The sequence below is a fragment of the Pseudoalteromonas sp. SANK 73390 genome (assembly GCF_054966645.1).
Genome location: NZ_ARPN01000200.1, coordinates 1 through 57,671, shown reverse-complemented (window position 1 = coordinate 57,671; position 57,671 = coordinate 1). Strand labels below are relative to the sequence as shown.

Here is a 57,671-nt window from a genome sequence, read left to right as displayed (position 1 = left end):
GCAGTTCATGAACCAGTTATTCTCTAACGAAAAAGACTTAGGTAAAGGTCGCCAAATGCCAGTGCATTATGGGTCAAAAGACTTATTTTACTTAACTATTTCGTCACCTCTTGGTACGCAAATACCTCAAGCTACAGGTTATGCATACGGTCAAAAATTAAAACATATTGATAAAGAGACCGGTAAGCTTGATTCAGAAATTGATAATGTCACTATCTGTTATTTTGGTGAAGGTGCTGCGTCTGAAGGTGATTTTCATGCTGGCTTAAATATGGCCGCAGTCCATGAAGCACCGGTGATTTTCTTTGCTCGTAACAATGGCTACGCAATTTCAACCCCAGCAGATGAGCAGTTTAAAGGTGATGGTATTGCATCGCGTGGTGTGGGTTACGGTATCAAAACAATTCGTGTTGACGGTGCAGACGCTTTAGCTGTGTATGCCGCAACACAGGCAGCACGTGAAATAGCGGCTGAGAATGGGGAACCTATCCTTATTGAGTCAATTGCTTATCGCCTTGGTGCGCACTCAACGTCTGATGACCCATCTGGTTATCGTAGTAAAGAAGAAGAAGCTGCTTTTAAAGCAAGTTGCCCAATAGAGCGTTTTAGAAAGTGGCTATTAAAACAAGGTTGGCTAGATGAAGCTGAAGATGAAGCGGCAAAAGATAAAATACGCGAAGATATCTTAGCAGCGGTAAAAGTGGCAGAAAAAATACAAAAGCCTGCCCTTGAAGAGCTAGTCTCAGACGTTTACGACACGCCAATTCCATCACTTCAAAAGCAATATGAAGAATTGAAAGAGCATATTAAAAAGCACCCAGATGCTTATCCAGTGACCGCAGGGAGAATTAAATAATGGCTAAAATGAACATGCTACACGCCATTAACTCGGCGCTAGATATCACCATGAACGAACACCCTCAGGCGTGTATTTTTGGTGAAGATGTGGGTTATTTCGGAGGCGTTTTTCGTGCTACATCAGGCTTGCAAGAAAAGTATGGAAAACATCGTGTATTTAATACGCCACTGACAGAGCAAGGAATTTTAGGATTTGCAAATGGCTTAGCTGCATTTGGTGCACCCGCATTAGCAGAAATTCAGTTTGCAGATTATATCTTTCCCGCGTTTGATCAAATCGTCAACGAGTCAGCAAAATTTCGCTATCGTAGTGGTAATGAATTTGATGTAGGAAACCTTACCATACGAACACCTTATGGTGGTGGTATTGCTGGTGGGTTATACCACTCTCAATCTCCTGAAGCATATTTTGCGCATACACCCGGTTTAAAATTGGTTGTTCCACGAAACCCTTATCAAGCCAAAGGCTTGTTACGCGCATGTATTAAAGATGATAACCCAATTATCTTCTTTGAACCTAAGCGCTTGTATCGAGCATCTGTGGGAGAAGTACCTGAAGAAGACTACACAATTGAAATTGGCAAGGCTGAAGTCGTTAAAGAAGGCCGCGATGTCACATTACTTGCCTGGGGTGCTCAGATGGAAATCATCGAGCAAGCTGCCAGCAAGGCCGAAGAGGCTGGTATTAGCTGTGAAGTGATTGACTTGCGCAGTATTTTACCTTGGGATATGGAAACGATAGCAAAGTCAGTAATCAAAACAGGTCGTTTGATTGTCAGTCACGAAGCGCCGATCACAAATGGCTTTGGTGCTGAAATTGCCGCTACCATCCAACAAGAGTGTTTCTTGCATTTAGAGTCGCCAATTGCCCGAGTATGTGGATTGGATACACCGTACCCACTTGCTCTTGAGAAAGAATATGTGCCTGATGCACTGAAGGTATTCGCTGCTATTAAACAGTCAGTAGAGTTTTAAGGATTAGTCATGGCTAAAGAATTTATCTTACCCGACATTGGCGAAGGCATCGTAGAGTGTGAAATCGTAGAATGGTTAGTTGCTGTAGGGGATGAAGTAAAAGAAGATCAACCTATTTGTGACGTAATGACAGACAAAGCGTTAGTTCAGATACCAGCTGTTCATGATGGTGTGATCACGACTTTGCATTATGAAAAAGGCGAAATCGCCAAGGTACATCAGCCATTATTTGCGATGGATGTAGCAGGCTCAGTACCTGCTAATGACTCAAGTCAAGAGCAAGCAGCTGAACAACGCTCTACAGGTAGTGCATTATCGCAGCTAGATGATTTTATCTTACCAGATATTGGTGAAGGGATTGTTGAGTGTGAAATCGTCGAGTGGTTAGTTGCTGAGGGTGATGAAATCAAAGAAGACCAAGCTGTTTGTGATGTGATGACAGACAAAGCATTGGTGCAGATCCCAGCAAAATATGATGGTGTGGTTGAAAAGCTGTACTATCAGAAGGGCGATATCGCACAAGTACACAGTCCATTATTTCAGATGCGTTTAGCTGGCATGAGTGATGCACCAGCAGAGGCGAAAGTAGAAGTAAAAGCTGCGGCTCAAACCGTTAAAGCGGAACAAAACCAAGCGCCTAAAACGCAGCTACCGGCAAATGGCAAAGCCATTGCGTCACCAGCTGTTCGTCGTATGGCACGCGAACAAGATGTCGATATTAACCAAGTGCCAGGTACAGGTAAAAATGGCCGCGTGTTTAAAGAAGATATCACTCGCTTTGTTGAAGGTGGTGCTGTTCAGGCAACCACCAGTCAAAGTGCAGGTAAAATACTAGCTACAACATCGTCAAATATTGTAAGCTCAGGTACGACTCGAGTAGAGCCAATTCGTGGTATGAAAGCTGCGATGGCTAAACAGATGGTAGCCTCGGTTTCAACTATCCCGCATTTCACTTTCAGTGATGAAATAGATTTAACTGAAATCATTGCACTACGTAAAGCGCTAAAAGAGCAGTACGCAAAAGAAGGTATAAAGCTGACGATGATGCCGTTCTTTATCAAAGCGCTATCTTTGGCAATGAAAGAATACCCGGTTGTTAATTCCAAAGTAAATGATGACTGCACAGAGCTTACTTACTTCGATGATCATAATGTTGGTATGGCAGTTGATTCAAAGTTAGGGTTACTGGTGCCAAATATTAAAGGCTGCCAGAACAAATCGATTGTTGCTGTTGCGCAAGAAGTGATGCGATTGACTGATGCAGCTAGAGAAGGGCGTGTATCACCAGATGATTTAAAAGGTGGCACTATCTCTATCTCTAATATTGGCGCGATTGGTGGTACTACTGCAACTCCGATTATTAATAAGCCTGAGGTCGCTATAGTCGCACTTGGCAAACTCCAGCATTTACCTCGTTTTGATGATAAAGGTAACGTAGTATCTCGAGCAATAATGCAAGTAAGTTGGTCTGGTGATCACCGAGTAATAGATGGTGGCACAATTGCAAGATTTAATAACTTGTGGAAAGCTTACCTTGAAAACCCAGCTAAAATGATGATGGCCATGATTTAGCAGCATAGGCTGATAAAACCGCAATCATTTAATTAACGTCACCCGTTTTAGAACGCGTGGCGTTTTTACACCTTTAGGGCGTGTTGTTCTTTACTGCATCGGGGGCAATTGCTAATTATATTTTGGCAGTAAAGTAAATGCTGCTTGTTACGAAAATAGTTTTTTCCTAACTACTTTTCGATACTCACTGGGTGTTTGATTTAGTTTATTTTTAAACACTCTAGTGAGTAAACCTTGCGAATTAAAACCAACAGACATGGCAATATCTTGAATGGATAGATTGCTATTGGCTAATAACTCTTTGGCGGTTTCAAGGCGCAAAGATTGCAAGTAGTCAGTGGCTGTTTGTCCTGTAGCGGCTTTAAAACGTCGATTAAAAGTGCGTTGGCTTAAATCGAACTGCATAGCGACTTGGGCGAGAGATAACTCACTGGCATAGTTGTTTTTAAGCCAGAATTGAATGGCTGCTACTTGCTCATCTGGGTGCGTATCAACGGCACCTTCTAAATATCTTTGCTCTTCATAGGGTTTGCGAATTTCATGAGAAAAGTTTTGTTGCACATGATTGGCTGCCGCACTGCCGTATAGCAGCGAAATAAGATGAACAATAACGTCTGCCAGAGCATTTAGGCTTGCTACGGTATAAATGCGTTCAGATTGGGTGATGAAAAAATCGGGTTTTAAATCAACTTTTGGGTAGCTACGACTAAACTGTTCAGCGTAATGCCAATGAGTGGTTGCAGGGTGTTCGTCTAACAACCCTGATTCGGCTAAAAAACAGACGCCCGTACCTACACCAATGACGGTACCGCCATTTTGCCAACTGGTCATTAACTCATTGGCCAAATGAGGATTTTTATGAATAACGGGTCTTGGGTTACGCCAAATACTTGGTACAATCACATAATCTTGTTGTGCAATTTCACTTAGCTCTCCCGAGGGTTGTAATCGAATGCCCAGCTCGTTATCAATCTCATGTTCCGCACTACTTAGCCAAGAGAGTTTTAAAGGTCTAAAACCTTTCCCTAAATGCCGCTTAGCATGCGCTTCACCAGCTCGTAACATTTCCGCGGGTAAAGTGACACTGGTAAATAACATATGCTCATAAAGGATAAAAGCGACGTGAATAGGTTGGTTCATCTGGTCAGACCACCTTGTTTTGGCTAATTAGTAATGTTATATGTCTAATTTTGCATTATATAATTTCTAAGTTCCAACTAAAATCAACACATATTTAGCTATATAGAATAATTCGCATGACAGCATTACCTATTATTGTTGGTATGGGGGGCATTAACGCCGCTGGGCGTACTTCATTCCACCAAGGATTCCGTCGTATTGTATTGAATAAGTTGACACAAAAAGCAAGGCAAGAAACGTTTTTAGGCCTCGCCACACTAATGAATTTGGTTAGTTATCAAGGTGGTCAGCTTATTGTAAATAAAGATGGCACCGTCATTACGGCTGACCAGATAGAAATACGATTGGGTGAGCAAATAAAAGCGGGTACGTTAATTCGTAAAATTGAAAAAAACCATTTTGATGTTGACGCAACGCATTGGCAGCAAAAACTGACAATAAAAAGCAGTGATGCAGCTGGCTTACGTTTTCAATGTAAAAAACGTGATTTACCCACTCCAGTGCCCGCGAGTTGGCAGGTAACTGACATGGAGAGTAAATTTGTTTCTGTTTTAGTCCCTGAGCAACTTGAAGTAAAGCACGATAGTTACAGAGATAACCCTATTAAAGCTGCAGGCCAGTTCCCGAGTGGTTTTGAGCCCGGGAAAATGTACAACAGCCGTTATCAGCCTAGAGGTTTACAAGCTACTATTTTTGCTGCAACAGATGCAGTGCGCTCAACTGGACTTGAGTGGCAGCAAGTGATGAATAGCGTAAAACCAGATCAAATTGGTACTTATTCAGCCTCAATTGCAGGGCAAATGAGTGATGAAGGCTTTGGTGGCTTAATTCGAGCGCGCATGAAAGGTGAGCGGGTAAGTACTAAACAACTCGCGCTTGGCTTAAATACGATGTCGACTGATTTTATTAATGCTTACGTAACGGGAAGTGTGGGCACAACTTTCACTACATCAGGTGCATGCGCCACTTTTTTATATAACCTGCGCGCTGCGGTGAATGATATTCAAGCTGGCCGCACGCGCGTTGCAATTGTGGCAAGCGTTGAGTGTGCTTTGACACCTGAAGTAATTGAGGGCTTTGCTACTATGGGCGCGCTTGCTAATGAAGAAGGTCTGAAAAAATTAGATAACAGTGATCATGTAGATTATCGACGTACCAGTCGTCCATTTGGTGAAAACTGTGGCTTTACCATCGGGGAAGGCGCACAAGTCGCTATTTTGATGGATGATGAACTAGCTTTATCTATGGGCGCTCAAATTATGGGCTCTGTTGTTGATGTATTTGTTAATGCTGATGGCGTTAAAAAGTCAATTACGGCACCGGGCCCTGGCAACTATATAACCATGGCAAAATCGGTGGCTTTAGCAGAGCAGATTGCAGGTACTGACGCTCTACGAGAACGCAGTTTTATTTTGGCTCACGGCTCAAGTACGCCTCAAAATCGCGTAACCGAATCGTTAATTTATCATAAAGTTGCAGAGGCTTTTTCTATAAATGGCTGGAAAATCGCTGCGCCAAAAGCCTATGTAGGACATACCATAGCGCCTGCCAGTGGTGACCAGCTAGCCATGGCACTTGGGGTGTTTAGCCACAATATAATGCCAGGGGTTACTACGATAGATAAAGTAGCTGATGATGTGTATAACGAGTATCTAGATATTCGCACAGAGCATTATGAGTGCCAGGATATGGATATTGCATTTATTAATTCAAAAGGTTTTGGTGGTAACAATGCCACTGCGACCGTTTTTTCGCCTAAACAAACGATGCGCTTGTTGGCTAAACGCTACAGCGATGACTTATTTACTGATTACAACACCAAACTAGAGTGTACTGTACAAGCTCAGTTGCGTTATCAACACGCTGCAGACTTAGGGCAATATGAGCTAATTTATCGCTTTGGCGAAGGGCAAATTGATGAGTCAGAATTGCTGATTGATAAAGAGTCACTTACCATCCCCGGGTTTGATAACAAGATCACCTTGACTGAAAATAATCAGTATACCGATTTAAGCTAAAGAAGAATTGTTAAGCAAAGCAAGGCGCTCAGGATGAGCGCCTTTTTGTTGTACCTATAAGCTTTGTACTGCATTAACTGGCATCTTTAATTGCGATTGAACGTATTAGGGTTGGGTTATAGCTTTCTCTTACCTAGCGTACATCTGCTTATTCGATAGCGCATAAATTCCACTAATGTTTAACTTTTGTACATGAAAGCGATGATTTATAAATAAAAATCCAGTCTCCATTTACTTTTTTATATGAAGCCCTACACTAGTAAAGGAAAGCTAGAGACGCAGTTGAGTGTTGTATTGATTGATTATCAAGGCAATAAACAAGCTGATATACAACAGCTTGGTTGGTTTATCTTAATTACAATTATTTAAGGCGTGATATTAATTTTATTAGAACATTGATCATTTTGGCGAGTTAAATGAGTCATTAACTGCGTTATAAATTACGCATGTAGAATAACTACATGGCGAAATTTTGCCTAGTTACCAAACCATTTATCAATCGCTACATCTGATCATTTATTTAATGCAATTGATATAATACTGTCATTGTAACTAACATAAACCCATCATTTACCCTTCAGTTCAAAAAAGCGTAGTTAATAAACTAGCTGGTAGTTTAACTGTAGTGATGTAACACATTGATACAACAACTTAGATGAATTTTTATTTCTTTTAGTGGTCGAGAATTAGTGCTCGGGAATAAATTTTACACACCTAAGCTACAACTGAGTTTTACGAGTGACTTACTAAGCTAACTTAGTCTTATCAGCACTTTTAGTGTGCTGTGAAGAAAGTAACGGTACAAATGGTTTGGTGTCGTATCACAATCAAAAAAAGAGGATATCATGGGTAATAACCACGATAAGTACAGTATCGACAATACTGACTATACGGTCGGACAAGATAACGTTCAAAAATGGGGTTTTGATGTACATAATCCAGTGTTTGGTGTGAGCGCAGGTTTAATCTTAGCCTTTTTAGTTGCCATTTTGCTTGTTGATTCTGAAGTAGCTAAAGCGACTTTAGATGGCATAAAGTGGGATATTATAGGTACATTTGACGCACTATTTATGTGGTCAGCCAATTTATTTGTAGTTTTTTGTCTGGTGTTGGTTATATCACCTTTTGGTAAAATACGCCTCGGTGGGGCCGATGCAAAACCTAGCTATTCTACTTTGTCTTGGCTAGCTATGTTATTTGCTGCTGGAATGGGTATTGGCTTAATGTTTTGGGGGGTTGCTGAACCTGTAGCTTATTACACTGGTTGGTATGAAACGCCATTGGGCGTTACTGCAAATACGCCTGAAGCAGCAAAAGTGGCAATGGGTGCAACCATGTACCATTGGGGTTTACACCCTTGGGCTATCTACGCGATAGTGGCATTATCACTGGCCTTTTTTGCATACAATAAGGGACTACCGTTATCAATTCGTTCAATTTTTTATCCTATATTAGGTGATAGAGCTTGGGGCTGGCCAGGTCATATTATTGATATATTGGCGGTGCTCGCAACGCTATTTGGTCTTGCTACATCATTAGGTTTAGGCGCACAACAAGCTGGCGCTGGTATTGAGCATGTTTTTGGTATTGAATCGGGACTTGGTTTACAAGTAGGTGTTATTGCGGGTGTAACCGCTTTGGCGATTATATCTGTCGTACGTGGCATAGATGGGGGTGTTAAACTGCTGAGTAATGCAAATATGCTCATTGCCTTTGCACTACTATTATTTGTTTGTATCGCTGGTTTTGCGGTTGCGCTTGGGAATGTACCGACTACTTTGATGGGGTATGTAGAAAATATCATTCCATTGAGTAATCCACATAATCGAGAGGATGAAGCTTGGTTTCAAGGTTGGACCGTATTTTATTGGGCTTGGTGGATTTCTTGGTCACCGTTCGTAGGCATGTTCATTGCGCGTGTTTCTGAAGGACGTACTATTAGAGAGTTTATTATTGCAGTGTTACTGATCCCAACTTTAGTCACGGTACTTTGGATGTCGATTTATGGCGGGTTGGCTATTGATCAAGTTAAAAATGGTATTGGTGCGTTAGGGAGTGATGGTTTAACTGAAGTGCCATTAGCTATGTTCCAAATGTTTGAAAATTTACCTATGAGTGGATTGTTATCAGTTGTTGCGATTTTACTGGTATTGGTATTCTTCATTACCTCTTCTGATTCGGGCTCATTGGTTATAGATAGTATTACAGCGGGTGGTAAAATTGATGCGCCAGTACCACAGCGTATTTTTTGGGCAAGTGTTGAAGGCACAATTGCTGCGGCGTTGCTTTGGATAGGTGGTAAAGAAGCAATAGAGGCACTACAAGCAGGTGCCATATCTACCGGTTTACCATTTACTTTCGTGCTATTGCTCATGTGTGTTAGTTTGATATTGGGATTAAGAACAGAGCCTAAAAGTAGCTATTAAATTTACATAGAGTTTTTGTGTAAAAAGTGCGGCTCAGGCTAAATATCATTCGTTTAAAGTAATGAGATCCTGCAACAAGTTCACAATGACGAAATAGGCTCAACAATGAGACTAACGAGGAAGACGGCAGTGCCCAAAGATACGTCTGTCGTCTTCTTGATAAAGGTCTGAATATCTTTACTAAAACCCAGGTTTCGCTTGTTTATGTGTCTTATGCCAATGCATAGGGGTTGGTTAGCGCCATATGTCTTTGATCATGGTTGCAGGGTCTAAATAATATTGTGACTGAGCTTGCAATAGTTCTGCAGTTGCCAATGCATCAGACAAAGCATGATGGGGTTGATAATAGGGAAGGCCATAACGTTTTCTACAATCAGCCAACCGAAGCGATGGTATTGCTTTGTTGGTAAGTTTATCAAGCCAGCTTCTTTGCTTATTTTTCGCTGTTTTTTCTACTTCCATGGTATCGATGACCGGGAATTCAATTCCTTCACCTAATCTAGCCATTAAAGCAGCATGAAAAAACGACTTTTCTATAAACTGATAATGTACCACGATAACTTTACCTGTTATCGCCGCTAATATTTCCTCTAAAACAATTGTTAAATCAGGTGCTTGCTCAATTTGAGAATGCGTAATTCGGTGCAATGTTACGGACTCTTCAGCTAATATACAGCTTGGTTTAACTAACCAGTGCTTTGCCTGAGCACAACAGATCCTACTTAAGTTGAAAGGAACAATACCCACGCTGACTATGTCATCTTTATTTGGGTTTAACCCTGTAGTTTCAAAGTCAAGGGCAACAAAGTCGCTTTGTGCTAACGTGCCAAAAGGGTCTACTACACCTTGTTGATAAAACGCTTTTAAGCGAGTGTCTTTTGATGTTTGTGCTAATCGTCGAAAACGACTTTGCCACGAAATGATATTACCCTGCATAACTAGCTACACTGTTTCATTTAAAGCAATCCTATTTTTACTTCATTATTGATTTGTTTTGATATCTGAATTTTAAAAAGCTTTGTGCTTTGTCTAAAACACCAAATGCTTCTTTAAGGTTTCGTTGTTCAAACTCTGAAAGTGTTTCAGGGGATAGACTATTGTCGGGTTTTTCATTTTGTTCAATTTGCCAAGATTGATGCTTAATGCGCATAATTGCAATGTATTCAAGGGCAGCTTGCAAGTCTTGTACTTTCCCTTTCGGTAGTATGTTTGCTTCGTTGATGTCTTCAAGTCTTTCAAATGAATTTTGTTTTCTTGAACCCACAGCTAATGCATGGACACGCACTAAGTCTGATAAGGGCGCTGTACCGCGACGTTTGATATTCATAGAGCGCCGATGTTGCCCATCTTGCTCTAAAACAAAGCCGTTAAAAAACCCTAAAGGTGGTGTTCTTCTTAGTGCGTTGTGCGCCATAGCAGCGAGAAAGCTAGGTGTTTTCTGCGCCTTTTTACTAATAAAGTTGGTAAGGCTTTCAGCCCATTTAACTTTGCCCCAAACGCCTTCAAGGTCAAAGAAGATAGAGCTATTCAATAGGGCCTCTGGTTTAGGGTTTTCTATCCAGTCACTGAATTGCGCTTGCCATTGGTCAAAAGTGAGGCGCCAAGCAGGGTTACTCGCCATAATTCCGCCATCGCAATAGGTATAACCACAATTAGCAAGGCCATCACAAACAAACTTGGCGAGCTGTTCAAAGTATTTTCCATGCATGTTGTGCTGGTAGCTATTATCAAGTATTAATGCGTTGTCTTGATCGGTAACTATCAGCTGCTCATCACGTGCCATGGACCCTAGTGCAATAAAACAATACGCGATAGGCGGCGGTCCCAATTTAGCTTCGGCAAGTTCGAGTAGTTTATGTTTGAATGTTTTACCTATAATGGACATAGCTGAGCCAATCATATGCGAATTGGCATCTTCATTGACCATACGAATAAAGATAGTACTTAAATATTTTGCGTAACTGGCAAGGTCATCAACACTTTGTTGCTCCATCAACCCTCGAACAAACAATAGGCTACTTTGTGACTCATACCGTAAAATATCTGATAAGGTGAGCATACCAATAGGCTTACGTTTATGTACAATTGGTAAATGATGAACACTGTCTCTGAGCATTAACATCATTGCTTCAAATACATAAGCATTAGAGTCAATAATAACCACGTCAGTTGTCATAATATCAGCAACGGGCGTATCATAAGGCAACCCTTGGGCTACCACTTTATTGCGTAGATCCCTGTCACTTATTAAGCCAACCACTTGTGCATCGTCTTCTTCAGGGTCATCAACCATAGGTTTTGCAGGGTCATAGATCAAAAGAGAAGATACTTGTTCTTTAGTCATAACTTGTGCAGCTTGCTGAACGGTACTGTTGCGTTCAGCATAAACTACATCTCTTAATATTAGTTTGGTGACCTTGGCAGTGGTCATGTCATTACTGTCAGCTTGCTCAGAGACGGTCATTTTCAAGCGGGTGTTATCATCTGCTTCGAAATAGTCGGCAAAAAACTCAAAATTATTACAATATTCATCAAAAATGCCGACAGGAATACAATAAACTAAGGTATCTTCAAGTGTATTTGCGCCAAATCGTACTTTTCGATTCATCAGCAAGCCTCTGTGGCCAAAAATACCACCAGTTGAGATACGATGATATAACTCGCCTGAACGGCGAAGTAATTCTACAGAGCCTGAGCGAATTACATATAGATAGTTGATTTGCTGTTCGTACTCAAATATTTGGCTTCCGCAGCGGTAATAGCTCACTTCTACGTTACTTGCAAGGGTGTTTAGTGCATCTGATGGTAAGTCAGAAAATGGAGCATATGCTTCCAAGAAATTGGCAACTTCCTGATGTTCGACTTCCATGGTTTGCCTTGATATAAAAAGAGAATTAACCTTATTGTGGGAGACAGTAAGCTAATTTGCAATGATAATCACTTGCTACTAAACACTTTTTATAAGTTTTGTGTGGGAAGAATAAGCATAGCTGTAAAACTAATTGAAACCATTAAAGTGCTCAACGCTTGCATGCCACTTTAACTTACATATTCTGTAAATTACTAACTTTAGGGAATATAAGGCTTGTTTAAATAAGCCTTATATTCTGTGAATTGTTTAAGAAAAGTGTTTAGCGTGAAAATGCAGGTGCTCGTCGATAAAACTACTGATAAAAAAGTAGCTATGATCGTAGCCTTCTCGCATGTTTAATGTGAGAGGATAATTGATATTCTCAGCTACTTTTTGCAAATGCCAAGGTTGTAGTTGCTCTTCTAAAAAGCTGTCTGCATCGCCTTGGTCTATTAAAATAGGGATTAGTTGCTTAAACTGCTTCTGTGAAAGCAAAGCCGTTGCGTCATATTGCTGCCAAATACTAGTATCTATCCCTAAATATCCTGTAAATGCTTTAACTCCCCAAGGACATTGTTGCGGGTGAACAATTGGGCTAAAGGCAGAAATACTGGAGTAAACATCGCTGTTACGCAATCCTATGGTCAAAGCACCATGGCCACCCATTGAGTGACCGCTTATGGCTTGTTGTTCGGTCACAGGGAAGTGTGCTTTGATCAGCTGAGGAAGCTCACTCACAACATAGTCATACATGTGATAGTGCTTATCAAACGGAGGCATTATTGCATTGAGGTAAAACCCCGCACCTAAACCAAAATCGTAATTGGCAGCCGGGTCATCAGCAACACTCTCACCACGTGGACTAGTATCGGATGTTACAATAGCAATGCCAAGTTCATTGGCAGTTTTAAACGCCCCTGCTTTTTGCATAAAGTTTTCATCGGTGCAGGTTAAGCCTGAAAGCCAGTAAAGCACCGGTACCTTTTTTCCATGATTAGCGGTCTCGGGTAAAAAAATTGCAAAAGTCATATCACATTGCGTAGTTGTGCTGGCGTGGCGGTATCGCTTATGCCAGCCGCCAACTACTTTATTGCTGGCGACAAGTTCCATAATAACCCTTATTTATAGTGCACTACAGAGCGAATACTCTTTCCTTGGTGCATTAAATCAAATGCTTCGTTTATATCTTCAAGCTTCATTGTATGAGTAATAAAGTCATCAAGCTTAAATTCACCAGCCATGTAACGCTCGACAATTTCAGGTAATTCAGAACGACCTTTTACACCACCAAAGGCACTGCCACGCCAAACGCGGCCTGTAACAAGTTGGAAAGGGCGCGTAGTAATTTCTTGTCCAGCACCGGCAACACCAATGATCACTGATTCTCCCCACCCCTTATGGCAACACTCTAAAGCAGAGCGCATTACATCAACATTACCTATACACTCAAAAGAAAAGTCAACACCACCATCGGTCATTTCAACAATGACCTCTTGGATTGGTTTGTCGTAGTTTTTGGGATTGATCACTTCTGTGGCACCCAGTTTAGTTGCCAAAGAAAACTTGCTTTCATTAACATCAATACCAATTATACGTTTGGCACCGGCCATGGTTGCACCAATAATCGCAGATAAGCCAATGCCACCTAAACCGAAAATTGCGACGGTGTCACCAGCTTGTACTTTAGCCGTGTTCATAACTGCGCCCATCCCGGTTGTAACACCGCAACCGAGTAAGCAAATTTCTTCAAGTGGTGCGTCTGGGTTAACCTTCGCTAATGAAATGTCAGGAAGCACGGTATACTCAGAGAATGTAGATGTGCCCATGTAGTGGAAGATTGGTTCACCATCTTTATAAAAACGTGTGGTGCCATCTGGCATTAAACCTTTTCCTTGAGTTTCACGAATTTTTTGACAAAGGTTAGTTTTACCAGAGGTACAGAATTTACACTCACCACATTCAGGAGTGTATAGTGGAATGACATGGTCGCCTACAGAGACACTGGTAACTCCTTCGCCTACCGCTTCGACTATACCAGCCCCTTCGTGACCTAAAATAGCCGGGAATACGCCTTCAGGATCATCACCCGAGAGCGTAAATGCGTCGGTATGGCAAACACCAGTAGCAGTGATTTTAACAAGTACTTCACCCGCTTTTGGCATCATGACGTCAACTTCTTCGATGCTTAAAGGCTGCCCAGGACCCCAAGCGATAGCGGCTTTTGATTTAATAAATTCCGACATGGTTTGTTTCTCATTGGTTATACATGATGGACTCAGTATAATTGCATTAATATATTTGATAATATCTAAATAACTAAAACACTTTTACATATTTGTAATAATGGATGGATGTTGGATAGATGGACAGGTATTGACGAGTTTGTTGCGGTTGCCACACTTGGCTCTTTTACGCTTGCTGCAAAAAATTTAAGTACTTCGGTTGCGCAAGTTAGCAGAAGAGTAAAAGAGCTTGAACAACAGTTAAATCATCAGTTATTGACTCGAACTACACGTACTCTCACACTGACTCAAGAGGGTAAAGTTTTTCTCACTCATGCAAGACATTTACAGCATGCCTATAATGATGCTCAACTGGCACTTCGACAGCGTGATCAGCAGCCTTCAGGAGTATTAAAGCTTACTGCCCCCGTGATGTTTGGCGAGCACTATATTATGCCATTAGTTCATGACTTTATGCGTAAATACCCGAAGGTTAGTGTGGAAATGCAGTTAAGTAATGAACAGCTAGATATTGTCGCAGCTGGTATTGATGTTGCAATCAGACTTGGTCATTTAAAAGATTCAAGCCTTCGGGCTAGAAAATTATCTTCAAGGCGCACTTTGGTCTGTGCTGCACCGAGCTACATTACAAATCATGGCCAGCCTCATAGTTTAAATGAACTATCACAGCATACTTGTTTGATTGGTAATAGTCGTACATGGCGGTTTTTAGATTGTGCTAAAGAGCGTAATATTACTGTGCATGGTAATTTAATCTGTAATAGTGGCTGGGCTTTACTAGATGCCGCTTGTAAAGGCATGGGCTTAGTTCAATTACCGCACTATTATGTGCAAGCTGCTTTACAGAAGGGGCAGTTGATTGAACTGTTGCCAAAGTTTAAGCCTGAGGCTGAAGGGGTCTGGGCGGTATATCCACCCAGACAATATGTACCTACTAGTTTGCGATTGTTGCTTGATCATTTTGTGCAGGGGTTTGTTCACTCGAATGCATAGTACTCAGTGCCATGTTGAGCGCTTCTTCACGGCTTTGGCAAAACGCATTGCCACCTAAACGTTCATTAATATTAAAGCGATGTAATTGCTCACTGGTTTCTTTGTTAGGTGAATAAATATACACCTCACAGTTGGCATCAAGCGCATCAATAATCGCATTTTCTAAAGCGAGGCTAACGGTAACATCTAACATTGCAACATCGCTGAGATCAAGCACCATTGCTTTATATTTAGCTATATCTCTGTGTTGACGGGCGATAGCCTTAGAGACACTAAAAATCATGGGCCCTGATAAATAAAAGTACAGTAATTGCCCCTGTGCTTGGTTAAATAATTCGCGTTCAACATCTGTCATAGGCACATCGTCATCACTGTCACTAATTGCTTTGACCTGCTCAGCTTGCATTCTACTCAATCGCTCAATAACAATAATATTTGAAATAAATACACCAAGACCCACAGCAACCATTAAATCAACAAACACAGTTAATAGCATTACGCCATACATGATAGCCATTTGCATGATGCTGAGTTTGTGTGCACGCTGAATAAAGCTCCAGTCGAGAATGTTAAAGCCAACATAAACGGCGATACCAGCAAGTACAGCCATAGGAATTGGTTCGGTTAAGCTGCCCGCCACAAACACCACGGCCATTAAAATAAGGGCGCGAATAATTCCAGCTGCTGGTGAACGAGCACCCACTTGAATGTTAACCACCGTGCCCATAGTTGCACCTGCGCCAGGTAGCGCGCCAAATAAGCCTGAGATCATGTTAGCAATACCTTGACCTCTGAGCTCTTTGTCTGAGTTATGCTCCGTTCTGGTCAAACTATCGCCAATAACTGCCGTTAAGAGTGTATCAATACACCCTAATGTACCAAGGATAAGTGCATCAATGATCATTTCAGTAAACACGTCCGCACCGAAGGTAGGCCAAACAATATCGGGTAAACCACTGGGAATTTCACCAATGCGGCGAATGCTATCGGAGTCAAAAAAGATCACTGAGAATAAAGTAATCGCAATTAAAGCAACAAGCTGTGCAGGCACATATTGGCGGTATTTTTGCGGAAGATAAAAAAGAATGCCTAAAGTAAGCACACCTAATAAAAGCTCTGTAAAGTGCAAGTTCATAACCAGTTCGGGTAGAACTGACAAAGTGCCGATAACACCACCTGATGGTGCTTTATGGCCAAGTAAGGGAGCAATTTGCAGAATAATTAAAATAACCCCGATACCAGACATAAAGCCAGAGATCACGCTATATGGCATTAACGTCACATATTTCCCCAGTTTTAATGTGCCGAGTAAAATTTGAAATGCACCTGCCATCATTACCACAGTAAAACCCATAGCCATTCCTGTTTCGGGATATTTGGCCATCATAGTGGTTAAGACTGCGGTCATAATAACCGTCATCGGACCTGTAGGTTCAGAAATGAGAGAGGTAGAGCCACCAAATAGGGCCGCAAAAAGACCCACGAGAATTGCGCCCCACATGCCGGCTTCTGCACCAGCTCCTGAGGCAACACCAAATGCTAGAGCGAGCGGGAGGGAAATTATCGCAGTAGTTACTCCTCCAAACAAATCGCCCTTTAAATTCATGTGTTTAAATCGAGATATAGACAACATAAAACTTCCATGCCGCGAGAGTTCACGCATTTTACACCAAAAATTGAATTTAACTATCAGATACTCCATATTTTTTTACAATTTGCTACGTACCCTGTATTCATGCTTTGTGATAGTATTCGCAACATTAGCCTCAAACATCATCAAAATTAATATGTATCAGCCAGTTAGCCTATTTGTTGGCTTAAGGTATGCAAAAGCCGCTAAAGGTAACGCCTTTATTTCATTTATCTCGTTTTTTTCCATTGCAGGGATTGCACTGGGATTGATGTCTTTGATCACTGTGAGTTCGGTAATGAATGGTTTTGAACAGTCGCTTAAAACCGCCATGCTTGATTTAATTCCGCATGTGCAACTTCGCCACACCTCAAATTCAGGTGATAACACAGAGTTACTCAAAAAGTTACGAGATAATAAACAGGTAAAACGTATACAGCCTTATTTAACCTCAGATGTAATTTTGCAAACGAATAAAGAACTTTTAGGCGTAAGGCTGCAAGGGGTTTTTTCGGGATATAGTAACCCTGTAGAGCAGCATATTTATAGTGGGTCTAGTACGCGAATGGAAAATAGTAAATATCAGTTGATGATAAGCCGTTATTTATCCAGCAAACTAGGTGTAGGAGTTGGTGAAGAAATTAGAGTAATTTTACCTGATGTTTCAAGTTATACACCACTTGGACGTATACCCATGCAACGCCTTTTTACTGTTGCTGCTATCTATGATTCAAACAGCGAAGCTGATACGGCTTTGGCTTTTGCTGACGGTAAGAGTTTAGCGAGGCTGATGCGACGTATAAACAGAGCCAAATATGACGTGAGTATAACTTTGCATGATGCATTTGCTCTGAGTGATTTTTATCTTGAAAACCCGCAACTAAAGCGTGATTTTGACATCGACGATTGGCAGTCACAGCAGGGAACATTATTTGCTGCTGTTGCAATGGAAAAGCGTATTATGTCGTTCTTATTAGGACTTATTGTGATAGTCGCTATATTCAACATATTGTCAGCTTTATCTATGATGGTAAGAGAAAAACAAGGTGAAGTTGCCATTTTACAAACGTTAGGGTTTACGCCACAAATGATAGGCCGAGTATTTATGGTACAAGGACTATACAATGGTTTGATTGGTACAATGATAGGTGTTGTTTTTGGTATTTTAGTTGCTAATTATATCAATGAAATTTTAGCATTTACGGGGTTGTCATTACTTGGAGGAGCAAGTTTACCGGTGGTTTTCTCACAGTCAGGTTTATTAACAATGGCTTTAGTCAGCATTTTAATGAGTTTTATTGCAACTTTGTATCCAGCAAAAAAAGCAGCCAGTGTTCTACCAGCAGAGGTATTAAGGTATGAATGAGTTAGTGATAGATTGCCAAAAGCTGGGCAAATCATATCAAGACGGGAAAGCACAAGTTGATGTGCTAAAGGGGGTTGACTTACAAGTTCGCCAAGGTGAAATGCTGGCGATAGTAGGCAGTTCCGGCTCTGGTAAAAGTACACTCCTACATATTTTAGGCACATTAGATACTGAGTCATCAGGTAGTGTCAGTATTAAGGGAGTGCAGGTAGGTCAACTTTCTCGTTCAAAGCAAGCTGATTTTAGAAATCAAAACATGGGCTTTATCTATCAATTTCACCACTTATTGATGGAGTTTACCGCGCTTGAAAATGTTGCAATGCCACTGTTGATAAGTGGAATGAGTGCTAAACAAGCACATCCAGAAGCGTTAGCAATGTTAGAGCGTGTGGGTTTAAAGCAGCGTGCTTCACACAAACCGTCTGAACTATCAGGCGGAGAACGTCAGCGTGTAGCAATCGCAAGAGCACTGGTTACTAAGCCATCTTTGGTGCTTGCTGATGAGCCAACCGGTAATTTAGACAAGTATAATGCGGTGCGTATTTATGAATTATTAACGCAATTGAATAAACAGTTGAATACCAGTTTTGTCGTTGTGACCCATGACTTAGAATTAGCAGCAAAACTTGGCCGAAGTGTTCAACTCGATGATGGTTTGCTTGCTGAGGTAAGCCATGCTTAGTGCATATTTAAGCAAGCGGTTTCGACAAGCAAAGCGCAGAACAGGTATCGTAAGTTTGTTAAGTAAAGCCTCAACTCTTGGGGTTATGTTAGGCGTAACGGTTTTGATTATTGCTTTATCAGTGATAAATGGCTTTGAGCAACAGCTTGAAGAGCGTTTGTTATCGGTCGTACCACATGTGAGTTATCAAGCGCCTTACGAACCCATTGATAATTGGCCGAAAAAGGTTGAGCAGTTAGAGCAGCATCCAAACATTCTTGCCGCTACACCAGAGATTAACCTAACCGCAATGGTACAATATAAAGGCAAATTAAAAGCCACGCAGCTCAAAGCTGTTATCCCAAGGTTACATCAAAAAGTGTCGGGAATTGGTGCTTATATACAAGGTAAGAATATCGTCCAACTTAAGCAAAATGAAATTGTTTTAGGCAAAAAAATAGCGCAATCACTGGGTGCAATTATCGGGGATAGAATAACAATTCTTGTTGCAAATCAACATGCAGATAAACCTTTGGCTGCACCGAAACGTTTATCATTAGAGCTTGTTGGCATTATCAATATGGGCGGTCCGGTTGACGAATCCCTAGCATTAACTCATTTAAATGCATTACAAAATACGCTAGGCCTTAGCCTTTCTCAGGTGACCGGTTTAAGGGCAAAAGTCGATAACATTTTTCAAGCGCATGATATTGCTATGAACGCAGGTCAGAGCCTTACTGACCTTGTTTATGTAAATAGCTGGTTTCGAACACAAGGAAGCTTATATCAGGATATTCAAATGGTGAGAACCATTGTGTTCTTAGTCGTATTTCTCATTATCGCGGTAGCCAGTTTTAATATTGTGTCTTCAATGGTCATGGAAGTAAAAGAGAAACAAGCCAGCATTGCTATTTTGAAAACAATGGGGGCTAAAGATAGCACAATATTTGCAACGTTTGCTTTGCAAGGGATCACATACGCTGCAATAGGGGCTTTTATCGGCACCGCTGTTGGTGTGTTGCTGGCGATAAATTTACCTGACTTATTTAATGCGGCTTTTGTAGAAGCAAATAGCAATCCGCTTGCAGGCGTTTATTTTGTTGAATTTTTACCTTCAAAGTTAATTTGGTCAGATATTATTATCACATTGACAGTGACTTTAGTTTTAGCATTACTTGCGAGTGTGTACCCAGCTTGGCAAGCAACAAAAACTAATCCAGCTCAAGTGCTTGGTAATTCTTGAACTGAAGCCATACAATAATTTGTTAGTTATTGTATGCAGGTTAATATTAACAGTTTTGTGTTAAGGGCTTGCAAGGATGGAAGCAAACCCTTACATTACTGGCATCAAGAAAGCTTAATAAAGAAGTTAAATATGAGCGAACAACAACAATTAACGCCACAACAGCGCGAAGAATTAGAAAAGCAATGGCAAAGAGAGTGCTTTCAAAGTGCTCAAAAGCATCTAGCAGAGAAAGGCATTATACCAAGTACTGTATTTGATAAAGAAAGCCGGTTTTTAGCGCCGCTGTGTGCAATTTGGAAGATTAAAGCTCAAACGGGAAAAACGTATTGGGTAGTAACAGGGCGTTTGCCTACAGATCATATGGAAACAAGTGCCGCAGCAACAGCTCGAGAAGCCATAAAGAGCTTTTCATACCGTTGGCAGATGAGAGCTGATGAAATAGTTGCAGCAGGCGTGCAGGACGAAACCCAAGCGAAATTTGCGAATTTGCTTGTAAATAGGGCACATGGTCTTTACGAAATTGCCGACAAAGACGAACTTTGGGTTAATGAAGCATCGTAAATGGTTCAGTTTTGAATGCGGAGATAGGGCATCTCAACTTTTGTCTTGGGATCCCTGCTTCCATAAAAACACAACCTTGTTTTAAGAAGCCATTATCAACAAAATTGGGCACTTCATCTAAAATACAATTGACATAGATATTGTCTAAGCCTTTGTCACTGGCAAGTAATACCAAGTAATTAAGCAGAGAAGCATAAACATCGCGATTTCTATGTGATTGAATGACTGCAATACGACTAATCAACCCGTCTGGGCTAAGCCTACCTGTTCCAACAGGTTCTTCATCATCATTACATATAATAACATGATCAGACTTTGCATCTAATGCGTCAAACTCAACTTCCTTAGGAATATGTAGCTCATAGACGAATACACGTTCACGAATTTTTTTTAATTGCGCTTTTTTTTGAAGCCAACTGACCTTGTCAACATGGTAACTCATGATTCCTCCACCTAATACTTAGCGTATTTGCGCAGGTTACCAAGCCTTTAAGTGCATAATGTTGCGTAGATTTATTAGCAAGATAAAAGTTAGCCTGATAATAAAACAAACCTAAAGTAACTTGGCAACGGTCACAGTTTGAATGCTAATAACTTAGTTACTCAAACTCATCGCCTTCTTGTAAATAATATGTTCCCTCACTAATCAGTTTAGCTAAAGTTTTCATAAATACCACACAATTTAGCGCTTCTTTAATTTGCAAGACCGTAAACTCAGTTTTGTCAGTTAACAGCTGAATGCTCGACAGCGCGGTAATAGGTAAAGTATACGTCTGCGCGTTTACGCTAAGTAATACAGATTCACCATGAACTTGATAGACACTGCGAACACCGCCGGCACGATAAATAAAATCCGATGATGCTAAGTAATCGATCAGTTCTTCATAATTAAGCGGCTCATCTAGAGGTGCGAGATCCATATCATGCTTTGGTTGGCTTATCATTGTACCAAGCCAGTGCTTGAATGTGTGCTTGTCAGCAAATGCTTGTTGCATTAGTTGATGAATGTTCTCTACCTCATTGTCACTGATCATACCCACTGAATCAGACTTGATTAAATTAGCATCACTGTAACGTGTGTTACCAAGCTCATTATCAATTAAATAATCTGCAAAACTAGAAATAAGGTCTTTTTGGTCAGGGGCTCTAAAACCTACTGAATAGTTCAGTGCATTTTCAACCGCATAACCTTCGTGCGGACAGCCTGGCGGAATATACAAGATGTCACCACTTTCCAGTACAGCATCAATTATGGCATCAAATTGCTCAACCTGAAGCAGCGATTTATTTTGGGCAAACTGCTTTAAGTTGGGATCAGGCATACCAACACGCCAGTGTCTTTTTCCCTTGCCCTGTATGATGAATACATCATATTGATCTAGATGTGGGCCAACACCCCCACCAGGAGTTGAAAAACTAATCATTAAGTCATCAATTCGCCAGTTAGGTACAAAACGAAATGGTGTTAATAGTGTGGCAGCTTTGGGGTGCCAATGATCAACAGCTTGAACGAGTAGGGTGCTGTTCTGCTCGGTTAAAAGGCTGAAATCTTCAAACGGGCCATGATGTGCTTGCCAATCGTTATTGTGATTGGTGATCAGCCGAGATTCAATACTCTCTTCCATTGCGAGCCCTGCCAATTCTTCGGGTTCGATAGGGTCGACAAAATTTGCAAAACCAGATTTGATTAGCAATGGTTTTTTTTGCCAATACTGCGATAAAAATTGCTCGATTGTTAGATTGTTAATGCTCAACTGATACATAATTTTTTCCATAAAAAAAGCGAAAGAAGTTTCTTTCGCTTTATAGTTTAATTTAATTCTAAGTTACGTTAGTTCGTCAATAAAAGCTTCCGCTCGGCCAATGTAATTTGCTGGCGTCATTTGCTTCATTTGCGCTTTTACTTCATTAGGAAGCTCTAAACCATCAATAAATTCAGCCATGATAGTTTGGTTCACTCGCTTACCACGGGTTAGCTCTTTGAGTTTTTCATATGGTTTTTCAATACCATATTTGCGCATAACAGTTTGAATTGGTTCAGCTAGTAGTTCCCAGTTTTGGTCTAGCTCTTCTAGTAACTTATCAGCATTCACTTCAAGCTTGCTTACACCTTTGAGTGTAGATTGGTATGCAATCAGGGCATAGCCCATACCCACACCTAAATTGCGTAATACCGTTGAGTCAGTTAAGTCACGTTGCCAACGAGATACAGGTAGCTTTTGTGCCAAATGTGCAAAGATAGCATTGGCGATGCCTAAGTTACCTTCAGAGTTTTCAAAGTCAATTGGGTTCACTTTGTGTGGCATCGTTGATGAACCGATTTCACCTGCAACTGTTTTTTGTTTGAAGTGGCTCAGTGCTATGTAACCCCAAACGTCACGATCAAAATCAAGTAAAATAGTATTGAAACGAGCAATTGCGTCAAATAGTTCAGCAATGTAGTCGTGCGGCTCAATTTGTGTAGTAAATGCATTCCATGTTAAGCCAAGACTGGTAACAAATTCTTCTGCGTGGGTGTGCCAATCATAGTCTGGGTAAGCGCTTAGGTGTGCATTGTAGTTACCTACTGCACCATTAATTTTACCTAAAATATCTACTTGTGCTATTTGTTGACGTTGGCGTTGCAAGCGAACATATACATTCGCAAACTCTTTACCCATCGTTGATGGAGAAGCGGGTTGACCGTGGGTACGGGTCATCATAGCAATTGAACGATACTCAATTGCTTTGGCTTTGATAGCGGCAAGTAGTTCATCACAGTAAGGGAGTAATACTTGGTCCCGAGCTTCACTTAACATTAGACCATGAGATAAGTTATTAATATCTTCAGAAGTACATGCAAAGTGAATAAACTCATTGATGGCGTTTAGTTCGGCATTTGGGGCAACCTTTTCTTTTAAAAGGTATTCAACCGCTTTTACGTCATGGTTTGTAGTACGCTCGATGTCTTTCACTCGTGCAGCATCTGCTTCGCTAAAGTTATCGACGATGCTGTCTAACAATGCATTTGCCTCATCACTAAATGCAGGTACTTCAGCAATGCCTTGAGCTTTGGCAAGTGCTTGTAACCAACGTACTTCCACGGTAACGCGGTACTTAATTAAGCCAAACTCACTAAAGATGCCACGCAGTTCGGTAGTTTTACTACCGTAGCGACCATCCACTGGAGAGATAGCGGTTAACGCTGAAAGCTCCATAATTTCTCCTAAACTAATTGGTTTTGAACGATATTTTTAAACTTGTCTTTGTGCTTCGGCGATAATTTTCTTTTTACCAAAGAAAAACTGACGGCGTTTACCACCTAATTGACGCCAAAGCACAGCACTACGAATACCCGCAAGTAGTAATGCCCTAATTTTTTGTTGCGTTGCAGTTTGCTTTAGCAAGTCTGGTTCACCAAATACTTGGATCTTTTGTCCAAGCGGGCTGACAACTTCGCTGTAAATGTCCGCTAAAGCCGCAAGAATAGTCGTGTCACAAATTTCAAAGTGTTGTAATTGGCGTTCAACGTCCTTTAAGCGCTTCGCAAGTTCACTGAGCGCTTTTGGATTATTTGATAAGGCGCGCTCTAATTGCATGATGCTGCCTACATATTTGACCATTTCTACGTCTTTATCACCTTGCGGTGTGAGTTGTGAAAGCAAAGTCCGATAGCCTGATTTTAAAGCGAAGCTGTCACTATAAACATCCTCAGGTTGTTCAGGATTTAAGTTAACAATACTTTGCAAAAAGCTCTCAACTTCCCGTTCATTAAACTGGCCATATTTTGCTGTTTTTTGTACAAGTTTAGTAATTTGACACATTGCCGCTAGGGGCATTACATAATTTGCAGCCATTACTTAATCACCGAGTCTATTATGCCACCACCTAAACAAACATCTTCAGCGTAGAAAACTGCAGATTGACCTGGTGTGACAGCTTTTTGTGGCTCGTCAAATAATACTCGTGCCATACCATCTTCACCTACAAGTAAAGTACATGATATATCGGTTTGACGATAGCGGGTTTTTACTGTGCAGCGTGTGGTGCCTTTGGGACCAATACGATCTACCCAGTGTAACTGGTTGGCATTTAAACCATTGCTGAACAGGCGAGGGTGATCTTTACCTTGGCCTACAATAAGCACGTTACGTTCGATATCTTTATCAACCACATACCAAGGTTCACCATTGCCTTCTTTCATGCCGCCAATGAGTAAACCTTTGCGTTGACCGAGCGTATGATACATAAGCCCTTCGTGTTCACCGACTTCGTTACCTTCAGTGTCTTCAATCGTACCTGGTTGTGCAGGCAAAAACTTTTGTAAAAAGTCTTTAAATTTACGTTCACCAATAAAGCAAATACCGGTGCTGTCTTTTTTGTCATGGGTAATTAAGTCTTGTTCTTCAGCAATGCGTCGAACTTCAGGTTTTTCGATATTACCGACAGGGAATAGGGTTTGCCCAATATGCTCATGGCTTAATGTATACAGGAAATAGCTTTGGTCTTTGTTATCGTCAAGGCCTCGGCACATTACAAATTTTCCATCACGTTCTTGTCGATGAACATAGTGACCAGTCGCAATGTAGTCAGCGCCTAGTGCTTGTGCTGCAAATTCTAAAAATGCTTTAAACTTAATTTCTTTGTTACACATGATATCAGGATTTGGTGTACGTCCAGCTTTATACTCGGCTAGAAAATATTCAAAAACGTTGTCCCAATACTCAGCTGCAAAGTTTACGGTATGAAGTTCAATGCCGAGCTTATCGCATACAGCTTGCGCATCTTTGAGATCTTCAGCAGCAGCGCAATATTCATCATTGTCGTCTTCTTCCCAGTTTTTCATAAACAAGCCTTCGACCTGATAGCCTTGCTGTTTAAGTAAGTAAGCTGAAACTGAAGAATCTACACCGCCGGACATGCCCACGATGACTTTAATGTGACTATTATCGCTCATAATATTTGCTGTAAATTTACCTGATTTTCAAAGGCCGTGATTATAGCACGCAAAAGCGGGTTGCTAAAAGCTGATATGGCTGTCATTACATGGTTAGTATTTTATATTCACCATTTTTTAGGCCATCAAGTGTATATTTGCCAATTTTGGCTCTGATCAATCTAAGGGTTGGGTGGCCAACATGGGCTGTCATTCTTCTCACTTGGCGATTTTTTCCCTCACTAATACTGATACTAAGCCAGGTTGTTGGTATATTTGCACGTTCTCGGATAGGAGGGGTTCTTGGCCAAATATCTGGTTCTGGAATAATTTCAACTTTGGCTGGGCGAGTTAACCCGTCTTTGAGTTCAACGCCATTGCACAGTGCTTGGATTGCACTTTCTGAAGGCGCACCTTCTACTTGCACCCAATAAGTTTTTGTAGTTTTTTTATTGGGGTCGGTCAGTTGATTTTGTAATTTTCCACAATTAGTTAACAGTAAAAGTCCTTCACTGTCTCTATCTAGGCGACCGGCTGCATACACCTGTTTTTCTTTAATATAATCAGCAAGAGTGGCTCGATTACTGTCATCGGTAAATTGGCATAAGACATCAAAAGGTTTATTAAATAGTACTATTTTGACTTGTTCAGGTGGGAGCGAACGTTTTACGGGGCGGTTTCTTGAGAGTTTATTGTTATGTAGGCGGTTAGCCTTATTTATTTTAGCTGCTTTTGAATTGGGCTTGTTCATATTTTCACCGGGTAACCACAACGATATTAATTGTAACATTGCAGCATCTAAAACCACAAAGCTTTGTAGCTCTTTTAAAGAGCTTATAAAATGATGAGGTACTATTAACCAAGGGGGAAGAATTACATGAAAGTGGGTGTGCAAAAAAGGTAAAGAATATGGCAGAAGCATTTTTAATTTGCCGATAAGCCATAGCGGAATGACTTTACAAGGCGAGTCATTTGCTTAAACATATCTTAAAAAGTAAAAAGCCTGCAAAGCAGGCTTAAAATTATATGTAAAGCTTATACAAGTTTTGACAAAATTTGATTAAACGTGTTGCTTGGGCGCATAGCAGCAAACGCTAGGTCGTCGTTAGGTTGGAAATAACCGCCTACGTCCACTGAGTTACCTTGAGCACTGTTTAGTTCATCAACAATGGTTTGTTCTTGCGCTGCTAAACTACCTGCAATTTCAGTAAATTGCGATTGTAGTTGTGTGTCTGCAGTTTGCGCTGCTAACGCTTGAGCCCAGTAAAGTGATAAATAGAAGTGGCTGCCACGGTTATCAAGCTCATTCACTTTACGAGATGGCGATTTATTTTCGTCAAGGAATTTACCTGTCGCTTGGTCAAGTGTGTCTGCTAGCACCTGCGCTTTAGCGTTACCAGCAACTTGGCTTAAATGCTCAAGTGATGCAGCTAACGCTAAGAATTCACCTAGAGAATCCCAACGCAAGTGGTTTTCCTTTTCAAACTGTTGTACGTGCTTAGGCGCAGAACCGCCAGCACCAGTTTCAAACAGGCCACCACCATTCATAAGAGGAACAATAGATAACATTTTAGCGCTTGTACCAAGCTCAAGAATTGGGAATAAATCAGTGAGGTAATCACGTAATACGTTACCAGTTACTGAAATAGTATCTTGCCCATCTTTCATACGAGCTAATGAATATTGTGTTGCTTCAATTGGTGCTTTGATGAGTAGCTCAAGGCCTTCAACATCGTGCTCTGGCAGGTATGCTTTAACTTTGCTGATAAGTTGAGCATCGTGAGCGCGAGTTTCGTCTAACCAAAATACTGCTGGTACACCTGTTGCGCGAGCGCGGTTAACGGCCAGTTTCACCCAATCTTTTATTGGTGCATCCTTAACCTGACACATGCGCCAGATATCACCTTGCTCAACGTTGTGTTGAAGTAACACATCATCGCTGCTGTCTACAACGCGAATTATACCTGCTGAAGGTGCTTCAAAAGTTTTGTCATGTGAACCATATTCTTCTGCTTTTTGTGCCATTAGGCCGACGTTAGGGATCGTACCCATTGTACGTGGGTCGAATGCACCGTTTTTCTTACAGAAGTCTATTGTTGCTTGATAAACACCAGAGTAACAACGATCAGGAATAACAAAACTTGTATCTTGTTGTTTGCCTTCTGAATTCCACATTTGGCCACTGGTACGTATTGCTGCAGGCATTGATGCATCAATGATAACGTCACTTGGTACATGAAGGTTGGTGATACCACGGTCAGAATCTACCATCGCAATGCTTGGGCTTGACTCATAAACAGCTGCAATATCAGCTTCTACTTCTTGGCGTTTTGCATCATCTAGCTGTTGGATTTTTGCATAAACATCACCTAAACCATTATTTACGTCAACGCTTAGCTCTTCAAACAGAGCAGCGTGTTTTGTAAATACGTCTTTGTAAAACACTTTTACAGCGTGGCCAAAGATGATTGGATCAGACACTTTCATCATGGTTGCTTTCATATGCAATGAAAAAAGAACACCTTTATCTTTTGCAGATGCAATTTCAGCGGCCAAAAAGTCTTGTAACGCAGATACACTCATACGAGATGCATCAATTATTTCACCAGCCAATAAAGGTGTACTGGCTTTTAAAACTGTTACGTCACCGTTTTGTGCAACATGCTCGATGCGAACATCAGTGGCTTGTTTAACGGTGGTTGACTGTTCAGAACCAAAAAAGTCACCATCGGTCATGCTGGCAACGTATGACTGCGAGTCAGCAGACCAAGCACCCATTGAATGAGGGTTTTTACGAGCATAAGCTTTTACTGAAGCAGGTGCGCGCCTGTCTGAGTTACCTTCACGTAATACAGGGTTTACCGCACTCCCTTTAATTTTGTCATAAGTCGCTTTAATTGCAGCTTCTTTTTCATCTTTAGGTTCAGCAGGGTAATCAGGCAGTGCATAGCCTTTTTCTTGTAGTTCTTTAACTGTTGCACGTAACTGAGGAACAGAGGCACTAATGTTTGGCAACTTGATGATGTTTGCTTCAGGTGTTTTTGCAAGTTCACCTAATTCAGCCAATGCATCGCTAATTCTTTGTTCTTGCGTTAGAAACTCAGGAAAGTTAGCAAGGATACGACCGGCCAACGAAATATCACGGGTTTCAACTTCTACGCCTGCGGCATTCGTATATGCTTGAATTATTGGAAGCAATGAATATGTGGCTAGCGCCGGCGCTTCATCTGTTTTGGTATAAATAATTTTTGATGTCATCATCATTCCTAGATTTTGTGGCTACTTAAGCCATTCAACAATGCAAAGGGAATGCTATGTTGCCTTATGGCAACAGGTTATAGCAAGTTTGTTAGATATTTTTACTTTTTCAGTAAATAAAAATATTTAACCTACCTCTTGGTAACAGGCGTTATTGTATCAAGCATTATTAGTGAGGGCTAATTAGAAATTTTAAAGGGAGGAGAATAAAAATTATAAGAAATATGAAGCGAGCAACAAATGCAACCCGCTTCCGATAGCCAAAACTACAATTATGCCATCTCTACATCGCGAGGGGCGATGTTAGTAGCATGAAGGCCTTTGGGGCCTTCTTGTAGCTCGAATGTTACATCCTGACCAGCTTTAAGCGTTTTGTATCCATCCATTACAATCGTTGAGTAATGGGCAAAGATATCTTCCTCACTGCCGTCTTCCACGATGAAACCAAACCCTTTGGCATTGTTGAACCACTTGACTTTTCCGCAAGCCATACTTCTACATCCTTCTATAAGTTGACTAATTTAGTTAATCTAAACTTTATAATTTGCTAGACTGCTCAAAGCTCATTGAATTGAGCAATCTATAAACGACTGTAGTTTATATGAGCAGTCAGTCAAGTTTTTTAACGTATTTTTTAACATTTTATTTATTTTATAATTCAAGTTTGCTTGAGTTACCAAGACAAGACTATATTTATTATGAATGGGACGAAAGATTCAGGTGTTATAGACACGGTACGTGAAAGTGCAAAGCAAAAGCTGAGCCCGCCGCGTAAGTACAAGGTCATTTTGAACAACGACGATTACACGCCTATGGAATTTGTAATCGAAATTTTAATGACATTTTTTAATATGGATAGCGAAAGAGCAACTGAAGTGATGCTGAAAGTGCATCATGAGGGAAAAGCTATATGTGGTATATATCCTGCAGATATTGCCCACACCAAGGCTGAGCAGGTCAATCGTTACGCTCGCGACAATGAGCATCCGTTGCTGTGTAGTTGTGAGCAAGAATAACCTTTTTAATTCTCGTTTGGGGGTTGCCAATGCTAAATAAAGATCTAGAAGTTACCTTAAACGCCGCTTTTCGCGAGGCGCGTACGCGTCGCCATGAGTTCATGACAGTCGAGCATTTGTTATTGGCGCTAATCGATAACCCATCAGCAGGAGAGGCGTTGGGCGCCTGCGGGGTTGATATTGAAAATTTGAAACGGGAATTGTCAGAGTTCATTGATGAGACAACCCCAGTGATTCCAGATTTGGAGGAGGATAGAGAAACTCAACCCACGCTTGGTTTTCAGCGTGTATTACAACGTGCGGTGTTTCATGTTCAATCATCAGGACGAAGTGAAGTTACAGGTGTAAATGTACTCGTCGCTATTTTTTCAGAGCAAGAGAGCCAAGCAGTTTATCTTTTGAAAAAGAGTGATATTAGTCGCTTAGATATTGTGAATTTTATATCTCACGGCATATCTAAGGTTGATGATGACTCTGAACATGATGATCATGAAGATATAAACGACGAATCTAGTGAAGTTCAAACTGAAGATAAATCGAAGCTAGAGAATTTCACGACTAACTTAAATACACTGGCGCAAGCTGGACAAGTTGACCCATTAGTTGGCCGTGATGATGAAGTTGAGCGAACTGTTCAAGTACTGTGTCGGCGTAAGAAAAATAACCCTTTACTGGTAGGTGAAGCCGGAGTAGGTAAAACTGCCATTGCTGAAGGCCTTGCGTATCGGATTATTAATAAGCAAGTACCTGAAGTAATTGAAGATGCCGTTGTCTATTCACTTGATATGGGAGCGCTGTTAGCAGGCACTAAGTATCGGGGGGATTTTGAAAAGCGGTTTAAAGCATTACTCAAGGAGTTGCAGGCTAAACCTCATGCAATTTTATTTATTGACGAAATACACACAATTATCGGGGCTGGTGCGGCGTCGGGGGGAGTGATGGATGCGTCTAATTTGATAAAACCATTACTTTCTAGTGGTCAGCTTCGTTGCATGGGCTCAACAACTTATACCGAGTTTAAAAACATCTTTGAGAAAGACAGAGCACTGGTACGTCGCTTTCAAAAGATTGACGTGGTCGAGCCAAGTGTGGCTGATACAACTAAAATTCTTTATGGCCTCAAAGAGCGTTATGAAGAGCATCATGGTATCCGTTATACACAAAAAGCGCTGCGTGCTGCAGCAGAACTCAGTGCCAAGTATATCAATGAACGTCATTTGCCAGATAAAGCAATTGATGTGATTGATGAAGCGGGCGCAAGCCAACGCTTACAGCCAGTGTCACGACGCAAAAAAACCATTGGTGTTTCAGATATTGAAATGATTGTGTCAAAAATTGCGCGTATCCCTCAGCAAAGTGTCTCTAATAGCGATAAAGAAACATTGAAAAACTTAGATCGTAATTTGAATATGTTAGTGTTTGGTCAAGACCAGTCAATAGACGCACTCACTTCTGCAATACGACTGTCACGCTCGGGGCTTGCCAATGAAGATAAACCAATTGGTTCATTCTTATTTGCTGGGCCTACGGGAGTTGGTAAAACTGAGGTTACTAAGCAGTTGGCCAAATGTATGGGTGTAGAGTTTATTCGTTTTGATATGTCTGAGTACTCAGAACGACACGCTGTGAGTCGCCTTATTGGTGCGCCTCCCGGGTATGTCGGTTTTGAGCAGGGTGGTTTATTAACCGAGGCCGCTATCAAACATCCACATGCGGTTGTGTTAATGGATGAAATTGAAAAAGCACATCCTGACATTTACAACATTTTGTTGCAGGTTATGGACCACGGCACGTTAACGGATAATAATGGCCGCAAAGCAGATTTTAGAAATATTGTTGTTGTGATGACTACCAATGCCGGTGTGCAGGAAACTATCCGTAAATCAATTGGTTTCCAAGAGCAAGACCATTCCCATGATGCAATGGTTGAAATAAATAAAGTATTTACCCCTGAATTTAGAAACCGCTTAGACAACATCATTTGGTTTAATCACCTTGATAAAGAAGTTATTTTACAGGTAGTTGATAAATTTGTTGTCGAGTTACAAGCGCAACTTGATAAGAAGTCTGTGAGTTTAGAGCTGACATCTGCAGCAAGAGAGTGGTTAGGCGAACTTGGCTATGATAAAGCGATGGGTGCAAGGCCTATGGCGAGAGTCATTCAAGACAAGCTTAAGAAGCCTCTAGCGAACGAAATCTTATTTGGCAAGTTAAGTGATGGTGGTAATGTTAAAATAGGTGTGAAAGCCGCAGAGTTGGATTTTAGATATGAATCGAGCTTAGTGTCGGCTTAATCCAATATATTGAGCATAGATATCAAAAAGCCTAGCATTTGCTAGGCTTTTTGTTTAACGCTGGCTTTATACCGAAGCGCTTCTTTAAAGTACAAAACTATACATATACAGAGTACTTCAAAGCACAACCTTTTTAGAAGGTTCTACACCATTCGATTAACGAGCGCGGAAGACAATGCGTCCTTTGGTCAAGTCGTACGGCGTCATTTCTACCGTTACTTTGTCACCAGTAAGAATACGGATGTAGTTTTTGCGCATTTTACCTGAGATATGAGCAACCACCACGTGGCCATTTTCTAGTTCAACGCGGAACATTGTATTTGGTAAAGTATCAAGGACTGTGCCTTGCATTTCAATTACGTCTTCTTTCGCCATGTGTAGCGTAACACCTCTTTGAATAATTAAACGCTGCAGATTTTGCCCAAAAGTAGACGATAAGTAAAGGTAAGGGTCAAAAATTTGTTATTTAATTGGCCAAATAGCTCAGATCAGTAAATAAAGCCGCTTTGAAACGACAAAACTGATCTAATTTTTAGTTAATTTTTATTAACGTACTCAATCCAAGCATCATTAATAAATCGTTGCGCAGGTAAAAATTGCGCTTTATAACGCATCTTTTTGCAGCTATCAATTTGATAACCTAAATACACAAACTCTTTGTTTAGCTTATTGGCGTGTTCTATTTGCGCCACAATCATGACGTTCCCTAAGCTGTAGCTGTCATAATCTGGGTCGAAAAAAGTATAGATGGCTGAGAGCGAATTGGGCATCGTATCAGTCACCGCAACGGCAATCAATTTATCTAGATGCCACAGTTCAATGAACGTGATGGGTAACCATTGGCAAAACAAAAAGCTTTCATATTGTAGCCGGTTAGGTGGGAACATCGTGCCATCATTATGTCGTAATGAAATGTATTTTTCGTACAAAGGATAATAATTGTCTCGTTCTTTATGACTTACCGTGAATGAAAACTCATTAGTGACTTTTTTAAACTTACGCTTTTGTGACTTTGATGGAATAAAACGTTTGGAAGGGATCCTCATTGACTGGCAGGCGCTACATTTAGGGCAGTGGGGGCGGTAAATTTGATCGCCACTGCGTCTAAAGCCTAATGCTAATAAGCCTTCAAAACGCGTTGGGGTATAACAGCTAGGGTCTAAAATAACCAGTAACTGCTCTTGTTGTTGAGGTAAATAGCTACAACTAAACTGCTGACTTAAACCAATTTTAGAAGGAAAATGTTCAGTCATAAATGTCATCCAATGTTTGAGCAAGCCACATTGTTTTTGGCACACTAAATTGCGCTGCTATTTTAAGTCTAGTCAAAAATTCCTCTCTCGATATAACTTTTGCACCTAAACTTGTTAAATATGGATTTTCTAATTGGCAATCTATAAAATAGGCATTATGTCGTTTTAGCCAGTTTACAAGTGCCCACATGGCGAGTTTTGACGCATTGGGCTTATGAAAGAACATAGACTCTCCACAGAAAACACCTGATTGCATAACCCCATATAATCCTCCAACTAATACATCGTCGTGCCATATTTCGATGCTGTGCGCTATGCCTTGCTGGTGCGCTTGCTGATAGGCAATTAACATATCGTTGTTAATCCATGTGCCTTCGTTATTGATACGCTGTTGACGACAGGCGGCTATAACTTGTGCAAACGCGTTATTCACCGTAACTGTTGGATTGAGCTGTCGGCATACTTTTTTGAGGGTTCGATTAGCATAAAACTCCCTAAGTTCGATAATGCCACGCTCACTGGGTGACCACCACATGATGGGTTCATGTTCATTAAACCAAGGAAATATACCGCGTGCGTAAGCATTTTTAAGTCTGGGTACACTTAAGCAACCGCCAACGGCTAGTAGCCCATCAGGGTCTTTTAATGCATATTCACATGGAGGGAACTGATTGTCGTTGCTGTTAAGGTGAAATAGTTGTTGAGTCATACAAGGGTATTTGGGCTCATGGTCTGTGTAACATAGCGCAAAAAACTGCTGAAAGAAAATGGGAGTATAAACTCCCATTTTTTAATAACCAGTTATTTTAGGTTATCTAAAAATCGTTCTGCGTCTAATGCTGCCATACAGCCAGTACCTGCAGATGTAATCGCTTGACGATATATGTGATCAGATACATCACCTGCTGCGAACACACCTTCAACGCTGGTTTGTGTTGCATTACCATTTAGACCTGACTGGATGACTAAATAGCCGTCTTTCATTTCTAATTGGTCAACAAACATATCGGTGTTAGGTTTATGACCAATTGCAATGAACACCCCAGCTAGGTCTAATTGTTCAGTATTATCAGACTCAGTTTCTTTAATTCGAATGCCAGTTACACCCATTTCATCACCTAACACTTCATCGAGTGTACGGTTTAAATGCATAACTACATTGCCACTTTTTGCTTTTTCAAACAGTCTGTCAGAGAGTATCTTTTCACTTCTGAAGGTTTCACGACGGTGAATAACGTGTACTTCTTCTGCAATATTTGAAAGATAAAGTGCTTCTTCTACAGCGGTGTTGCCACCACCAACTACGGCTACTTTTTGACCTTTATAGAAAAAGCCATCGCACGTTGCACAGGCTGAAACACCACGGCCTTGAAATGCAGTTTCTGACTCCAAGCCCAAATATTTAGCCGATGCACCAGTTGCAATGATTAAAGCGTCACAGGTGTATGTACCTTGGTCACCACTGAGTGTAAACGGACGTTTGGTAACATCAACTTTATTGATGTGGTCAAAAATAATTTCCGTTTCAAAGCGCTCAGCATGTTCTTTCATGCGGTCCATAAGTGCAGGACCTGTTAAACCATGCGCATCTCCTGGCCAGTTTTCAACTTCTGTGGTTGTGGTTAGTTGGCCACCTTGTTGCATGCCTGTAATCAATACTGGGTTTAAATTAGCGCGCGCGGCATAGACTGCTGCGGTATAACCAGCTGGTCCTGAACCTAAAATTAGCAGTTTGCAGTGTTTAACATCACTCATGAAATATTCCTAAAATTTATATACTAAGGATCAATGAGGACGATTCTATGCAATTCAAGCAAGATGTAAAATAAAACATAAATTTCATTTTTTCTTAAATCGTATAGTTGTCAAAAATAGTGTACTTGATGGTTATTTCGTCCATCAATCATGAAACTGACGCTATTGCATGACCAAGACGCTTTTTTTTGGTATGTTCTTAGTAATTTTGTTTCGTTATTCAATGAAGAATAACCTCTAACGAATAGGTATTTATGGCATTTTGGCAGGATACACCTGGATTTGCATTAGCTGCGGATAACATCCAAATTTTAACGGATGCAAAGCAGTATCATGATGAACTTCTTAGCTTGATACGCCAAGCTAAGAAGCGAATTTATATTACGACATTATATCTTCAAAATGATGCGGCAGGTACAGAAGTACTCAATGCGTTACATCAAGCATCACTGGCGAACCCGTCACTTGATGTGAATGTACTGGTTGATTTTCATCGTGCACAGCGGGGCTTAATTGGTGAAGAAAAGTCCGAAGGTAACGCGAAGTTATATTGTGATGCACTGACGGCCACAAACAGCAATGTAAAAGTGTTTGGGGTGCCAGTAAAAGCGAAAGAGCTGTTTGGTGTTTTGCACCTTAAAGGTTTTGTGATTGATGACACAGTGCTTTATAGCGGTGCAAGTTTAAACAACGTTTATTTGCATTATGAAGACAAATATCGACTCGACAGGTATTTTGTTATTAAACAAGCGCATCTTGCAGACAGCTTTTGCCTATTTACGGATGAGCATTTACTAAGCTCGGATGCAGTTGCGAGATTAGACAAAAGGCCTTTACCGAAGTTTATTGATATCAAGGTCGCCCAAAAGCAGTTAATGCGCAGTCTTAAAAAAGCAAAATACATGTCTAATGGCGCAGATTGTAATGACGGCTTAAATATTCGTGCGTTTTTGGGCTTTGGTAGGCGTACAAATAAGCTCAATCGTTTAATAAAAAGCTTGTTCGATACAACAGAACAAGAGTTAGTGCTTTATACACCTTACTTTAATTTTCCTGCTCCATTGTTACGTTCTTTGCGTCGGCTTTTAAAGCAAGGCCAGCAAGTAACAATCATAGTTGGGGATAAAACAGCGAATGATTTTTATATCTGTCCAAGCCAACCATTTAGTAAAATAGGGGCATTACCCTATTTATATGAAACAATTTTGAGAAAGTTTCTAAAATCACAGCAGCGTTTTATTAAATCTGGGCACCTTAAAGTGTACTTATGGAAAGAAGGCAGTAATTCTTTTCATTTGAAAGGCATTTGTAAGGATGGTCATACTCACTTACTAAGTGGACATAATCTTAATCCACGTGCATGGGGGTTAGATATTGAAAATGGCATTTTAATTGAAGATCCAAATAAGCAAATTTTGCACGAAATTGAACGAGAAAAACGGGCTATTTTAGCCAACTGCCGTTTACTTACAGGGCCAGAAGATGTTGAAACACTTGAAGACTATCCGCTTCCGGTGAAAAAGCTTTTGGGCCAAGCAAAGCGCGTAAAAGTTGACTTTATAATTAAACGTTTTATTTAATATTTGCACATACTTTTAAATAACAAAACCCCAGCAAGTGCTGGGGTTTTGTTATTTAATGCCATTGGTATTAAATAATTAGATATTGCGACAGATAAATGGCTTATTAACTCCCAAACATGATCGATGTATTAATAAACTGCTTCTAGTCGTTAAGTTTTTATTTGTAAGCATCATTATGCACATTTGCAGCACGACCAGAAGGGTCAGCATTATTTTGAAATGATGCATCCCATGCCAGTGCTTGTGGTGTTGAACAGGCCACAGACTTACCATGGGGTACGCAATTTGCTGCAGCATCGCCAGGGAAGTGCTCGGTAAAAATCTGTCGATAGAAGTATGCTTCTTTGCTATCAGGGGTATTAATAGGAAAGCGATATTGCGCATTTTCTAATTCTTGATCTGATACTAGTGTATCAACATGGGTTTTTAAAGAGTCAATCCAGCTGTAGCCAACACCATCAGAGAACTGCTCTTTTTGACGCCACAACACGTCATTTGGTAAATAGCCATCAAATGCTTCGCGTAAAATATGCTTTTCTATTTTGCCATTGTTACACATTTTTTGTTCTGGGTTGGTACGCATGGCAACGTCAACAAATTCTTTGTCCAAGAATGGTACACGTGCTTCAACACCCCAAGCCGCCATCGATTTATTTGCACGCAAACAATCAAACATATGTAGTTTAGAGACTTTGCGATTAAGCTCTTCGTGAAACTCCTGTGCATTTGGCGCTTTATGGAAATATAAATAGCCACCAAATAGTTCATCTGCACCTTCACCAGAGAGTACCATTTTTATGCCCATGGCTTTTATTTGACGTGACATTAGGTACATTGGCGTTGATGCACGTATAGTCGTTACATCATAGGTTTCTAGGTGGTAAACCACTTCTTTGAGCGCATCAATACCTTGCTGTTCAGTGAAGTGGATGGGGTGGTGTATGGTGCCAATTTCATCAGCGACTTTTTGTGCTGCGGCAAGATCAGGCGAGCCTTCTAAGCCTATTGAGAAAGAGTGAAGTTTTGGCCACCACGCATCCGAAGTATCATTATCTTCAATTCGTTTGGCTGCAAACTTTTGTGTTATTGCAGAAATAACCGACGAATCTAAACCCCCTGATAATAAAACGCCGTAAGGAACATCACACATAAGCTGTCGTTTTACAGCAGCTTCTAAAGCGTCTTTTATTTCTTCTGCGCTGGCTGGATTGTCTTTCACCGCAGTGTAATCTTGCCAATCACGCTGATAGTAAGGGCGAATGCTGCCTTCTTTAGAGTATAAATAGTGGCCGGGAGGAAACTCTTCAATTTGCGTACAAATGGGTGTTAGTGCTTTCATTTCACTGGCAACGTAAAAATTTCCAAACTGGTCACGGCCAGTATATAAAGGAATAATACCAATGTGATCTCGGCCAATGAGATAGGCATCTTGTTCTTCATCATACAAACAAAATGCAAAAATACCATTTAGATCATCTAAGAACTCCGGGCCTTTTTGCTTATAAAGAGCAAGAATGACTTCACAATCAGATTCAGTTTGAAATTCAAACTCTGTTGTTAGGTTTTCAGCCAGCTCTTTATGATTATAAATTTCACCGTTAACAGCAAGAATATGTGTTTTCTGTGGATTATAAAGTGGCTGTGCGCCGCTTGATACACCAACGATTGCAAGGCGCTCATGCACCAAAATTGCTTTATCTGATGCATATACTCCAGACCAATCAGGTCCTCGGTGGCGCAATAACTTTGACATTTCTATCGCTTGAGAGCGAAGTTCTGTGGGATCGGATTTAAGCTCCAATACGCCAAAAATTGAACACATAAATTACCTCATTCCTGTGTTGGTTTATTGTTATGGTTTGCCATTACTCTAAACTGTTTATATAAAAGCTTTGGTTTAACATCGAAATTTATTAGTCGTAATGACTTAATCTATTAAAAGTTGCTTAACCTAATTCTTTTGATGTAAACCTTGCTAAAAAGTAAATTATCATGAAATTTACACCTTTTTAGCGCATGGCTTAAGTCATAGATTTATCAGAATTACCTTACGAAGTCACACAATTAAATTAATTTATTTAAGTAGCAGTACGCTCTAAAAAGGTGCGCTTTTTCACTTGCTTGCACTATTTTGGTGCGAATATGTGTGTGGTGAGTAAAATATGAATCAGGTGAGCGATATTCAGTCATTTAAAAGTGGTTTTTTAAAAAGACTGCGCACTATTTTGGTGCGATTTTGTGGTTGTATCTTATAGACCAATTATGTGGTCTATAAGATATATGGTGGCTTTGGTATTAATGGGTTGTGCCTGCTGCAACCTTTATGTCTTCTTTATTTTGTATCGCGCTCGTAATAATAACTTTTAATGCACTTAGCACCATATCTAGGCTCATACTTGGTGCATTTGGGTGATGTAGTGCTTGTGAAGGTAAGTACGGAATATGAATAAAGCCGCCTTTAATATGCGTATCATGTTGATTGATCATATGCATTAATCCGTACATCACATGATTACATACGTAAGTGCCTGCGCTATTAGAGATAGATGCAGGGAGTTCAGCTTGTTGCAGTGCCATCAAAATACGTTTAATTGATAAGTTAGTAAAATAGGCACTGGGCGCCCCAGCAATTACTTGAGTATCAATGGGTTGTTTACCTGCATTGTCTGCTATTCGTGCGTCATTAACATTAATGGCAACACGTTCAATTGATATATCAGCTCTACCGCCCGCTTGGCCTACACACAAAACTAACTGCGGTGCATATTTATCAATCGCTTGATGCAGCTCTCGTAATGACGTATCAAATTCACATGAGAGTTCTTTAGTGTGAATAATACAACCACCAATGTGCTCACCTTCAAGCACAGATACGGCTTGCCATGATGGGTTAATAGACTCACCACCAAAGGGGGCGAAACCGGTGAGTAAAATACTGGGTTTTTGTGCTTTAGTCATTAAAGATGACTCCATACATAAGCAATATATTGATAGCGAGTAAGGTTAGCGCCGTTGGGATCTGAACCTTTATCACTTGGTATTTGTCTTTGAGATCAAGTAAGGCTGCAGGGACAATATTAAAATTTGCAGCCATCGGTGTCATTAGTGTACCGCAGTAGCCAGAATACATCCCAATTGCCACCAATGGCGCAGGTGAAGCGCCATGTCCTTGTATTAAAAATGGCATTGCAATACCAGCTGTCATCACTGGGAAAGCTGCGAATGCGTTACCCATAACCATGGTAAATAATGCCATTCCAGTACAATATATAACAACCAGCATAAAGCGGTTATCTGGTGAGACAAATAATTTAACTAGACCCTCAATGGCAGTGCCCGTTTGAGAAATAATAAATACGCCGCCAAGCATGGCGAGCATTTGCGGTAATATTGCAGCCCATCCAATGGAGTCGACTAATCGGCGGGATTCAGCTAATGCTTGCAGTGGCGAACCCGATGTTATTTTCCAACCAACGATGAGGGCTAAACCACACGCTAAAGTGAGTGCGGCCAATGTTACATGGCGTTGATCAAACAAGTAAATATCAGCAATATTAATCTGGCTTAGTAACAGGGTACACAAAACAGTAACGATGGGGATAAGCACCGCTGGTATGAATAGCTTATTATGGAGGCGCTTAGCACTGCCATTAAGCTCTTCATTGGTCGGAACGTAATAACTGCCCATCGACACTTTTCCTAACCCTGCAAGCAGTGCAATCGCCAGTACACTGATACCAACCCATTGGTAAGTTATTGGTTCACCAAACAACTTGATAGATAGGTCGCCAAATAAAAATACATTACCAAACAAAAACCAAAATAGGGCGGTAGTCCATTTTTTAGGGTGGGCTGGGTCTTGTATGGTTTTTACGACCAAAAACATCACAACAAACCCGATGAGTAAATAGATATTGTTGATTGAGATAATTGCAGGTGCCTGCATTGTTGAGGTAACAGGGGCGCTCATGATAACCCCGCATTCAATATAGTTGATTTATTAGTATGTTTAGCTATTTCATGACTTATTTTAGCTTCTAATCGAGCAAGCCTAAATAAATGTACTATCAACGCGGCGATGGCTGTTGGTATGGCCCATAAGCCAATGTGCAAAGGTTCAATGCCATCAATGCCATTTTCTTTCAAAAATGCGTCCATAAGTAAAACAGCACCAAAAGCAATAAAAATATCTTCACCAAAAAATACAGCAATATTATCGCATGCCGCAGCATGGGCACTAATCATATCTTTAACCGGTTTAGGTAATTCGCCATGTAAGTTGGTGGCAGCACCTAGTGCCATTGGCGCAAGTAATGGTCGTACAGTTTGCGCTTGGCCTGCAAGACTCAATAATCCAAGTGCTGCGGAGCATTCTCTGACAATAAAATATAGACTTAAAATACGTGCTGTGGTTGCTGATTTTATGCTTGCCACCCAAGATTGCGCTCGTTGCTGCAAACCATAGCGCTCTAATAGTGCGATAACGGGTAAAATCAACAAAAAACTGGCTAATTGGCGAGAGTTCATAAACTTTTCACCAAAGGTTTCAATTAAGGTTAAAAATTCAAGTCCTACAGTCCATCCTGTTACTAAGCCTGCAACACACACCACTAACAGAGGGTTAAACCTCAGTGCAAAGCCAAATACGACGATCACAATACCTATTAAGGGTAATAGGTTTAATTCATTCATAAGGGTTACTCTAGTTATTATTTTTTGCCAAAGTAAATTGGGCTAAATGTGCGCTTAATTTATCACTGGCTTTACGTGCATGTGCAAGGTCACACTCTACAAAATTGCAGTGTTGATTCGCACCTAGTTGGCTAAACATTCTTAAGTCAGCATCAATAACCGTTGCTAAGATAGGGTAGCCGCCCGTTGTTTGACAATCATTGAGCAACACAATCGGCTCTCCACTTGGCGGTACTTGTATAACACCTGGGTGAACAGCTTGTGTAGCAACGGATACATCATGTGCAAGTGGGTTGTCACTGCTAAGTCTGCAGCCCATACGGTTGCTGGCTTCACTAACACGCCAATGGTTATTGATAAAGCGCTCAAACGCGCCTTGAGGCAGCTTATCACAATGCGGACCTTTAAGTACTCGTACCTGTTTTTTATATTCTGGTTGCTTTACACCCAACGGTGCGAGTTTGTTCGTTGCATTTGCAAAATGAAGTAGGTCACCTGCTTGCAGCGCTCTGCCTTGTAAACCACCAAAGCTTGCTTGTAAGTCGGTGGCATAAGACGAAAGCACTGGGTCAAGTTCAAAGCCGCCTTGTACGCTTAGATAAGCACGTTGCGCATGAGCACTTGTGGCAAAAGACAGTGTATCACCCTTATTGGCATGATATCGCCACCCTGGGTAGACTGCTTTATCAGCTAACTTTGCCTTTAAGCAAGCGCCTGTTAAAGCAAAATTGCAAGGTTGTGTAAACTCAAACTCACAAAGGCCAATTGTTACTTCAATAACACCAAGGTGAGGTGGGTTGTCAAGTAGCATATTTGCAAGGCAGGCTGCAAAAGGGTCAAGCGCCCCGCTGCGACACACGCCATAATGTCTATATCCAAACCGACCAATATCTTGAAAGCTGGCTAGTACACCACTTTTGATGACTCTTAGCATAACCCTTCCTTGTGCGGTATAAATTTAACTTTGTCACCTGGTGCAAATAAACTAGGAGGGGTGAGTGTTGGGTCAAACAAAGTATTGTTGCAGCGCGCCAGTAAATGCCAGCCACCGGGTGAGGAGCTTGGGTAAATGGCACTTAAGTCTTCAGCTATTGCAACAGAGCCCTTTGGAACTTGCTTTCGAGGCGTTACTTTTCGAGGTAATTGCAAATGCTCAGGGAGTGAACCTAGGTATGCAAATCCGGGTAAAAAGCCAAGAAACTCAACTTGATAAGTATACTCGCTATGCATATGAACAACCTGTTTTGCTGACATATTTAACCGTAAAGCGACATCTTCTAAATCAGGCCCATCTTTACCACCATATATGGCTTCAATATGATGCGTTTTTACGTCAAAAGCGACTTCCTCGCTTTCTTCCCAAAGTAGCATCGCTTTTTTTAGCCAGTAATTATATTGAGTCGGCTCGGCTAGGTAAGCTGTGACAGATGCTTTAGCAGGTACAATATCAATAAATGCGCTGCTATGTTGAAGGCTAATGGTTAAAGCAAATAAACGTCTTTGCTCGCTAGGAGATGGTTTGTCGGTGTTTAGCGCAATAACAATTGCATTTTCACCAAGTAAGTAGCTATGTGCTTCTAACATGCTTGTTTTCTTTTTTATTATATTTGTCTTTAGTATAGCTAACACTTAGGGGAGTGATGCAAGTGTAATAAAAAAGCCATGCACAGATGGCTTTTTTATTTGCTAAGAGTTAATTGTTTGACAACAACCATTCACTTAATAGACGTACACCATACCCTGTGCCACCAGTGGGAACTTCCCCTGAAGGTTTACTGGCTAAAGCATTGCCTGCAATATCAAGGTGGACCCAGCGAGTATCCCCCGCAAAGTGCTGTAAAAAAGAGGCCGCTGTAGTCGCCCCAGGCCCACTAGAACCTACATTGGCAATGTCAGCAATGTCTGATTTAAGCATGTCTTTGTAACCAAGTGGTAGGCGCCATACCGGTTCATTTACTTGCTTCCCTGCGAGGGTCAGCTCTTGGATTAGTTGCTCATCTTCAGAGAAAATAGCGCTGTAACGATTACCTACGGCACGAATTTTAGAGCCTGTTAAAGTAGCCACATCAACCATGATCTCAGGTTTAAAATAAGTCCGTGCGTACCACATTGCGTCACTAAGCACTAAACGTCCTTCGGCATCGGTATTAAGCACTTCGACGCTTAGTCCTTCTGCAGTGCGAAGTACATCGCCGGGCGCGATAGCTGTTTCTGATACCATGTTTGCAGCCATCCCCATGACGGCCACAACATTGAGGTTTGCTTTGTTTAAAGCCATTGCTTTGACAGTACCAAGCACCGCAGCAGCGCCGGCCATATCAGATTTCATACGCGCAATAGAGTCACCCGTTTTAATGCTATAACCACCGGAGTCAAAAGTGATACCTTTGCCAACCAGAGCAATTGGGGTATCGTCATTACCTTGGTAATGGGCTATAACTAAACGTGCGCCTTCATCGCTGCCACGACCAACCCCCTCAAGTGCGCCCATGCCAAGCTCTTTGAGTTGCTTAGGCTCTAAAATCGTTACTTTAACGCCATACTGTTCAAGTGATTTTGCTGCAAGGGCAAAATCTACCGGGGTCATTTCGCTACCCGTTTCAGAGGTGAGATCTCGCGCCAAAAACACGCCTTGCTGAACGTTTGCAAGTTGCTGGTAAAGTTGCTTACTGGCTTTACTGTCTGCGACATCAATACGGTAGTTTAATGTGGTTTTGTCTTGTTGTTTTTTGTAAACATCAAAACTATGGTCACGAAGACTGGCACCATGAGCAAATTGTGCGGCCAGCTCACTATTGTTTACCTGTCCTGATACATGCTCAAAGGCCAATACTATTTGGTTTGCATTTTGTTCTTTAAGCTGTGCATGTATATTACCGCCAAGCTTAGCGATTTTAGCATTAGTTAATTCGTTTTCTTTTCCTAAGCCAACGAGCACAATACGCTCATAGTCACTATCAACAGGGGCAAGCAATTCAACGCTTTTGCCGTATTCAGCCTTAAAGTTGGCACTAGTGAGTGCTTTGCTGAGCTGTTTTTGTGTGTCTTTATCTAAAAACTTAAAATGACTTTTACGGTCAGTGTTATTAAATAGCACTAACGTATCACCTGCAGAGAGCTTAGAAGTAAATTCAATATTGGTTGCTTGAGCGCTACTAATACTGGCTAGTGCAAATGTCATCGCACTGATCTTAGTTAGTAATTTCATTAATAAGCCTTATGTTACATTTTACGGCTATTTTAACCGTAGAACGTATATAAAAGTTATGATTAGTCGTTGAAGCACCAAATTACAGGGACCAATTTGCACTATTCAAATCGTTGCTTGAAATAACCTGTCGAACTTTAAGGTCTAGTATACAGATTGAATATAACAGGAATAGATTTATGATGAAGCGATTTATATACGCATCTATATTGCTAATAGCTTCGGTATCCGCTTGGGTCACAGCACAAAGTACGTCAGTTTCGCCACCAAAACAAGCCAGCTCGCATATCAAAACCATTGTGTTGGGCTCAGGGTGCTTTTGGGGGGCAGAAAAGCGCTATGAAGCAATGCAAGGGGTATTAGATGCGGAGTCTGGCTATGCTGATGGAACTGGTTTTAAAGCCAGTTACAGAGCCATAACACAGGCGAGTCGCCGCTTTGATGAAAATAATTATGCAGAAGTGGTAAAAGTAACCTACAACGCTAACATGCTAAGCACAGAGCAGTTACTAATGCACTATTTTGAGAGCCATGATCCAACTCAAAAAAACCGTCAGGGTAATGATGTGGGAACCCAATACCGTTCAATTATTTTATTTAGTGAACAATCGCAGCTTGATATTGCACGTTCGGTTACAGCGCAATATCAAACATTGTTAAGTGCAGCGGGCTTTGGTGAAATTCAAACTAATATAACAACACTTAAAGCATTTTATTCGGCCGAAGAATACCATCAAAATTACTTGGCTAAGAACCCTGACGGCTATTGCCCCGACCATTCAACAGGTGTGGTGTTTAAAAAAGAGGCTAAACCAAATGCAATAAACAATGATGCATTGCAAGCGGGAAAGCATATTATCGTAATTGACTCTCAAAATTACTGTCCATACTGTGAAAAGTTAAAAAAGACGGTGTTGAATGACTATCAAGGTAATATTGCATTGCACTTTAGGTATGCCAGTCAATTACAAGGTTTGGAACTTAAAACACCGACATGGGCCACACCGACTATTATTTTCATCGAACAAGGGAAGGAAGTATTTGCGCATCAGGGAATTATGAGTAAACCAGATTTTTATCGTGCATTAGGTGCGTTTAAACTGGGTGACACAGAAGCCTATAAAGTTGCCTTTAACAGTGCTACCGATGCACCTTTTTGTAAGCAGTATGATTTATTTAAAAACAGCGGTGAAGGTATTTTTATTGATAAGCTCAGTGGTGCGGCATTATTTGATACTAAAGATAGATTCAACTCTGGCACCGGGTGGCTGTCATTTAAACATCCTGTGGCGGGCAGCGTGACTTATCATAAAGATAATAGCCACGGTATGCGCCGCACTGAGCTTCGTTCTAAAACCAGTGGTATTCACCTTGGGCATGTATTCAAAAATGAAGGGCCTGGTGGGAGCGATCGTTATTGTATTAATGCAACCGTGCTTGATTTTATACCTAAAAGCTAATGCTTAATGTTAATACCCAAACGCGGCATAAAAAAAACCCCTCGTGAGAGGGGTTTTGGGTAACTCAGCGCCATTGGCACTGGGAATGAGGTCGGTACATGGTGTTAGGCAAACTGCATTTGGGGAGTATCGCCATTGACGATTAGCTTACCTGCTGTTTTGCTTATAATTTCATCAACACTAACACCCGGCGCACGTTCTAGCAAATGGAATGCGCCGTCTTTTACTTCTAGCACAGCTAAGTCAGTTACGATCTTTTTAACACAATTCACACCCGTTAGTGGCAAAGTACATGCCTCTAACAGCTTTGAATCGCCGTGCTTGCTGGCGTGGGTCATTGTAACAATAATATTTTGTGCGCCGGCTACTAAATCCATTGCACCACCCATGCCTTTTATTAACTTTTTCGGGATCATCCAAGACGCGATATTGCCTTGCTGATCAACTTCAAATGCACCTAGAACCGTCAAGTCTACATGACCACCCCGTATCATGGCAAAACTATCTGCACTATTAAATATTGCTGCACCTGTCGCTGCTGTCACGGTTTCTTTACCCGCATTGATCATATCAGCGTCAACTTGATCCTCTGTTGGGTACGGTCCCATACCTAATAAGCCATTTTCAGATTGCAGCATTACTTCAATACCTTCAGGTACAAAGTTAGCAACCAATGTAGGAATACCTATTCCTAAGTTAACGTAATATCCGTCTTGTAGTTCTTGAGCTACGCGCATTGCTACTTGTTCACGTGATAAAGCCATTTTATTCTCCTTATTTACGCGTAGTAACACGCTCAATGCGTTTTTCAAAGTCGCCTTTGATCACGCGGTTAACGTATATGCCGGGGGTATGAATTTGGCTTGGCTCTAATTCTCCTGGCTCAACAATTTCTTCAACCTCGGCAACGGTAATTTTTCCTGCTGTTGCTGCCATAGGATTAAAGTTCATTGCGGTATGGCGAAACACCAAGTTGCCATAGCGGTCAGCCTTCCATGCTTTAATAATGGCAAATTCACCCGTGATAGATTCTTCAAGAATATAAGGGCGACCATCGAACTCTTTTACTTCTTTGCCTTCAGCTACGGGTGTACCGTAACCTGTTGCAGTATAAAACCCTGGAATACCCGCACCACCTGCGCGCATTTTCTCCGCAAGCGTACCTTGTGGTGTTAGCTCAACATCAATGATGCCATCTAACAGTTGTTGTTCAAATAAAGCATTTTCACCAACATAAGACGCAATAATTTTTTTAATCTGACGGTCATGCAACAGCACACCTAAACCAAAATCATCAACACCACAGTTATTAGATACGACCGTTAGTTCTTTGGTTTTTTTACGCTTAATTTCGTTGATCAAGCCCTCTGGAATACCACACAATCCGAAGCCACCCGCAATGATGGTATCACCATCTTTAATTCCATCCATTGCTTCGGCGTAGCTTGTTACTACTTTATCGAAACCGGCCATTAGCCCACTCCTAAAGGTTGTTTATTATGTATTGAGCCCAAAACGAAGTAGGGCACAATGATTGTTCGTTTTTAGTACGTTGAACTATATACAACGTATTTGGCACTGCTTTTTGCTGCACCTAGCACTTCGCTTGTAAAGCCAAAGACACTTTGCTAATAGGCTGCTTATTTAATGCCTCGCAAATTGCCCAGCCAGCTTTGGCTAGTCTTTCTAAATCAATTAGGGGGTCAATGCCAAGCCCTTGCAGTAAGTAAACTACATCCTCGGTGGCAACATTTCCTGACGCGCCTTTGGCGTAAGGGCAGCCACCTAGGCCTGCAACTGCGCTATCGATGGTCGCAATACCCATTTCAAGCGCTTTACTAATATTAGCTAAGGCTTGGCCGTAGGTGTCATGAAAATGTACCGCAAGCTTGTCAGCACTGATGTGTTCGAGCAATAAGCTTAATAACGTATGTACCTTATTAGGAGTGCCGACGCCAATCGTGTCACCTAGGCTAACTTCATAACAACCCATAGCCAACAATTGTTTACACACATCCAATACTGCTTCTGGTTCGACCTCACCTTGATAAGGGCAGCCTAAAACACAGCTCACGTAGCCGCGCACTTTTACACCGTTTGCTTTGGCCAGTTCAACCACAGGTTTGAAGCGTTCGATACTCTCATTAATTGAGCAATTGATGTTTTTTTGAGTAAATGCTTCGCTTGCTGCGGTAAAAATTGCAAACTCTTTAATGCCTACATCAAGGGCGGCTTCGGCACCTTTTAAGTTCGGGGTCAATGCGCTAAAAGTAACATTTGGGTGTTTTGCAATGCCCTTAATCACCTCACTAGAGTCGGCCATTTGTGGCACCCACTTAGGAGAGACAAAGGCACCGGCTTCAATATCACGCAAGCCCGACTCTACCAGTGCATTAATTAAAGCGATTTTTTGCTCAGTGGTGACACTGACTTCATTTTGTAGGCCATCTCGAGCACCTACTTCGACGATTCTAACTGCACTAGGATATGCCATATTACGCCTCCAAAGGCTCAACAATGGCAAGCATATCGCCATGACTGACCAGTGCACCTTCATCAAAACAGTAGCTTGTCAGGGTGCCATCAAACGGAGCATTCAGCGTGTATTCCATTTTCATTGCTTCAATTACAACAACCGCATCACCTTTGCTTACTGGGCTGTTAAGTGCCTGTAAGTGTTTTACCACGGTGCCATTAAGCGGCGCGGCAAGCGGTGCTGCTTCATGTTCATGGTCACTAATATAATGTTTAGACTTAAGTTCAAAGCTATGCGCATATGCTTGATACATCACAGTGATAGCGTGTTCTTCAACTAAGACATTGGCGGTATACTTTTTACCATCGATAACTGCACTGAGCAATGTTCCATCTAAAGTAGCGCTTAATTCGATGGTTGCATCATTTTGCGTAACATTAATGGTGTGAGCGTTTAACGTTGCATGAACTGGCTTATCAACAAAAGGCACAATAACCTTTGCAACTTGGTTTAACCTAAAACCAAGCGTACTTTGCCAAGGTGTATTGTTTGTTTTTGGTTGCGCATGTTTTATAAAAGCAGCCAGTGCAAGTAGTTGCAATTGAGCTTCGGGGATTGGTTGCTGCGTTAACGTTTGCGTTTGGCTATCAATAAAGTGCGTATCAGGGGCGCCTGCCATAAAAGTAGGGTGGCCGGCTAAATAATGTAAAAATGCAACGTTACTCTTCACACCCGCTAAATGTACTTCTTCTAGGGCGTGGTGTAGTTTTAATAGCGCGGTTTGTCTGTCTGGTCCGTGTACAATCAGTTTGGCTATCATAGGATCGTAGAACGAGCTTATTTCAGCACCTGATTGTACGCCAGTATCAATACGCACGCCTTCACTTTCTTGCGGGAATGATAGATGCGTTAGCTCACCAGAGAACGGCATAAAGTTTTCACGAGGGTCTTCTGCATAAATACGTGCCTCGAAGCTATGCCCCGTTAAGTTGATGTCTGCTTGTGTCAATGGCAGTGGCAGGTTGTTAGCAACACGAATTTGCCATTCAACTAAATCAAGGCCAGTCACCATTTCTGTTACTGGGTGCTCTACCTGTAGGCGAGTGTTCATTTCCATGAAGAAGAACTCATCACCACATAGTAAAAATTCCACGGTCCCAGCGCCACGATAATTAATTGCTTGTGCACAACGTACTGCCGCTTCACCCATCTCTTTGCGCAGCGCATCCGATAAACCGGGAGCTGGAGCTTCTTCAATGACTTTTTGGTGGCGGCGTTGTAGTGAACAGTCGCGGTCGCCTAAATAGACACAGTTACCGTGGCTGTCTGCAAACACTTGCACTTCAACGTGGCGAGGGGTATCTACATAACGCTCTAAAAGTACTAAATCGTTACCAAAGCCTGCTAATGCTTCACGTTTTGCACCATCAAGTAACGCTAAAAACTCTTTGCTTTCGCGTACTACCCGCATGCCTTTGCCACCGCCGCCAAAGGCCGCTTTAATCAGTACTGGGAAACCAATTTTTTTAGCTTCTGAAGCTAAAAAGTCGCTGTCTTGCTTTTGGCCATAGTAACCTGGTACCAGTGGCACATTTGCCTGTGCCATAATTTCTTTGGCGCGAGTTTTTGAACCCATGGCTTCAATTGAGCTGGCAAGCGGACCAATGAAAGCAATACCAGCTTGCTCACATGCATTGGCAAATTGGTCGTTTTCAGATAAAAAGCCATAGCCCGGGTGAACACAATCAGCGCCAGAGAGCTTGGCGACTTGCAATATTTTGTCTGCAACTAAATAAGAGTCTTTACTCGGTGCTGGACCAATATGATAGGCTTCGTCGGCTTGTTTTACATGTAACGCATTGGCATCAGCGTCTGAGTACACAGCGACGGTTTTTAAGCCTAAGCGCTTAGCGGTTTTCATAACGCGGCAGGCAATTTCACCACGGTTTGCAATGAGGATTTTTTTTAACATGTTTGATCCTTTACTGTTTTGCCGCGTTTTGCCAACTTGGCGCACGCTTTTCAAAGAAAGCGGTTAAGCCTTCTTGACCTTCTGGGCTAACACGAATTTGTGCAATGCGTGAAGCAGTATGCGCAATTAATGGCTCATCTATCTCTTTATTAGCAACCTCATTGATTAAAGCTTTTGCTGATTGCACGGCTTTAGGGCCGTTATTGAGCAATGTATCAATAAAGTATTGTTCGCTTTTTGCAAGGTCATCGCTAATATCATGAATTAGTCCAAGTGCCAGTGCTTGCTGTGCTTTAAATACTTCAGCGGTTAAAAAATACCGACGAGCCTGTCGTTCACCAATGGCTTTGATCACATACGGGCTAATTACTGCAGGTATTAACCCAAGTTTTACTTCGCTTAAACAGAATTTAGCGTCGGGGGTGGCCACAGCGATGTCACAACAAGCAATTAAACCAAGCGCTCCACCAAAAGCAGCGCCTTGCACTAAGCACAAGGTAGGGTGCGGAGACGTTGCCAATACCGACATCAATCTGGCAAGCTGTGCAGAGTCCGCAACATTCTCTTCAAAGTTGTTGTTAGCCATTGACTTCATCCAACCTAAATCGGCACCTGCAGAGAAGTGTTTGCCCTGTGTTTTGAATATCAGAGCACGAATATCTAAGCTGTTTGCATGTTCAATGCATTGGATCAACTCGTTAATGACCGAATCGTCAAAGGCATTATGTTTTTCGGGACGACTTAACTCTAAAATCGCCACTTTTGTTTTTGTTATCGTTAAAGTGACTGACATAGCCTGCTCCTGTTACATTCTGAAAATGCCAAATTTTGACTCTTTACTTGGTGCATTGGCTGCTGCTTCAAGTGCTAACCCTAACACGGTACGAGTATCGGCAGGGTCTATAATGCCGTCATCCCACAAACGCGCGCTGGCATAGTAGGGGTGACCTTGCTTTTCGTACTGCTCAACAATGGGCTTTTTGAACTTGGCAACTTCTTCGTTGTTCATACTCTGGCCTTTACGTGCTAAACCATCTTGACGTACTTGCGTTAACACGCCCGCTGCTTGCTCGCCACCCATCACTGAAATTCGGGCATTTGGCCACATCCACATCATAGTCGGTTCATAAGCGCGACCACACATACCATAGTTACCTGCGCCGTAAGAGCCACCAATCAACACTGTGAATTTAGGTACATCTGCGCAAGAAACCGCAGTTACCATTTTAGCACCATGTTTAGCAATACCTTCGGCTTCGTATTTTTGACCGACCATAAAGCCTGTGATGTTTTGCAAAAATAGCAGTGGAATGTCGCGTTGAGCGCACAGTTGAATAAAGTGTGCGCCTTTTTGTGCAGACTCAGAGAACAAAATACCGTTATTTGCCACTATGCCCACAGGATGACCATAAATCTCAGCAAAACCTGTCACTAATGTATCGCCAAAGTAGCGCTTAAACTCATCAAATTGAGAATCATCAACGATACGTGCAATCACTTCACGTACATCAAATGGCTTCTTCAAATCGGTGCCGACAATACCGTACACTTCACGAATGTCGTAACGCGGTGGCTTTACATCTTTTAATATCGGGCGAGTGGGGCGTTGATGGTTAATGCGCGCAATACATTGGCGTGCAATTGACAGAGCATGCTCGTCATTTTCAGCATAGTGATCTGCCACACCTGATGTTTTACAGTGCACATCAGCACCGCCCAAATCTTCTGCACTTACTTCTTCACCTGTTGCTGCTTTAACCAGAGGTGGACCTGCTAAAAAGATAGTACCTTGCTCTTTTACAATAATACTTTCATCGGCCATTGCAGGAACATAGGCACCACCTGCAGTACACAAACCCATTACTACCGCAATTTGTGGAATACCTTTGGCTGACATACGTGCTTGGTTATAAAAAATTCGCCCAAAATGCAGTTTATCTGGAAATACTTCGTCTTGCTCAGGCAAATTTGCGCCACCAGAGTCGACCAAATAAATACATGGGAGGTGACAGCGTTCAGCAATTTCTTGTGCGCGTAAATGTTTTTTAACAGTTAGCGGAAAGTAAGTACCGCCTTTGACGGTGGCATCGTTGCCAACAATCATACATTCAATGCCTTGCACGCGACCAATACCTGCCACAACACCTGCACAAGGTATGTCTTGTTCATACACGCCAAATGCAGCAAATTGAGAGATTTCTAAAAAGGGCGAGCCTTCATCGAGTAGGGTATTAATACGGTCACGGACGAATAATTTTCCACGGCTTTGATGACGAGCGATGAGTGCTTCACCGCCACCTTGAGATAATGTAGCGACTTTGTCGTTTAAATCAGCAACCAGCGATGCCATGGCATCACTGTTTGCTTTAAACTGACTGTCGTGAGGGTTAACTGAAGAGTTAAGTACAGTCATGAGATAATTCCTTAGCGGCTTTCTGTGAAAAGCTCTCGACCTATGAGCATTCGGCGGATTTCTGAAGTTCCCGCGCCAATTTCGTATAATTTTGCATCACGCAATAGGCGGCCAGTTGCATATTCGTTGATATAACCGTTACCCCCTAAAATTTGTATGGCATCAAGCGCCATTTTAGTGGCAAGTTCTGCTGCATATAAAATTGCCCCTGCAGCGTCTTTACGAGTCGTTTCACCACGGTCGCATGCTTTAGCAACTGTGTATACGTATGAGCGAGCGGCATTCATTTGTGTATACATATCAGCAACTTTGCCTTGAATAAGCTGGAACTCGCCAATTGACTTGTTAAACTGCTTCCGTTCATGAATATAAGGCACAACAATATCCATACATGCTTGCATGATACCAAGCGGGCCAGCAGCTAATACAACACGCTCATAATCTAAACCGCTCATGAGCACTTTAACGCCTTCATTTAGGTTACCCAGTATGTTTTCTTCGGGTACTTCACAATCTTCAAATACCAATTCACAGGTGTTTGAACCGCGCATACCCAGCTTGTCTAGTTTTTGTGCTGTTGAAAAACCAGGAAAGTCTTTTTCAACTAAAAATGCGGTGATCCCTTTAGAGCCAGCATCTAAGTCTGTTTTGGCGTAAATAACTAATACATCAGCGTCAGGGCCGTTAGTGATCCACATTTTATTGCCATTTAAAATGTACTTATCGCCTTTTTTCTCGGCTTTAAGTTTCATTGATACCACGTCTGAGCCTGCATTAGGCTCACTCATAGCTAAGGCGCCAATGTGCTCACCGCTAATTAGCTTAGGAAGGTATTTGCGTCTTTGTGCGTCGTTACCATTGCGATTAATTTGGTTAACACACAAGTTGGAGTGTGCACCGTAACTCAAACCAATAGAAGCACTGGCACGGCTAATCTCTTCCATGGCAATAACGTGTTCCAAATAGCCCATACCTGCACCGCCAAACTCTTCAGGTACGGTAATGCCTAGCACACCCATGTCGCCAAATTGTGGCCATAATTGATTTGGGAAGTTATTGTCTAGATCTGTTTTTTCGGCAATTGGCGCAATTTCTGCACTAGCAAAGCTATTAACATGATCACGGATCATGTCAGCAGTTTCACCTAAGCCAAAGTTCATTTCTTTATATAAAGATACGGTGCTCATAATAGTCATCCTGTGAGAGATTATTCTTCTAAATTTTTTAAGGTGTCGCGGCAACGGCGCTCGGCGGTAACCAGCTCCATCAACACAACTTTAATGTCGTCCATTTGCTGACTTAAATCAGCTTTTTTCTCTTCAATAAGTTGCAGCATGGTTGAAAGCTGTTTGGCGCTGGATTTGTCGGCATCATACAACTCAAATAAGCGGCCAGTCTCAGCCAATGTAAAGCCCAAACGCTTGCCTCTTAAAATCAACTTTAGACGCACTTTGTCGCGCTTAGAGTAAACACGGGTTTGACCGTGACGTTCGGGAGATAGCAAGCCCTGATCTTCATAAAAGCGTATACTTCGCGTTGTAATATCAAACTCTTTCGCTAAGTCGCTGATCGAATAGGTTTCTTCGTTTTGGTTATCTTGCATGGTAATTTACACGTTGACTTCAATACTGATTAGACCAATATAAGTGAAGTTTACGTAAAGGTAAAGTTATGCGTGAAAATCATACTTTAGTAGTAGTAGGGTGGCTTGTGAATTATATCACAAAAAACAACCCTGAAACATAGAAGCTACGGCGTTTGGAAAGCAAAGTGTGCAACTAATGTTTACAAATTCAACGAACGCAGTTTGCTTGATTTTAGATTTACGTTGGCGTAAACGTAAATATTATGTATGCTCAAATTAATGAACAAATCGTTTAAGCAGGGTGCCATATTTTCTGGTATCTGTGAATAGGAGTTTAAAATGAGTAATGATGCAGTAGTCATCGTAGCCGCAAAGCGTACCCCAATGGGTGGCTTTATGGGCGCATTATCCGGTGCCAGTGCAACGGACTTAGGCGCAAGTGCAATTAAATCTGTTATGAATGACACGGGCTTAAGTGACGCGTCGATTGATGAAGTGATCATGGGATGTGTGTTACCTGCGGGCCTTGGCCAAGCACCTGCACGTCAGGCAATGCTGCATGCTGGGCTTGCTCGCTCGACGGGCGCGACGACTATTAACAAAGTATGTGGTTCAGGTCTTAAAGCAGCAATGCTTGCGCATGACTTAATTAAAGCGGGTAGCATCAACACTGCGCTTGCTGGTGGTATGGAAAGCATGACTAACTCGCCTTATTTCATTCCAAAAGCGCGTGGCGGAATGCGTATGGGTCATGGTGAAATTAAAGATCACATGATGTCTGATGGACTGGAAGATGCTTATGACAACAAGGCCATGGGATGTTTTGCACAAGATACAGCGGATCAATACGGCATTACTCGAGAGCAAATGGACGAATTTGCACTTGACTCATTAAGTAAAGCAAATGCGGCAATTGAAAATGGTAGTTTTGCTGGTGAAGTTGCACCTGTCACGATTAGCGCTCGCCGTGGAGATGTAGAAGTAACTATCGATGAGCAGCCTGGCAATGCCCGTCCTGAGAAAATCCCTAGTTTACGTCCAGCTTTTAAAAAAGATGGTACGGTGACCGCAGCTAACTCATCGTCAATCTCTGACGGTGCAGCTGCATTGATTTTAATGAGTGAGTTAGAGGCCAAACGTCAAGGCCTAACGCCACTGTGTAAAATTGCTGCACACGCGACACATTCACAACTGCCTTCTGAATTTACCTTAGCACCAGTAGGTGCAATGAACACTTTACTTGAGCGCACAGGTTGGAGCAAAGACGACGTTGATCTTTGGGAGATTAACGAAGCATTTGCCATGGTAACTATGTTAGCGATTAACGAAATGGGCCTAGATAGCAGCAAAGTTAACGTTAACGGTGGCGCATGTGCATTGGGTCATCCAATTGGTGCAAGTGGCGCACGTATTTTAGTGACGCTTATTCATGCGCTTCGTAATCGTGGCCTGTCAAAAGGTATTGCATCACTGTGTATTGGTGGTGGCGAAGCGGTAGCGCTGGCAGTAGAAGTTTAAATAAAACTCTTATGGCACCAAAAATATTAGGCAAAATAATTATTACAGCCTTTGGTGCCTTGACACATAATCTGGGGAGGAGTGCTCCATGCACCAAGTACCTTTATACATCAACGGCGAATTCACACAATCATCAACCGATAAATGGATTGATGTTGTAAACCCTGCAAATCAAGAAGTACTGGCCAAAGTGCCTTGTGCAACAGAGCAAGAAATGCGCGCAGCAATTAACTCTGCACAAGAGACGTTTAAAACATGGAAAGAAATTCCGGTTACTGAGCGTTCGCGTATTATGATGCGTTATGCTGCTTTATTAAAAGAGCATCATGATGAACTTGCAACCATTATTTGTCATGAGCTGGGTAAAACTTTTGAAGACGCTAAAGGCGATGTTTGGCGTGGTATTGAAGTCGTTGAGCAAGCAGCCAACGCGCCGTCTATGATGATGGGCGAAACGGTAGAAAACGTAGCACGTAAAATTGATACATACTCATACATGCAGCCGCTAGGCGTATGTGCGGGTATTACCCCGTTTAACTTTCCGGCTATGATCCCACTTTGGATGTTCCCAATGGCGATTGTGTGCGGTAACACCTTTATTCTCAAACCATCAGAGCAAGACCCATTAACGCCAATGCGTTTAGTTGAACTATTTGAAGAAGCGGGCGCACCAAAAGGCGTACTTCAGGTTGTTCATGGTGCCAAAGAGCAAGTAGACCAAATTCTAGAAGCGCCAGAAATTCGTGCTATTTCGTTTGTAGGCTCATGTGGTGTTGGTCAATACATTTATTCAAAAGGTACGCAACACTTAAAACGTGTGCAAGCCTGTGTTGGCGCTAAAAATCATATGGTGATTATGCCTGACTCGAAAAAAGAGCGCTTGATCAGTAATCTTGTAGGTTCATCAGTGGGTGCGGCAGGTCAACGCTGTATGGGTATCTCTGTTGCGGTATTTGTTGGTCAATCAAAAGAGTGGATAGATGACTTAAAAGAAGCGCTATCAAAAGTTCGCCCGGGTGTGTGGGATGACCCACAAGCAGCGTATGGTCCGCAAACTACGCCACAAGCCAAGGCACGTATTTTGTCATTGATTGAAGGCGCAAAACAACAAGGAGCAACTTGTTTGCTTGATGGCTCTGACTGTACGGTAGAAGGTTATGAACAAGGTAACTGGGTAGGCCCAACGTTGTTTAGCGATGTAACTACCGATATGGACCTGTACAAAGAAGAAATATTTGGCCCTGTACTGGCGTGTATGTTTGTAGATACGCTTGATGAGGCAATTGCGCTTATTAATGCAAGCCCATATGGCAACGGGACGTCGTTGTTTACATCAAGTGGCGCAGCGGCACGTAAGTTTCAGCACGAGATTGAAGTGGGCCAAGTGGGTATTAATGTGCCAATTCCTGTGCCATTGCCATTTTTCTCATTCACTGGTTGGAAAGGATCGTTCTATGGCGATCAGCACACCTATGGTAAGCAAGGCGTACGTTTTTACACTGAAACTAAAACCATTACCTCACGTTGGTTTGAAGACGATATCGCTTCAGGTCCAAACATGAGTATTAACCTGAAGTAATTCAGTGTTTCAAAAACACTAGGGTCTGTTGATCTTTGAGGTATGAATTTTGTTCAAATCAAAGGCTTTCATTACGCGAAATGAGCAATGCAGCATAATAGTTTATGTCAATTGCGAATGACAAAGTAGTGGAAGCCTTTGGTTGAACCCTTTA

Annotated in this window: 49 protein-coding genes (1 of these 49 running past the window's edge); 16 read left to right on the top strand and 33 right to left on the bottom strand. The window is 41.6% G+C overall.

The features are described 5' to 3' along the window. The 3 genes in view from SANK73390_RS21935 to SANK73390_RS21925 are tightly spaced (at most 9 nt apart) and all read left to right on the top strand, a layout consistent with a single transcriptional unit that may run on beyond the window. On the top strand, positions 1 to 856 hold the 3' portion of the coding sequence (locus SANK73390_RS21935; RefSeq protein WP_462768415.1) for a thiamine pyrophosphate-dependent dehydrogenase E1 component subunit alpha. Its footprint begins 362 nt before the window's first position; 856 of the gene's 1,218 nt are visible here — the last part of the coding sequence; its start codon lies beyond the left edge, outside the window; the stop codon is at positions 854 to 856. Next, positions 856 to 1,833, top strand: a complete 978-nt coding sequence (locus SANK73390_RS21930; protein ID WP_462768414.1) for an alpha-ketoacid dehydrogenase subunit beta — start codon at positions 856 to 858, stop codon at positions 1,831 to 1,833. Before SANK73390_RS21935 ends, SANK73390_RS21930 begins: the two co-directional genes overlap by 1 nt. 9 nt (positions 1,834 to 1,842) lie before the next feature. Continuing rightward, positions 1,843 to 3,405 (top strand): dihydrolipoyllysine-residue acetyltransferase, encoded by a 1,563-nt coding sequence (locus tag SANK73390_RS21925; RefSeq protein ID WP_462768413.1) that lies wholly within the window; start codon positions 1,843 to 1,845, stop codon positions 3,403 to 3,405. Positions 3,406 to 3,552: 147 nt separating this feature from the next. Here the strand turns inward: SANK73390_RS21925 and SANK73390_RS21920 are convergent, their stop codons facing one another. Next, on the bottom strand, positions 3,553 to 4,545 hold the full coding sequence (locus SANK73390_RS21920; protein ID WP_462768412.1) for a GlxA family transcriptional regulator: 993 nt from the start codon (positions 4,543 to 4,545) through the stop codon (positions 3,553 to 3,555). A gap of 116 nt (positions 4,546 to 4,661) precedes the next feature. On the opposite strand from SANK73390_RS21920, the gene SANK73390_RS21915 reads away from it, so the two are divergent. Both SANK73390_RS21915 and SANK73390_RS21910 read left to right on the top strand, forming a co-directional pair. Continuing rightward, positions 4,662 to 6,563 (top strand): beta-ketoacyl synthase, encoded by a 1,902-nt coding sequence (locus tag SANK73390_RS21915; protein WP_462768411.1) that lies wholly within the window; start codon positions 4,662 to 4,664, stop codon positions 6,561 to 6,563. An 845-nt stretch (positions 6,564 to 7,408) separates the two neighbouring features. Beyond that, positions 7,409 to 8,989 (top strand): BCCT family transporter, encoded by a 1,581-nt coding sequence (locus tag SANK73390_RS21910; protein ID WP_462768410.1) that lies wholly within the window; start codon positions 7,409 to 7,411, stop codon positions 8,987 to 8,989. A gap of 234 nt (positions 8,990 to 9,223) precedes the next feature. Here SANK73390_RS21910 and SANK73390_RS21905 read toward each other — a convergent pair whose 3' ends face one another. The 4 genes from SANK73390_RS21905 to SANK73390_RS21890 all read right to left on the bottom strand — a co-directional run bounded on the left by SANK73390_RS21905 (position 9,224) and on the right by SANK73390_RS21890 (position 14,083). Then, a complete protein-coding gene (locus SANK73390_RS21905) occupies positions 9,224 to 9,925 on the bottom strand; it encodes a 3'-5' exonuclease (protein ID WP_462768409.1) in 702 nt (233 codons plus the stop codon). Between the two features lie 37 nt (positions 9,926 to 9,962). Then, positions 9,963 to 11,858, bottom strand: coding sequence for a DUF294 nucleotidyltransferase-like domain-containing protein (locus SANK73390_RS21900; protein WP_462768408.1), 1,896 nt, complete (start codon positions 11,856 to 11,858; stop codon positions 9,963 to 9,965). 249 nt (positions 11,859 to 12,107) lie between these two features. Further along, positions 12,108 to 12,950, bottom strand: a complete 843-nt coding sequence (gene fghA, locus SANK73390_RS21895; RefSeq protein ID WP_462768407.1) for an S-formylglutathione hydrolase — start codon at positions 12,948 to 12,950, stop codon at positions 12,108 to 12,110. Between the two features lie 8 nt (positions 12,951 to 12,958). Beyond that, positions 12,959 to 14,083, bottom strand: coding sequence for an S-(hydroxymethyl)glutathione dehydrogenase/class III alcohol dehydrogenase (locus SANK73390_RS21890; protein ID WP_462768406.1), 1,125 nt, complete (start codon positions 14,081 to 14,083; stop codon positions 12,959 to 12,961). A 111-nt stretch (positions 14,084 to 14,194) separates the two neighbouring features. Here SANK73390_RS21890 and SANK73390_RS21885 point away from each other — a divergent pair, with 111 nt between their 5' ends. Next, the gene (locus SANK73390_RS21885; protein ID WP_462768405.1) at positions 14,195 to 15,076 is read left to right on the top strand and encodes a LysR substrate-binding domain-containing protein; all 882 of its coding nucleotides are present in this window, start codon (positions 14,195 to 14,197) and stop codon (positions 15,074 to 15,076) included. Here SANK73390_RS21885 and SANK73390_RS21880 read toward each other — a convergent pair. Continuing rightward, positions 15,018 to 16,709 (bottom strand): SulP family inorganic anion transporter, encoded by a 1,692-nt coding sequence (locus SANK73390_RS21880; RefSeq protein ID WP_462768449.1) that lies wholly within the window; start codon positions 16,707 to 16,709, stop codon positions 15,018 to 15,020. The genes SANK73390_RS21885 and SANK73390_RS21880 overlap by 59 nt on opposite strands. 154 nt (positions 16,710 to 16,863) lie before the next feature. Between SANK73390_RS21880 and SANK73390_RS21875 the strand changes: the two genes are divergently transcribed. The 4 genes from SANK73390_RS21875 (at position 16,864) to SANK73390_RS21860 (ending at position 20,540) form a co-directional block, all read left to right on the top strand. Then, entirely contained in the window at positions 16,864 to 18,072 is a 1,209-nt protein-coding gene (locus tag SANK73390_RS21875; RefSeq protein WP_462768404.1) for an FtsX-like permease family protein, read from the top strand. After that, positions 18,065 to 18,754: a lipoprotein-releasing ABC transporter ATP-binding protein LolD gene (gene lolD / locus SANK73390_RS21870; protein ID WP_261593539.1), complete on the top strand. Its 690-nt coding sequence runs from the start codon at positions 18,065 to 18,067 to the stop codon at positions 18,752 to 18,754. The genes SANK73390_RS21875 and lolD overlap by 8 nt, the downstream gene beginning before the upstream one ends. Continuing rightward, on the top strand, positions 18,747 to 19,976 hold the full coding sequence (locus tag SANK73390_RS21865) for a lipoprotein-releasing ABC transporter permease subunit (RefSeq protein ID WP_462768403.1): 1,230 nt from the start codon (positions 18,747 to 18,749) through the stop codon (positions 19,974 to 19,976). The genes lolD and SANK73390_RS21865 overlap by 8 nt, the downstream gene beginning before the upstream one ends. A 132-nt stretch (positions 19,977 to 20,108) precedes the next feature. Beyond that, positions 20,109 to 20,540 carry a DUF4826 family protein gene (locus tag SANK73390_RS21860; protein ID WP_261593542.1) on the top strand — a complete coding sequence of 144 codons (432 nt, stop codon included), beginning with the start codon at positions 20,109 to 20,111 and terminating at the stop codon, positions 20,538 to 20,540. Here SANK73390_RS21860 and SANK73390_RS21855 read toward each other — a convergent pair. The 8 genes from SANK73390_RS21855 to cspD form a co-directional block, all read right to left on the bottom strand. Further along, complete coding sequence (locus tag SANK73390_RS21855) at positions 20,524 to 20,982, bottom strand: GNAT family N-acetyltransferase (protein WP_261593543.1); 459 nt, start codon at positions 20,980 to 20,982, stop codon at positions 20,524 to 20,526. The two genes, SANK73390_RS21860 and SANK73390_RS21855, sit on opposite strands and share 17 nt — an antisense overlap. 157 nt (positions 20,983 to 21,139) lie before the next feature. After that, positions 21,140 to 22,303 carry a JmjC domain-containing protein gene (locus SANK73390_RS21850; protein ID WP_462768402.1) on the bottom strand — a complete coding sequence of 388 codons (1,164 nt, stop codon included), beginning with the start codon at positions 22,301 to 22,303 and terminating at the stop codon, positions 21,140 to 21,142. A 63-nt stretch (positions 22,304 to 22,366) separates the two neighbouring features. After that, positions 22,367 to 23,737: an adenylosuccinate lyase gene (gene purB, locus SANK73390_RS21845; protein WP_462768401.1), complete on the bottom strand. Its 1,371-nt coding sequence runs from the start codon at positions 23,735 to 23,737 to the stop codon at positions 22,367 to 22,369. A gap of 36 nt (positions 23,738 to 23,773) precedes the next feature. Continuing rightward, complete coding sequence (hflD, locus tag SANK73390_RS21840) at positions 23,774 to 24,376, bottom strand: high frequency lysogenization protein HflD (RefSeq protein ID WP_261593547.1); 603 nt, start codon at positions 24,374 to 24,376, stop codon at positions 23,774 to 23,776. Then, positions 24,376 to 25,479 (bottom strand): tRNA 2-thiouridine(34) synthase MnmA, encoded by a 1,104-nt coding sequence (gene mnmA, locus SANK73390_RS21835; RefSeq protein ID WP_315942715.1) that lies wholly within the window; start codon positions 25,477 to 25,479, stop codon positions 24,376 to 24,378. Before mnmA ends, hflD begins: the two co-directional genes overlap by 1 nt. 82 nt (positions 25,480 to 25,561) lie before the next feature. Beyond that, entirely contained in the window at positions 25,562 to 26,245 is a 684-nt protein-coding gene (locus tag SANK73390_RS21830) for a pseudouridine synthase (RefSeq protein ID WP_261593549.1), read from the bottom strand. Positions 26,246 to 26,490: 245 nt separating this feature from the next. Further along, a complete protein-coding gene (locus SANK73390_RS21825; RefSeq protein ID WP_462768400.1) occupies positions 26,491 to 28,713 on the bottom strand; it encodes an NADP-dependent isocitrate dehydrogenase in 2,223 nt (740 codons plus the stop codon). A 272-nt stretch (positions 28,714 to 28,985) separates the two neighbouring features. Continuing rightward, positions 28,986 to 29,204, bottom strand: a complete 219-nt coding sequence (gene cspD / locus SANK73390_RS21820; RefSeq protein ID WP_261593552.1) for a cold shock domain-containing protein CspD — start codon at positions 29,202 to 29,204, stop codon at positions 28,986 to 28,988. Positions 29,205 to 29,411: 207 nt separating this feature from the next. Between cspD and clpS the strand changes: the two genes are divergently transcribed. Further along, the gene (clpS, locus tag SANK73390_RS21815; RefSeq protein ID WP_261593553.1) at positions 29,412 to 29,729 is read left to right on the top strand and encodes an ATP-dependent Clp protease adapter ClpS; all 318 of its coding nucleotides are present in this window, start codon (positions 29,412 to 29,414) and stop codon (positions 29,727 to 29,729) included. A gap of 29 nt (positions 29,730 to 29,758) precedes the next feature. Beyond that, positions 29,759 to 32,023: an ATP-dependent Clp protease ATP-binding subunit ClpA gene (gene clpA, locus SANK73390_RS21810; protein WP_462768399.1), complete on the top strand. Its 2,265-nt coding sequence runs from the start codon at positions 29,759 to 29,761 to the stop codon at positions 32,021 to 32,023. Between the two features lie 156 nt (positions 32,024 to 32,179). Here the strand turns inward: clpA and infA are convergent, their stop codons facing one another. The 4 genes from infA to trxB form a co-directional block, all read right to left on the bottom strand. After that, positions 32,180 to 32,398, bottom strand: coding sequence for a translation initiation factor IF-1 (infA, locus tag SANK73390_RS21805; RefSeq protein WP_058029687.1), 219 nt, complete (start codon positions 32,396 to 32,398; stop codon positions 32,180 to 32,182). Between the two features lie 161 nt (positions 32,399 to 32,559). Further along, on the bottom strand, positions 32,560 to 33,276 hold the full coding sequence (locus SANK73390_RS21800) for an arginyltransferase (protein WP_462768398.1): 717 nt from the start codon (positions 33,274 to 33,276) through the stop codon (positions 32,560 to 32,562). Beyond that, complete coding sequence (gene aat / locus SANK73390_RS21795; protein ID WP_462768397.1) at positions 33,269 to 33,985, bottom strand: leucyl/phenylalanyl-tRNA--protein transferase; 717 nt, start codon at positions 33,983 to 33,985, stop codon at positions 33,269 to 33,271. Before aat ends, SANK73390_RS21800 begins: the two co-directional genes overlap by 8 nt. A gap of 92 nt (positions 33,986 to 34,077) precedes the next feature. Next, entirely contained in the window at positions 34,078 to 35,031 is a 954-nt protein-coding gene (trxB, locus tag SANK73390_RS21790; RefSeq protein WP_462768396.1) for a thioredoxin-disulfide reductase, read from the bottom strand. 254 nt (positions 35,032 to 35,285) lie between these two features. On the opposite strand from trxB, the gene pssA reads away from it, so the two are divergent. Further along, positions 35,286 to 36,611 (top strand): CDP-diacylglycerol--serine O-phosphatidyltransferase, encoded by a 1,326-nt coding sequence (pssA, locus tag SANK73390_RS21785; RefSeq protein WP_462768395.1) that lies wholly within the window; start codon positions 35,286 to 35,288, stop codon positions 36,609 to 36,611. Positions 36,612 to 36,771: 160 nt separating this feature from the next. On the opposite strand, the gene asnB is transcribed toward pssA, so the two are convergent. The 7 genes from asnB to SANK73390_RS21750 form a co-directional block, all read right to left on the bottom strand. Further along, complete coding sequence (gene asnB / locus SANK73390_RS21780) at positions 36,772 to 38,436, bottom strand: asparagine synthase B (RefSeq protein WP_462768394.1); 1,665 nt, start codon at positions 38,434 to 38,436, stop codon at positions 36,772 to 36,774. Positions 38,437 to 38,909: 473 nt separating this feature from the next. After that, positions 38,910 to 39,572 carry a pyroglutamyl-peptidase I gene (pcp, locus tag SANK73390_RS21775; protein WP_462768393.1) on the bottom strand — a complete coding sequence of 221 codons (663 nt, stop codon included), beginning with the start codon at positions 39,570 to 39,572 and terminating at the stop codon, positions 38,910 to 38,912. Beyond that, positions 39,565 to 40,584 carry a DUF979 domain-containing protein gene (locus tag SANK73390_RS21770; RefSeq protein ID WP_462768392.1) on the bottom strand — a complete coding sequence of 340 codons (1,020 nt, stop codon included), beginning with the start codon at positions 40,582 to 40,584 and terminating at the stop codon, positions 39,565 to 39,567. The genes pcp and SANK73390_RS21770 overlap by 8 nt, the downstream gene beginning before the upstream one ends. Continuing rightward, on the bottom strand, positions 40,581 to 41,306 hold the full coding sequence (locus tag SANK73390_RS21765) for a DUF969 domain-containing protein (RefSeq protein WP_462768391.1): 726 nt from the start codon (positions 41,304 to 41,306) through the stop codon (positions 40,581 to 40,583). The genes SANK73390_RS21770 and SANK73390_RS21765 overlap by 4 nt, the downstream gene beginning before the upstream one ends. A 10-nt stretch (positions 41,307 to 41,316) precedes the next feature. Continuing rightward, positions 41,317 to 42,240 carry a 5-oxoprolinase subunit C family protein gene (locus SANK73390_RS21760; protein ID WP_462768390.1) on the bottom strand — a complete coding sequence of 308 codons (924 nt, stop codon included), beginning with the start codon at positions 42,238 to 42,240 and terminating at the stop codon, positions 41,317 to 41,319. Continuing rightward, complete coding sequence (pxpB, locus tag SANK73390_RS21755) at positions 42,234 to 42,890, bottom strand: 5-oxoprolinase subunit PxpB (RefSeq protein ID WP_261593566.1); 657 nt, start codon at positions 42,888 to 42,890, stop codon at positions 42,234 to 42,236. The genes SANK73390_RS21760 and pxpB overlap by 7 nt, the downstream gene beginning before the upstream one ends. 109 nt (positions 42,891 to 42,999) lie before the next feature. Continuing rightward, positions 43,000 to 44,514: a leucyl aminopeptidase gene (locus SANK73390_RS21750; RefSeq protein WP_462768389.1), complete on the bottom strand. Its 1,515-nt coding sequence runs from the start codon at positions 44,512 to 44,514 to the stop codon at positions 43,000 to 43,002. 179 nt (positions 44,515 to 44,693) lie between these two features. Between SANK73390_RS21750 and msrA the strand changes: the two genes are divergently transcribed. Further along, on the top strand, positions 44,694 to 45,974 hold the full coding sequence (msrA, locus tag SANK73390_RS21745) for a peptide-methionine (S)-S-oxide reductase MsrA (protein ID WP_462768388.1): 1,281 nt from the start codon (positions 44,694 to 44,696) through the stop codon (positions 45,972 to 45,974). 104 nt (positions 45,975 to 46,078) lie between these two features. Here the strand turns inward: msrA and SANK73390_RS21740 are convergent, their stop codons facing one another. The 8 genes from SANK73390_RS21740 to SANK73390_RS21705 all read right to left on the bottom strand — a co-directional run bounded on the left by SANK73390_RS21740 (position 46,079) and on the right by SANK73390_RS21705 (position 54,438). Beyond that, positions 46,079 to 46,738: a CoA transferase subunit B gene (locus SANK73390_RS21740; RefSeq protein WP_462768387.1), complete on the bottom strand. Its 660-nt coding sequence runs from the start codon at positions 46,736 to 46,738 to the stop codon at positions 46,079 to 46,081. Between the two features lie 10 nt (positions 46,739 to 46,748). Beyond that, complete coding sequence (locus SANK73390_RS21735; RefSeq protein WP_261593571.1) at positions 46,749 to 47,447, bottom strand: CoA transferase subunit A; 699 nt, start codon at positions 47,445 to 47,447, stop codon at positions 46,749 to 46,751. Positions 47,448 to 47,568: 121 nt separating this feature from the next. Beyond that, positions 47,569 to 48,468, bottom strand: a complete 900-nt coding sequence (locus SANK73390_RS21730; RefSeq protein ID WP_462768386.1) for a hydroxymethylglutaryl-CoA lyase — start codon at positions 48,466 to 48,468, stop codon at positions 47,569 to 47,571. A 1-nt stretch (position 48,469) separates the two neighbouring features. Beyond that, complete coding sequence (locus tag SANK73390_RS21725; protein WP_462768385.1) at positions 48,470 to 50,422, bottom strand: acetyl/propionyl/methylcrotonyl-CoA carboxylase subunit alpha; 1,953 nt, start codon at positions 50,420 to 50,422, stop codon at positions 48,470 to 48,472. Positions 50,423 to 50,432: 10 nt separating this feature from the next. Further along, entirely contained in the window at positions 50,433 to 51,215 is a 783-nt protein-coding gene (locus tag SANK73390_RS21720; RefSeq protein WP_462768384.1) for an enoyl-CoA hydratase-related protein, read from the bottom strand. A gap of 12 nt (positions 51,216 to 51,227) precedes the next feature. Continuing rightward, positions 51,228 to 52,835: a carboxyl transferase domain-containing protein gene (locus tag SANK73390_RS21715; RefSeq protein WP_261626608.1), complete on the bottom strand. Its 1,608-nt coding sequence runs from the start codon at positions 52,833 to 52,835 to the stop codon at positions 51,228 to 51,230. An 11-nt stretch (positions 52,836 to 52,846) separates the two neighbouring features. Beyond that, complete coding sequence (locus SANK73390_RS21710) at positions 52,847 to 54,022, bottom strand: isovaleryl-CoA dehydrogenase (RefSeq protein ID WP_261593576.1); 1,176 nt, start codon at positions 54,020 to 54,022, stop codon at positions 52,847 to 52,849. Positions 54,023 to 54,042: 20 nt separating this feature from the next. Continuing rightward, positions 54,043 to 54,438, bottom strand: coding sequence for a MerR family transcriptional regulator (locus SANK73390_RS21705; protein ID WP_261593578.1), 396 nt, complete (start codon positions 54,436 to 54,438; stop codon positions 54,043 to 54,045). Between the two features lie 321 nt (positions 54,439 to 54,759). Here SANK73390_RS21705 and SANK73390_RS21700 point away from each other — a divergent pair, with 321 nt between their 5' ends. Next, entirely contained in the window at positions 54,760 to 55,938 is a 1,179-nt protein-coding gene (locus tag SANK73390_RS21700) for a thiolase family protein (protein ID WP_462768383.1), read from the top strand. Between the two features lie 88 nt (positions 55,939 to 56,026). Then, complete coding sequence (locus SANK73390_RS21695) at positions 56,027 to 57,517, top strand: CoA-acylating methylmalonate-semialdehyde dehydrogenase (protein WP_261593580.1); 1,491 nt, start codon at positions 56,027 to 56,029, stop codon at positions 57,515 to 57,517. Positions 57,518 to 57,671: the final 154 nt, after the last annotated feature.

Coding starts and splice junctions, on each gene's coding strand:
- SANK73390_RS21880 (WP_462768449.1), bottom strand. CDS start 16,709: ATGTTGTCTATATCTCGATTTAAACACATGAATTTAAAGGGCGATTTG.
- pssA (WP_462768395.1), top strand. CDS start 35,286: ATGGCATTTTGGCAGGATACACCTGGATTTGCATTAGCTGCGGATAAC.
- SANK73390_RS21700 (WP_462768383.1), top strand. CDS start 54,760: ATGAGTAATGATGCAGTAGTCATCGTAGCCGCAAAGCGTACCCCAATG.
- SANK73390_RS21825 (WP_462768400.1), bottom strand. CDS start 28,713: ATGACATCAAAAATTATTTATACCAAAACAGATGAAGCGCCGGCGCTA.
- aat (WP_462768397.1), bottom strand. CDS start 33,985: ATGACTCAACAACTATTTCACCTTAACAGCAACGACAATCAGTTCCCT.
- SANK73390_RS21860 (WP_261593542.1), top strand. CDS start 20,109: ATGAGCGAACAACAACAATTAACGCCACAACAGCGCGAAGAATTAGAA.
- asnB (WP_462768394.1), bottom strand. CDS start 38,436: ATGTGTTCAATTTTTGGCGTATTGGAGCTTAAATCCGATCCCACAGAA.
- SANK73390_RS21905 (WP_462768409.1), bottom strand. CDS start 9,925: ATGCAGGGTAATATCATTTCGTGGCAAAGTCGTTTTCGACGATTAGCA.
- clpA (WP_462768399.1), top strand. CDS start 29,759: ATGCTAAATAAAGATCTAGAAGTTACCTTAAACGCCGCTTTTCGCGAG.
- trxB (WP_462768396.1), bottom strand. CDS start 35,031: ATGAGTGATGTTAAACACTGCAAACTGCTAATTTTAGGTTCAGGACCA.
- lolD (WP_261593539.1), top strand. CDS start 18,065: ATGAATGAGTTAGTGATAGATTGCCAAAAGCTGGGCAAATCATATCAA.
- SANK73390_RS21715 (WP_261626608.1), bottom strand. CDS start 52,835: ATGACTGTACTTAACTCTTCAGTTAACCCTCACGACAGTCAGTTTAAA.
- SANK73390_RS21750 (WP_462768389.1), bottom strand. CDS start 44,514: ATGAAATTACTAACTAAGATCAGTGCGATGACATTTGCACTAGCCAGT.
- pxpB (WP_261593566.1), bottom strand. CDS start 42,890: ATGTTAGAAGCACATAGCTACTTACTTGGTGAAAATGCAATTGTTATT.
- SANK73390_RS21900 (WP_462768408.1), bottom strand. CDS start 11,858: ATGGAAGTCGAACATCAGGAAGTTGCCAATTTCTTGGAAGCATATGCT.
- SANK73390_RS21910 (WP_462768410.1), top strand. CDS start 7,409: ATGGGTAATAACCACGATAAGTACAGTATCGACAATACTGACTATACG.
- SANK73390_RS21920 (WP_462768412.1), bottom strand. CDS start 4,545: ATGAACCAACCTATTCACGTCGCTTTTATCCTTTATGAGCATATGTTA.
- SANK73390_RS21875 (WP_462768404.1), top strand. CDS start 16,864: ATGTATCAGCCAGTTAGCCTATTTGTTGGCTTAAGGTATGCAAAAGCC.
- SANK73390_RS21855 (WP_261593543.1), bottom strand. CDS start 20,982: ATGAGTTACCATGTTGACAAGGTCAGTTGGCTTCAAAAAAAAGCGCAA.
- SANK73390_RS21730 (WP_462768386.1), bottom strand. CDS start 48,468: ATGGCATATCCTAGTGCAGTTAGAATCGTCGAAGTAGGTGCTCGAGAT.
- purB (WP_462768401.1), bottom strand. CDS start 23,737: ATGGAGCTTTCAGCGTTAACCGCTATCTCTCCAGTGGATGGTCGCTAC.
- SANK73390_RS21765 (WP_462768391.1), bottom strand. CDS start 41,306: ATGAATGAATTAAACCTATTACCCTTAATAGGTATTGTGATCGTCGTA.
- clpS (WP_261593553.1), top strand. CDS start 29,412: ATGAATGGGACGAAAGATTCAGGTGTTATAGACACGGTACGTGAAAGT.
- SANK73390_RS21760 (WP_462768390.1), bottom strand. CDS start 42,240: ATGCTAAGAGTCATCAAAAGTGGTGTACTAGCCAGCTTTCAAGATATT.
- SANK73390_RS21720 (WP_462768384.1), bottom strand. CDS start 51,215: ATGTCAGTCACTTTAACGATAACAAAAACAAAAGTGGCGATTTTAGAG.
- msrA (WP_462768388.1), top strand. CDS start 44,694: ATGATGAAGCGATTTATATACGCATCTATATTGCTAATAGCTTCGGTA.
- infA (WP_058029687.1), bottom strand. CDS start 32,398: ATGGCGAAAGAAGACGTAATTGAAATGCAAGGCACAGTCCTTGATACT.
- SANK73390_RS21705 (WP_261593578.1), bottom strand. CDS start 54,438: ATGCAAGATAACCAAAACGAAGAAACCTATTCGATCAGCGACTTAGCG.
- cspD (WP_261593552.1), bottom strand. CDS start 29,204: ATGGCTTGCGGAAAAGTCAAGTGGTTCAACAATGCCAAAGGGTTTGGT.
- SANK73390_RS21710 (WP_261593576.1), bottom strand. CDS start 54,022: ATGAGCACCGTATCTTTATATAAAGAAATGAACTTTGGCTTAGGTGAA.
- SANK73390_RS21695 (WP_261593580.1), top strand. CDS start 56,027: ATGCACCAAGTACCTTTATACATCAACGGCGAATTCACACAATCATCA.
- SANK73390_RS21930 (WP_462768414.1), top strand. CDS start 856: ATGGCTAAAATGAACATGCTACACGCCATTAACTCGGCGCTAGATATC.
- SANK73390_RS21865 (WP_462768403.1), top strand. CDS start 18,747: ATGCTTAGTGCATATTTAAGCAAGCGGTTTCGACAAGCAAAGCGCAGA.
- SANK73390_RS21735 (WP_261593571.1), bottom strand. CDS start 47,447: ATGGCCGGTTTCGATAAAGTAGTAACAAGCTACGCCGAAGCAATGGAT.
- SANK73390_RS21890 (WP_462768406.1), bottom strand. CDS start 14,083: ATGTCGGAATTTATTAAATCAAAAGCCGCTATCGCTTGGGGTCCTGGG.
- SANK73390_RS21800 (WP_462768398.1), bottom strand. CDS start 33,276: ATGACTGAACATTTTCCTTCTAAAATTGGTTTAAGTCAGCAGTTTAGT.
- pcp (WP_462768393.1), bottom strand. CDS start 39,572: ATGACTAAAGCACAAAAACCCAGTATTTTACTCACCGGTTTCGCCCCC.
- SANK73390_RS21830 (WP_261593549.1), bottom strand. CDS start 26,245: ATGTTACAATTAATATCGTTGTGGTTACCCGGTGAAAATATGAACAAG.
- SANK73390_RS21740 (WP_462768387.1), bottom strand. CDS start 46,738: ATGGCTTTATCACGTGAACAAGTAGCAATGCGCGTAGCTCAAGAACTA.
- SANK73390_RS21915 (WP_462768411.1), top strand. CDS start 4,662: ATGACAGCATTACCTATTATTGTTGGTATGGGGGGCATTAACGCCGCT.
- fghA (WP_462768407.1), bottom strand. CDS start 12,950: ATGGAACTTGTCGCCAGCAATAAAGTAGTTGGCGGCTGGCATAAGCGA.
- hflD (WP_261593547.1), bottom strand. CDS start 24,376: ATGGCTGCAAATTATGTAATGCCCCTAGCGGCAATGTGTCAAATTACT.
- SANK73390_RS21850 (WP_462768402.1), bottom strand. CDS start 22,303: ATGTATCAGTTGAGCATTAACAATCTAACAATCGAGCAATTTTTATCG.
- SANK73390_RS21925 (WP_462768413.1), top strand. CDS start 1,843: ATGGCTAAAGAATTTATCTTACCCGACATTGGCGAAGGCATCGTAGAG.
- SANK73390_RS21725 (WP_462768385.1), bottom strand. CDS start 50,422: ATGTTAAAAAAAATCCTCATTGCAAACCGTGGTGAAATTGCCTGCCGC.
- SANK73390_RS21770 (WP_462768392.1), bottom strand. CDS start 40,584: ATGAGCGCCCCTGTTACCTCAACAATGCAGGCACCTGCAATTATCTCA.